The following is a 57,405-nucleotide window of genomic DNA, read 5'->3' as shown; positions in this document are numbered from 1 at the left end:
ACCTTCACCATCACAGCTAAGAACCTTCAAGGCTTCGATGGCTACAAGGAAGTGAAGATTCCATTCTGGTCTCATGCCAATGGGATGAAAGATATCATCTGGTACACGCCAACTCGCCAGGCAGACGGTTCATATACTGTAACAGCCAAAGCCAGTGATCACGAAAACGCTGATGGCCAGTATGAAGCGCAAGTCTTCTATGTGGACGCTCAAGGCCAAAACAAGTTTGTCAAAAAAGCCTTTATTGATTACAAAAATCAATCTCGTCCAACCGGTACTCTCTTGATCCAAAACAACAACAAGGATACAGGTACCTTTGATGTCATCATCAAGGATGTCTACAGCCCTAAAGGGGTACAGACTGTGCAAGTTCCTACTTGGTCTGATAAGGACGGCCAAGACGATATTCGCTGGTATGAAGCAACACGCCAAGCGAACGGAGATTACAAGGTATCGGTCAAAGCTAGTGACCACAAAAACTCTACTGGTAAGTACCATGTTCACCTTTACTACATTCAAAATGATGGATCTCGGATTGGTATTGGTACCACAACAACAGACGTAGAAGTTAGAAATGCCATGACCAAGACGCAAGCTTCTATCAAGAATGTCAATGCAACGAACGGGACTTATACAGTAGCTGTAGATCAAGCACCTCAGGGACGTCAGATTAAGAATATTCGTGTCGCAGCTTGGTCTAAAGCTCATCAAGAAAATCTTTACTGGTATTCCGCAACACCGACAGGTATGCACACAGAGATCACTGTCTCTACCAATAATCACGGTAATGAAGCAGGCAACTATACCACTCACGTCTATGTAGACTACAAAGATGGAGGAGTTGAAGGTTTTAATCTCGGTCAGACAGCCTTGTCTCCACGAAATCAAAAGGTGAATCCACAAACAACCTATTATTCTCAACGGGATCCTCGTTGGGCTGGGAAATATTACGGTGTGAGCAATGTCGATCAGTCAGGTTGTGTGCCAACCTCTCTTGCTATGACCTTTACAGATATCCTAGGTAGAACTATTTTGCCAACAACAGTAGCTGATTATCTCTACAACAATACTGATTCATTCAACAAAGGTGAAGCAGGAACAGATTCTGATGGGATTGTAGCTGCCACTCGTAACTGGGGCTTGAAGAGCCAATTGATTAATGGAGCTGGAGGCATTGCAGAAGCCCTCATGGCTGGCAAGCATGTACTTGCTGCGGTAGGCAATAGCCAATTTACTAGCGATCCTTATACTCATGAATTGGTCTTGCATGGTTATGACAATGGAAGAACCTATGTTCGCGATCCATATAATAGCGGCAACAACGGCTGGTACTCCATCAATTATCTTCACTCTATTAAGAGTAAGGACCCGATGGATAACAAGCTTGGAGCACCTTTCTTCTCAATTTTTGCATAAGCTAAACAGAAGGCCAATCTGGCCTTCTGTTTTCTTTAAAAATAGGATTCTTCTCATGATATTGTTTCTTGATCCGGCGGTTTGTGCTATAATACTACTATGTGGGTACAACCGTATAAAAAATTGTAAGGAAGATACATGAAAAAGAAAGATCTTATTTTTTATGCTGGGACAGCCGTTTTGTTGGCTTTTTCGACACAACAAGTCAAAGCCGATGAGCAACATGCGTCTGATCAAACACCAGAAAATACATCAGCTATCGTTGCAACAACAACTTCATCAGAAGCACAGAATACCGTGAGCGAAGAAGTGGGAGTTGAGAAAGGTATTCAGACAGAAAATACCGTTGCAACAGAGGCAGCACCTGTCACACCGACTCTTAGCAATAACCAGTCTTCTGACAAGGGCACTAGCGACAAGGTTGTATCAGAGCAACCAGCACCAGCTGTGGTAGCTAGTCGTGCACCATATGGCGCACGCGCACGAGTGGTAGCAGCAAGAAATGAGAGTGTTCCTCAACAGGAATCTCCGGTTTCCGCAGATTTGACTATTGCAAAATCAGAGTCAGACGGCACCTTTACCATTACGGCTAAGAATCTTCAAGGCTTGGATGGTTATGAAGAAGTGAAGATTCCATTCTGGTCTCATGCCAATGGGATGAAAGACATCATCTGGTACACTCCAAATCGTCAAGCAGATGGTTCTTATACCGTAACAGCCAAAGCCAGTGACCACGAAAACGCGGATGGCAAGTACGAAGCGCAAGTTTTCTATGTGGATGCTAAAGGCCAAAACAAGTTTGTTAAGAAAGCCTTTATTGACTATACAGCTCCTAAACCATCTGCTGATCTAACCATTACGAAATCAGAGTCAGACGGTACCTTCACCATCACAGCTAAGAACCTCCAAGGCTTCGACAGCTACAAGGAAGTGAAGATTCCGTTCTGGTCTCATGCCAATGGGATAAAAGATATCATCTGGTACACTCCGACTCGCCAGGCAGACGGTTCTTATACCGTAACAGCCAAAGCTAGTGACCACGAAAACGCTGATGGCAAATACGAAGCGCAAGTTTTCTATGTGGATGCCCAAGGTCAAAACAAGTTTGTCAAGAAAGCCTTTATCGATTACACAGCTCCTAAACCATCTGCTGATCTGACCATTACAAAATCAGAGTCAGACGGGACTTTCACTATTACAGCTAAGAACCTTCAAGGTTTCGATGGTTATAAAGAAGTGAAGATTCCATTCTGGTCTCATGCCAATGGGATGAAAGATATCATCTGGTACACGCCAACTCGCCAGGCAGACGGTTCATATACTGTAACAGCCAAAGCTAGTGACCACGAAAACGCTGATGGCAAGTACGAAGCGCAGGTCTTCTATGTGGATGCTAACGGACAAAACAAGTTTGTCAAGAAAGCCTTTATTGACTACAAAAATCAATCACGTCCAACTGCTAGTCTCTTGATCCAAAACAACAACAAGGATGCGGGTACCTTTGATGTCATCATCAAGGATGTCTACAGTCCTAAAGGTGTGCGGACCGTTCAAGTCCCAACTTGGTCTGATAAGGATGGCCAAGACGATATTCGCTGGTATGAAGCGACTCGTCAATCAAATGGAGACTACAAGGTATCGGTCAAAGCGAGCGATCATAAAAACTCTACTGGTAAGTACCATATTCACCTTTACTATATTCAAAATGATGGTTCTCGTGTGGGTGTCGGTTCAACGACTACAGAAGTTGAATTCCGAAATGCTCAGACGAAGACACAAACAGGGATCAAGAATGTCAATTCTGGTGCTGGAACCTATACGGTAACGGTGGATCAAGCGCCTCAGGGCCGTCGGATTAAGAACATCCGTGTCGCAGCCTGGTCTCAAGCACACCAAGAAAATCTTTTCTGGTATTCAACAGCACCTTCTGGAATGCATACAGAAGTGCAGGTCTCTGCAGCCAATCACCAGTACCAATCAGGTAACTATACCACTCACGTCTATGTGGATTATGTCGATGGTGGCGTTGAAGGCTTTAACCTTGGTCAAACAGCCCTTCATCCCCGTGCGACAGTAGATCAAACTGCTTTTAGTCCTCGTGTAACGAATGGACAACGGGACCGTGTCTTACGGGCAGCAGCTAGTCTAGTAGGCGTTCGTGGCGGAACTGCAGCTCACCAACAATTGGTCAATGATTATAACAGTGTTAAACCACTTCCAGTTGGTTATGCAGTGAAGACGACCGATGACTGGTGTGATATCTTTGTCACAACAGTCTTCCAGCGGGAAGGTTTGAGCGGTTTGATTGGCCGTGAATGTGGAGTCGAACGTCACATCCAGATCTTCAAACGCTTGGGCATCTGGAATGAAGATGGTACCACTACACCAAAAGCAGGGGACATCATCACCTTTAACTGGGATCAAAATAGCCAACAAAACAATGGCTTTGCGGATCACATCGGAATTGTTGAGAGCGTCTCAAATGGGATCATTCATACCATTGAAGGAAACTCCAACAACCAAGTCCGTCGCAATACCTACCGAATCGGACATGGCAATATTCGTGGATTTGCAACCCCACGCTATCAATAATAAAAAAGAAGCCACAGGCTTCTTTTTTGAATGCAGATAAGTTTTTAAAATAAAATGAGAGATTCTGTCAATTGTTTTAAATGATTTTTATCTTTTGAATTATTCGATAATGACTGGAGACTTTACGCAGTGAGAAAAGTGCTTGAAATATTAGAATTTCAAGCACTCGGGAGTTTTGAGGCCTTGGGCTCAAAACTAAGTCATGGAACTTCTTTGAAGTTCGCTGACGTCCGTACTCACTTAAGGAAAGTCTCCAAGAAGACTATTTCGGTTCTTTTCTCATTTTTTCAACCCTTCTTCAAAACTCTTAGAAGGGGCTTCGACTTGGATGGTTTCAAGGGTTAATGGATTAGTGAAGGTCAAGCGGTGAGCATGGAGCATGAGTCGCTCTCCGCGTGCAGGGTTATAGAGAGGGTCCCCGACAATCGGGTGCCCATGATGGGAGAGATGCACCCGGATCTGATGGGTACGCCCCGTCTTAAGCTGGCATTTAACCAGGCTGTTGCGCCCGATTTTTTTCAGTTGCGTTACCTGGGTTTCTGCATACTGTCCCTTGCGTGGATCGACCAGGCGCTTGCGCCGATCGTGGCGATCGCGTCCGATTTTATCCTTGTAGACGATGTTTTTTTGTGCTAAGCTACCTTGGATCAAGGCCCAGTACTCGCGTTGGATGTTTTTATCTTCCAAAATGCGGTTGAGAATGGGCAGGATAAAAGGGTTTTTAGCAAATAAAATCGCTCCGCTGGTTTCCTTATCTAGGCGGTGCACGACGTAGCAGGTGGATCTAACATAGCTGGAAACATGGTTGAGAAGAGCAATTTCTGTCGGCTCATTGGCATGGGTTTTCATACCTTCAAGCTTATTGACGATGATGACATGCTCATCCTGATAGAGCTCTTCGACCAGACTCGGGTCTCCGGCTGGGAGCTCTTTTTCAGGGTAATCGTCCGCGTCAAAGATCAGCTGGATCTGGTCTCCTTTTTGAACGGGGCTCTGCCAGTTGATGGTCTCGCCATTGACCAAGACGTGTTTCTTGGTTCGTAAAAAATGCCGGATCTTACGGGGAATGAGGAAGTAGTCCTCAAGCAACTCTTTCACAGTCATCTGGGGAAAGGATTGTGGAATGGTAAATTGATAGTTCATGACCCTATTGTAGCAAAATCTAAGCTTAAAGAAAACTAAATGGGAGAAGGGGATGAGCTATCTTTTCTTGCTAGGACAAGGATAAGGTGTTACAATAACAGGTATGAATAGAATAAAAGAATTATTTGAAAACCTGATCACTTTTTTTAGAAAGGATCATCCGCCCAAAGCGGTGGCAGAAGATGTGCCAGACACGGAACTACCGGAAGAGACAGTAGAGCCGACCTATAGTCGCTCAGGCAAGCACAGAAGCAAGCCTCTCTCTCAGCATCCCTTCCGTCGTTTTTGGCGCAGATTCCATTTGACCAAGATTCTCCTGATCATTGGGCTAGGCTTTAGCCTCTTGACAGGGGGCTATCTTTTCTACCTTGCTAAGACGACCAACGTCAAGGATTTGCAGAATGCACTGAGGGCGACTACCATTATCTATGATAAGAATGGGGACCAGGCGGGAAGTTTGACCGGGCAAAAAGGAACCTATGTCGAACTCGATGCCATTAGTGAGAATCTGCAAAATGCCGTGGTCGCAACAGAAGACCGGAGTTTTTACAAGAATAGCGGGATCAACTATGGTCGCTTCTTCTTAGCGATTTTGACCCTGGGTCGCTCAGGTGGTGGGTCGACCATCACCCAGCAGCTAGCCAAGAATGCTTACCTGTCTCAGGACCAGACGGTGGAGCGTAAGGCCAAGGAATTCTTCCTGGCGCTTGAAATCAATAAGAAATACAGTAAAAAAGAAATCCTCACCATGTACCTCAACAATGCCTATTTTGGAAATGGGGTTTGGGGAATTGAGGATGCTTCCAAGAAGTATTTTGGGGTTTCAGCCAGTCAATTAAGCCTGGATCAGTCTGCGGTACTCGCCGGTATGCTCAAGGGACCTGAGATCTATAACCCGCTCTATTCAGTAGAGAATGCGACCAATCGCCGCAATACGGTCCTCCAAAATATGGTGGCGGCTGGCTATATTGACCAGAAAACGGCTGATCAGTCGGCTGCTGTCGATATCCATGGCCAGCTGGTCGATGCCTATGAAGGCAAGTCGGAGGATTACCGCTACCCATCCTATTTTGATGCGGTCATCAATGAAGCGGTCAATGAATACGGCCTGACCGAAGAAGACATTGTCAAAAATGGCTACCGGATCTACACAGAGCTGGATCAGAATTACCAAGCAAGCATGCAGGTGATCTATGACAATACGGCCCTCTTCCCAGTAGCAGAAGACGGCACGCGCGCGGAATCTGGTAGTGTTGCCCTCGATCCTAAAACCGGAGGGGTTCGGGCTCTCGTTGGGCGTGTCGGAAGCGATCAAAATCCAGGATTCCGTACCTACAACTACGCGACCCAGGCTGCCCGTAGTCCAGGATCAACCATCAAACCTTTAGTCGTCTATAGCCCAGCTGTTGCTGAAGGTTGGTCGACCAATAAGGAGTTGGACAATAGTACCACCCAATATGGAAGCTATGAGGTCAATAACTATGCGGGAATCCAGTCTAGCCCAACGGTACCGATGTACCAGGCCTTGGCAGAGTCCCTTAACCTTCCAGCCGTAGCGACCGCTAATGATTTGGGTCTCGATACGGTCTTTGAATACGGGAAAAAATTCGGACTCAACATGGACAAGGTGGACAAGTCGCTTGCCGTTGCCTTGGGGGCCGGTGTGACAACCAATCCGATGCAGATGGCTCAGGCCTATGGGACCTTTGCTAACGGCGGGGTCATGAATGATGCTCACCTCATTACCAAGATCGAAAATGCCAGTGGTCAAGTGGTCAAGAGCCACAGCCAGAAATCAACCCGAGTGCTTAGTGGTTCAACGACAGATAAGATGACCAATATGATGCTTGGTACCTTCAGTAATGGTACAGGGGTTAACGCTGCGCCTTATGGCTATACCATGGCAGGGAAAACCGGTACGACAGAGACCAGCTTTAACAAGGACCTCTCTGGAGACCAATGGGTGATCGGCTACACGCCAGATGTGGTCATCAGTCAATGGCTTGGCTTCCCAACGACCGATGAAAATCACTACCTGACGGACAGTAGTGCTGGAACGGCGTCAGAGATCTTCCGCAATGTTGCCAACAGTGTCCTGCCTTATACAGACGGTACCCAGTTTGACTCGGTGAAGAACTCTTATGCTGAAAATGGCATTGCGCCAGTCGGTGAAGAAACGACAGAAACAGATAGCAAAGAAGACAAAGGTTTCTTTGAGGATGTCAAAGAAAAGGCGTCGAATATGGTCGATGATGCGAAGAAAGCAATCGACGAGGCCGATATCCCAGGAAAAGCGAAAAACGCTTGGGATACCTTCAAAGGCTGGCTTGGTTTCTAATCAAAAAACGATTCAGAGGAATTTCTGAATCGTTTTTTGCAGATTGAAGACAAAGTCTTCTTAGAAACTTTCCTTAGGTGAGTACGGACGTCAGCGAACTTCGAAGAAGTTCCATGACTTAGTTTTGGACCTAAGGTTCCAAAACTCCCGAGTGCTAGAAACACTAGTGTTTCTAGCACTTTTCTCACGGCGGAAAGTTTCTGTTGAAATGATCCTAATAGTATTAATTATTTTAATTTTTCAACGTCACTTAAGTTGTTTTATGTAAAATGCAATTTATCTATATTCTAAAAGATCTATTCAGAAGGATTTCTGAATAGACCTTTGTTTAAAGTTCACTATCTGACAAGCTAAAGGTATCGCCGTGTTGGAGATCTCCGTACTGGTAGCCCCGTTTGAACCAGCGCATGCGCTGTTCCGAAGTTCCGTGGGTAAAGCTATCTGGTACCGAGTAGCCGTAGGCTTGCTCTTGGAGAGTGTCGTCCCCGACGGCATGGGCTGCATTCATGGCTTCTTCGATATCGCCGATATCCAGAAGGTTTCGGTCTTGAATGGAGCGGGCCCAGACACCGGCTAGATAATCTGCTTGTAGCTCGATGCGGACACTGATGGCATTTCGTTCCTTTTCAGAAAGACCTTGTTGCATCCGATGGTATTTGCCAAGGATTCCCAGCTCGTTTTGTACGTGGTGGCCGACTTCGTGGGCGATGACGTAGGCCATAGCAAAGTCACCGCTTGCCTTGTATTTGGTTGTCAATTCCTTGTAGAAGCTCATATCCAAATAAATCTTTTTGTCGGTTGGACAGTAGAAGGGACCAGCCGATGCTTGCCCAACTCCACAGCCTGTCTTTGTCCGTCCGGTATAGAAGACTAGTTTGGGCTCCTGGTAGGTCCGTCCTTCGGCTTGAAAGACCTTGTGCCAATGATCTTCTGTTGTGGCAAGGACCTTGCTGACGAACTCAGCATCTGCATCGTCGACATGGGTCTTGTTGGTGCGCGTGATCTGGCTAGACTGGTAAGAATGAGAAGTCTCGTTTCCAAAGAGTCCACCAAGACTAGCGCCACCACCTCCTAGAAGAACCAGAAGAAGGATGAGGACGATCTTACTCTTGAAGCTTCCGGGCGATAGCAAGATTTGTAAAATGCCCCCGCCAAGATTACTATTGCCTGAAGATTGGGAGTAGCTTTGCCCTCGACGGTCTTCGATATTTCTACTTTCTTTTAGGTTATCACTTTTCATATTCGTCTCCTTTTGTTTTATTTTACCAAAAATGAGGAAAAAACCAGAGTGATAACGCTTTAGATTTGCTTTTTTCTTGACAGGAGATTTTCTATTCTTGTCAAAACGTGGAAAACTTGCTATAATGGGGTGAACGGAGGCGTTATGGCATTAAAAAAAGCAAGTCTAGCGTGTACGGTTTGTGGGTCACGCAATTACTCCATTAAGTTGAGTGGGACGCCAAAACCAACACGTCTAGAAGTCAATAAATTCTGCAAACATTGCAGCAAGTATACCATCCATAAAGAAACACGATAGGAGAGAGTTGTGAAATTCATTAAAGATATTTTCGTCTTACTAAAAGATACAACTTGGCCAAATCGCAAGGAAAGATGGAAAAACTTTATCTCAGTGATTGAGTACACCGCTTTCTTTGTTGCATTGATTTATTTGTTTGACAAAGTCATTGCACGTGGCCTATTGCACATGATCAATTTCTTTTAAGAAAAGAAGCCAGGCGGGATCCCAAGGGTCCTGCTTTTTATGGTCTTTTCTTAAAAATAAATCAGCAAACCTCTTTGCATTCCGGCAAAATGTGGTATAATGAAGCTAGGAAAAGGAAAGCCAAGAGGCTTTTTTTAGTGTGTTCACAAAAGCTCGAGCAGGCTAAACAGAAAGAAAGGATGCCCAAATGGACAGTTTTGATAAAGGCTGGTTTGTACTACAAACCTACTCAGGATATGAAAACAAGGTAAAAGAGAATCTTTTGCAACGTGCGCAAACTTACAATATGTTAGAAAACATCTTGCGCGTAGAGATTCCAACTCAAACCGTACAAGTTGAGAAAAACGGTAAAACAAAAGAAATCGAAGAAAACCGCTTCCCAGGTTATGTCTTGGTCGAAATGGTCATGACAGATGAAGCTTGGTTTGTTGTCCGGAATACCCCGAACGTTACTGGTTTCGTTGGATCCCACGGAAACCGTTCAAAACCAACTCCATTGTTGGAAGAAGAAATCCGCAGTATCTTGCTCTCTATGGGTCAAACTGTTCAAGAGTTTGATTTGGATGTCAAGGTAGGCGATACAGTTCGTATCATCGACGGTGCCTTCACAGACTATACTGGTAAGATCACTGAAATTGATAACAACAAGGTTAAAATGGTCATTTCTATGTTCGGTAACGATACGGTTGCAGAAGTGAATTTGAACCAAATTGCTGAATTGTAAGAAAGAGAGAGTGGGACAGCTTCAACAGTCTGGGAGACTGTTGAAGGTTGCAGATAAAGGAAACATAGTTTCCGTCAACATAGGGTATTTTTGAAGCTTAAAAAGCGAACAAAGACTTAGGATACTTGCTTCGCAAGTTCTATCCACCACCTCAAAGCAGTGCTTTGAGCACTCAACCACTGCGTCTTGCTCGACAATCCAAAAATAATTGAGAGGCTAGGACTTTTGTCCCAGCCTCTTTGTATGGATCGTTATTGATTTTTATCTAGACCGGTGATGCCTTTTAAGCGCTTGGTTTCTGCAGCAGACATAACATTAACGATCTGGTCTCCTTGTGTAGAGAAGTTAGATTCGTCCCCGTTACTATCTTTATAGACATAACTGGTCCAACGTTCAGAACGCATAATGGCATAGGGTTTTCCGAGACGCTCGAGAGCTGTTTTTGGTGTATCGGATTTGGAAATGCTGCCAGTAGACTTGTGGTTGGCATCGCCCCCTCTTAGTCGGAAGGTGATATCTGTTAACACATTATTACGGAAGAAAGCCATGATATCGCCATTGTCTGTTGCCCAAACATTGACCCCATCGCCAGGATTCGCACTGTCTGTACTACTTACGGGTTGACCAAAGGCTGCAACTACATCATCGTAACTGCTTCTTTCTTTTGGCCCACCAACCTCTTGTCCATCTTCGGTTCTTAATACAAAACCAGTGGTAGGGTGGAGGTTCTTGAGTTTTTCGATCTCAGGAATGGATGCGGCTCCCGGCACATATTGGAGAGAAGAACCATCGTCTGGATCCATGCTGTAGCGATCTGAAAAATCATCTGAGCTAGTGCTGTCTGAAGAAGTGCTCGACGGTTTACTAGATGATTTTTTGGTTGAAGATTGTTTGATCGGTTTTCTAGAACTAGAAGCTGTTTTTGCTGGTTGCCCAGAATTGGCAGGTGAGCAAGCTGCTAGTGTTACTAGTGAAAGAAGGCCGATCGTAAAGAAACGAATGTTTTTCATAATAACCCTTTCTAATGTGTTTCGCCGATCAGGCGAGATTTTATTATATCAATAATCAAGGAATGGAGCAATTGGAAACAAAAAATCCCCTATTGCTAGGGGAATTTTTAAAAGATAAAAGATGATAAAAAATTTTATTATCAAGGCGGTAGACGGATTTGAACCGACGATCAAGCTTTTGCAGAGCCGTGCCTTACCACTTGGCTATACCGCCGTAACTTATAATATTGTAACCTAAAAAACAAGATAGGTCAAGAAAAACTTTTTCCTTCAAATCATTACAGATGAAGAATACTGAAAAAATCTCTCAAATAGCTTGCGAATTCTAGGGATTTCTGCTATACTTATAGAGTTGTCTAAGACAGCAAATACTCATCTCGGATCCATTGTGGCACCGTTGCCCTTGTGGTCGTGCTGCAAGTTGACGTCTGAGAGAGGAGAAAAAAACAAAAAAGGAGAAACTACTCATGGCAGTAATTTCAATGAAACAACTTCTTGAGGCTGGTGTACACTTCGGTCACCAAACTCGTCGCTGGAACCCTAAGATGGCTAAGTACATCTTCACTGAACGTAACGGAATCCACGTTATCGACTTGCAACAAACTGTAAAATACGCTGACCAAGCATACGACTTCATGCGTGATGCAGCTGCAAACGATGCAGTGATCTTGTTCGTAGGTACTAAGAAACAAGCTGCTGATGCTGTTGCTGAAGAAGCTGTTCGTTCAGGTCAATACTTCATCAACCACCGTTGGTTGGGTGGAACTCTTACTAACTGGGGAACAATCCAAAAACGTATCGCTCGTTTGAAAGAAATCAAACGCATGGAAGAAGATGGAACTTTTGAAGTTCTTCCTAAGAAAGAAGTTGCATTGTTGAACAAACAACGCGCTCGTCTTGAAAAATTCTTGGGCGGTATCGAAGACATGCCTCGTATCCCAGACGTAATGTACGTTGTGGATCCACATAAAGAACAAATCGCTGTTAAAGAAGCTAAGAAATTGGGTATCCCAGTTGTAGCGATGGTCGACACAAACACTGACCCAGATGATATCGATGTTATCATCCCAGCGAACGATGACGCTATCCGCGCTGTTAAATTGATCACTGCGAAAATGGCTGACGCTGTTATCGAAGGACGTCAAGGTGAAGACAGTGTTGCTACAGTAGAAGCTGAATTGGCAGCTACTGAAGGTCAAGCTGATTCAATCGAAGAAATCGTTGAAGTTGTAGAAGGCGACAACGCTTAATTCATTCAATAAGTAACGAACCTAAGAGGGCAGGGCTCAGCCCGACCCTCTTATTTTATTAAAAAATATAGGAGAACAAAAATGGCAGAAATTACAGCTAAGCTTGTAAAAGAATTGCGTGAAAAATCTGGTGCCGGTGTCATGGACGCTAAAAAGGCATTGGTTGAAGTTGAAGGTGATATCGAAAAAGCGATCGAATTGCTTCGCGAAAAAGGTATGGCTAAAGCAGCTAAGAAAGCTGACCGTGTTGCCGCTGAAGGTTTGACTGGTGTTTATGTCAATGGTAACGTTGCAGCAGTAGTTGAAGTAAACGCTGAAACTGACTTCGTTGCGAAAAACGCTCAATTCGTTGAATTGGTAAACGCAACAGCGAAAGTGATCGCTGAAGGTAAACCAGCTAACAACGAAGAAGCTCTTGCTTTGACAATGCCTTCAGGTGAAACTCTTGAAGCTGCATACGTATCTGCAACAGCTACAATCGGTGAAAAAATTTCATTCCGTCGTTTTGCCTTGCTTGAAAAAACAGATGCACAACACTTCGGTGCTTACCAACACAACGGTGGACGTATCGGTGTTATCTCTGTTGTCGAAGGTGGAGACGAAGCACTTGCTAAACAAATCTCAATGCACATCGCTGCAATGAAACCAACTGTTCTTTCATACAAAGAATTGGATGAACAATTTGTGAAAGATGAATTGGCACAATTGAACCACGTCATCGACCAAGATAACGAAAGCCGTGCAATGGTTGGTAAACCAGCTCTTCCACACTTGAAATTCGGTTCAAAAGCACAATTGACTGATGAAGTAGTTGCTCAAGCTGAAGAAGATATCAAAGCTGAATTGGCAGCTGAAGGTAAACCAGAAAAAATCTGGGATAAAATCATCCCAGGTAAAATGGATCGCTTCTTCTTGGACAACACAAAAGTTGACCAAGCCTACACTCTTCTTGCACAAGTCTACATCATGGATGACAGCAAGACAGTTGAAGCTTACCTTGAATCAGTAAATGCTTCAGTTATCGAATTCGTTCGTTTTGAAGTTGGTGAAGGTATTGAAAAAGCTTCAAATGACTTTGAAGCAGAAGTTGCAGCTACAATGGCAGCAGCTCTTAACAACTAAGAATACAAAAAAGAGGTTTCGAAGGAAACCTCTTTTTTGTATGTAAAAACTGAAGCCGTTGCTTCAGTCTTTTGGTTAATGTGCGAAGGTATCGATTCCTAAGAGGAGAGAAAGGGTTCCCATGATGAGGCCGGCTAGGATCACTCCGAGCATGACTGCGAGGCTACTGCGTTTGAAGTCCCAGTCAAGGATAGAAGCTGCAAGAGCTCCGGTCCAGGCACCAGTTCCTGGTAAAGGAATGCCGACGAATAGGAGTAGGGCCCAGAAAATTCCCTTGTCTCCTGCAGCTTTTTCTAATTTCTGTCCGCCTCGATGGCCTTTATTGAGACACCAGCTAAAAAAGCCTCCGATAATTGGTTTTTTTGCCCCCCAAGTAAGAATATGGCGGGCGAAAAAGAAGATCAGAGGGACAGGGAGAAGATTTCCGATCACTCCGATCAGGAGCGCTGTCCATAATGGAATACCATTTGCAATGGCAAAAGGGATAGCCCCGCGCAATTCAACAAGGGGCACCATGGAGATCAGGAAGGTAAAGATATATTTCATTAGTCAAGCCTTTCGATTAGTCTTCTTCATTCTATCGTATCTTTTCTCAATTGACAACTATGATCTTTTTTAATCTTTTATCTTGACTTTCTGGTGGAGGAAGCATATAATAAAGACATAGTTAATTAGAATCATTATAAAAAAGGAGAAATGACATGACAACTATGAAACATGAAGCAGCTACTGATGTAGCAACTTTTGCACCTTCTAATAAAGAAACTCTTCCAGAAACAAAAGCTCTCTTGAACCAAGTCGTAGCAGATCTCTACGTGGCTCACATTGCCCTTCACCAAGTACACTGGTATATGCGTGGACGTGGCTTTATGGTTTGGCATCCAAAAATGGACGAATACATGGACAGCTTGGATGCAACCTTAGATGAAGTGAGCGAACGCTTGATCACTCTTGGTGGTGCGCCATATTCTAGCATGACTGAATTTTTGGAACACAGCAATATTGAAGAACGCCGTGGAACATTTACAAAAAATGTAGAAGAAAGCTTGACACGTGTTCTTGAAATCTTCCATTACCTTGATGGCCTTTACCAAAAAGCTTTGGATGTTACTGACGCTGAAGGAGATGATGTAACCAACGATATCTTTGTTGGGGCTAAAGCAGAACTTGAAAAGAACATTTGGATGGTGGCTGCTGAACTTGGTCAAGAACCAGGATTATAAGATCATAAAAAAATAGAAGCCGTTGGCTTCTATTTTTTTGGTTCATAGGAGATTTCCACTAATTAAAGGAATTCTTAATCTAACTATAGTTGGAGCGAAATCGAGGCCTATCGCTCCTATTTTTTTGGTATAGTTAATATGTGATTTTCTGTAAGCGTTCGCAGGTATAAGAAAGCGCTTACAAATTGAATAGTTAATCCTAAGAGGAGGTTTTTATGGGAAAGTCTTTTTTTGAAAAGCGTCCTGTTTTTAGTATTCGTAAGCTCTCAGTTGGAGCTTGTTCTGTTGTGATTGGGATTTCGGCCTTGGGTCTTTCAAGGGTCCATGCGGAAGAAAAGCCAGCCCTCGAAAGTGAACCGACTTCGATGGAGACACCAAGTGTTGTAACGGAAAATTCAGAAACGGAAGTTCCTGAAGCTGGTGCAAGGGTTTCAGAAGCTCCAGCTGTCATCACCCCTACCAGAGCTGAGGGAAAGCCGGCGCCTCAAGGCGAAGGCCAGCCTGTTTCAGCTTCATCTGAGCGTGCTACAGGAACGGAAGCAACAGCTGCTCCAGATCAAAATCGTGTGGCGGAGGATATTGTGCAAGATCGAGAACGTGATTTTAATAAAGATTGGTATTTTAAATTAAATGCGGCTCCTGGTGCAGAAGGGCGTCAAGTGGATGTCAAGGATTGGAAAAAATTAGATCTTCCTCATGACTGGTCTATTTTCTTTGATTTCGATCACAACTCTCCTGCTCAAAATGAAGGCGGTCAATTAAACGGTGGGGATGCTTGGTACCGTAAGACCTTCCGTTTGGATGACAAAGATCTAGATAAGAAGGTTCGCTTGGAATTTGGCGGGGTTTACATGGATTCCAAAGTCTATGTAAACGGACAATTCGTCGGTCATTATCCAAATGGCTACAATGCCTTTTCTTATGATATTACTCCTTATTTGAACGCAGATGGAAGCGAGAATACCATCGCCGTTCATGTGGTCAATCAACAACCAAGTAGCCGTTGGTATTCTGGTAGCGGGATTTACCGGGATGTTAAGCTGAGTGTGACGGACAAGGTTCATTTAGCGCAGTATGGGACTACGATTACGACCCCTCAGTTGGAAAAACAGCAAAATGGGGCAGTGGATACAGTGGTGAAGAGCCGCATTGTCAACCAAGATGATCAAGCTCATAGTATTTATGCGGAATATGAAATTGTCGATCAAAATGGCCAAGTGGTGAGCGAAAAAACGCGCAGTGAAGCACAAGCTGTTCTAGCAGGTCAAGAGATTAACCTATCTCAAACCTTGCATGTTGAAAAACCAACCCTCTGGGATGTGAAAACGGATCATCCAGCTCTCTATACCTTGTATACGCGGGTTTATCGGGATTCGCAGTTGGTCGATGTGCAAAAGGAACGCTTTGGTTATCGCTATCTGAACTGGACGCCAGAAGGTGGCTTCTTCCTCAATGGGGTGGCGACGAAATTCCATGGGGTATCCCTTCACCATGATCACGGGGCTCTTGGAGCTGAGGAAAATTACAAGGCTGAATACCGTCGTCTCAAACAGATGAAGGATATGGGAGTCAATGCCATCCGGACGACTCACAACCCAGCGAGTGAACAAACCTTAAAAATTGCTGCTGAGTTGGGCTTGATGGTTCAAGAAGAAGCTTTTGATACCTGGTATGGTGGTAAGAAACAATACGATTACGGTCGTTTCTTTGAAAAGGATGCCACTCACCCAGAAGCTCGTAAGGGGGATACTTGGTCCGATTACGATCTACGAACCATGGTAGAGCGGGGCAAGAACAATCCAGCCATTGTCATGTGGTCAATCGGTAACGAAGTCGGTGAAGCAGATGGTTCAGACAAATCTGTCGCAACTGTTCGTCGGTTGGTCAAGACTATCAAGGACGTGGATGCAACCCGCTATGTCACCATGGGAGCTGATAAATTCCGCTTTGGCGATGGATCAGGAGGCCATGAAAAGGTAGCAGCAGAGCTCGATGCGGTTGGATTTAACTATTCAGAAGCCAACTATGAAAGCTTACGGGCGAAACATCCAAACTGGCTCATTTATGGTTCGGAAACCTCTTCTGCAACGCGGACACGGGGCTCTTACTATCACCCTGAAAGAGAATGGATCGGCAGCAACCAAGAAGACCGCCATTATGAACAATCAGACTACGGCAATGACCGGGTTGGTTGGGGTCGGACAGCGACCGCCTCTTGGACCTTTGACCGTGATCATGCCGGCTATGCAGGACAATTTATCTGGACCGGTACGGACTATATCGGCGAGCCAACACCATGGCACAACCAAAATGACACACCTGTAAAAAGTTCTTATTTCGGTATTGTCGATACGGCCGGCCTTCCAAAGAATGATTTTTACCTCTACCAAAGTCAATGGGTATCGGCCGAGAAACATCCGATGGTCCATCTCTTGCCACATTGGAACTGGGACAATCCAGAATTAGCCAATCGTGTCATGGATGAAGAAGGGCGGATCCCTGTTCGGACCTTCTCCAATGCCCACAGTGTGGAATTGATTGTCAATGGGGCATCACAAGGAGTGAAGACCTTTACCAAGAAGACCACAGCTGATGGCCGGACCTATCAAGAAGGGGCAAATCCGGATGAACTCTATCTAGAGTGGTTGGTCCCTTATGTACCAGGTAAAGTGGAAGCTATTGCGCGCAACGAAGCAGGAGAAGTGATCGCGAAAGATCAAGTCGAAACAGCCGGCAAGCCTGCGGGTGTTCGTTTGTTGAAAGAAGAACACGCGATCGCAGCAGACGGTAAGGATTTGACCTATATTACTTATGAGATCGTCGATGAAGAAGGTCGTGTTGTACCAACTGCCAATAATTTGGTGCATTTCCATTTGCATGGACAGGGCCAAATTGTCGGTGTCGACAACGGGGAACAAGCTAGCCGTGAACGCTACAAAGCGCAGGAAGATGGCTCATGGCAACGTCGAGCCTTTAACGGCAAAGGGGTTGTGATTGTCAAATCAACTGAGCAGGCGGGTGCCTTTACTCTGTATGCAGACTCAGATCGCTTGCAATCAGACCAAGTCAGCCTCTTTACAGGTAAGAAGGACCAAGCAGAACGCACTGTATTAGGTGTGGAACCTGTTCGACAAAGTGCTTATCTAGGAGAAAAACCAACCTTGCCAAGTAAGGTCAATGTGGTCTATAGTGATGGCAAGGCCCAAGAAGAAGCCGTTGAATGGGATGCGGCAGACTATAGTCGTGCTGGCCAAGTCCGTGTGACAGGTCATGTTCAAGGACGCACGGTCGAAGCTCTGGTCGATGTGATCGGCGTGGAACAAGTCCTTCCAGTCATCAAACAAATCCCACAAGGAGCAGATCTAGCAACGGTGGATAAGGCTGTGCAATTAGTCTTCACTGATGGGACCACTGCCCACTATGAGGTCGATCAATGGACCTTGGAAGCTGGTCAAGAAGATCAGTTGTCCACACCAGGTGCTCGCTTGAAGGCGACAGGTCTCCTAGGCAATGGGGAAACGGTCCAAGCGACGCTAGTGGTTGCAGGAGGAGATGTAGCCAAGGCTAAGAAACCAACGGTTCAGCTAGATGGAGTAGCTCTTCCAAAATTTGGTAGTGGCAACCATACTATTTTCCGTTCCCTCGCTTATGGTCAAGAACCAGGTCAAGTCACAGCAAGTGCAGAAAATGCTCAAGTGACGGTCCTACAAGCTAATCGCGAAAATGGTTTGAAAGCCCAAATCTTTGTGACTGCTCAGGATACGGGAGCTGTACAGACCTATGTGGTCCAATTCCAAGAAGAAAGTCCGCAGATCCAGCGCCTAGAATTGCGTCTGCCAGAAGGGCAAGAACTCAAGGAAGACCAAACGGTACCACTTGAAGTCATTGCCCATTACCAAGATGGCAGTGTGGCTAGCCTCCAAGCAGATCAAATCGATGTGAAGACAAGAGCTGGTAGTCAAGGAAAAGCGGTCGCAACCAATAAAGGTTTGGAATTGCGAGAAGCAGGATTGGTTCATTTAGAAGCTAGCTTCCAAGGAAAAACAGGGGAATTAACCTTTACCATCACGCCAAATCCAGAAGAAAAGACAGTTGTCAAGGTGCGTCCTGTACGGATCAGCACCGATCGAAACGTTTTGCCAGCTCTTCCAGAGACCGTCTTGGTCGAGTATGATAAGGGATTCCCGAAAGAAAAACGTGTGACCTGGGATGCTGTAACCGCAGATCAAGTCAAGGATTACCATAGCTTTACAGTCACAGGTCATGTAGAGGGTGTGGAAAAAGAAGCCCAAGCTCAAGTCACCGTTGAAGGCATTATCGCTGTAGAAGAAGTCAGCACGACAACGCCAGTCGGTGAAAAACCAGCCCTTCCAGAAAGCGTGCGGACTTATCACTCCAATGGCAAGACCTATGCTGCCAAGGTGGCCTGGGATGCGGTCGATCCGCAACTCTTGGCCCAAGAAGGAGAAGTTGTCCTAGCCGGTCGTGTAGAAGGAACGGATCTTCCAACACGTCTTCATATTCGTGTTTCCGCAAACACAGTCAAGGGGGCCAACGTAGCAGAGCAATGGACAGGATCTGTCTTGCCACTCGCTTTTGCAAGTGACTCCAATGATGCAGATCCAGTTGCTAAGGTTAATGACAAGGTCATCTCCTTTACCGATGCTCCAGCCAACCGTTGGACCAACTGGGGACGTAACAATGCGGAAGATTCTGTCGGTATCTTGTTTGGGGATTCTGGTATCTTGACCAAGCGAGCAGTGGACAACCTCCATGTTGGTTTCCACGAAGACCACGGCGTTGGAGCTCCAAGTGAGTATGTGATTGAGTACTATACAGGGGAACAAATCCCAACAGTTCCAAGCAATCCAAATCGTGTCAAAGACGAAACAGACCATCCATTTAACAATCCAGCTAACTGGAAAGAAGTCAGCAACCTAACCGTTGAAGAACCGGTAGCAGCTGGTAAGATGAATCATTTCAGTTTTGATAAAGTCGACACCTATGCTGTTCGTATCCGTATGAAGACGCCAGAAGGCAAGCGTGGAAGCTCTATTTCAGAGATTCAGATCTTTGCCAATAAGGTTGCGGCAGAAGAGAAGAGCCAGTTGACCATTCGCGTCAATGGCGATGTATTGCCAGGTATCAACCCAAGTGTGACCGATTACTACATCGATGCGCGTGATCGGGCTTATCCACAAGTGGAAGCGACAGCTAGCCATCACGGTCTTGCAACGGTTGTGCCAAGTGTCCATGAAGGTGAGCCAATCCGTGTCATCCACAAAGCAGAAGATGGTACTATCTTACAAGAATACCGCCTCCATCTCACAAGCGATGCAGAAAAACTGAAACAAGCTGCTCCAGTAGCAGTGGAAGCAGGCAGCCGTTTTGTGAAAGTCGGTCAAGATCTAGTTCTACCATCTACCGTAGGCGTTTACTTCCAAGGGGATACAGGCTATGAACGCAAGGAACTTACGGTGGACTGGCAGGCTGTACCAGCTGATGCACTTTCTCACGAAGGTAGCTTCACGCTGAAAGGAAAAGTCATTGGCTATGATCTGACAGCTCAGCTGACCGTCCGGGTGTCAGAAAAGACAGGAGAAAACCTCTCTGTGAACCGTGACTACAATGGAGAAGATACAAGAGCATTTGCTAGTGAAACCAATGATCTCGATCCAAATCAAATCGACTATATCGATTACATCAACGATGGTGGCTACAACGAATACTATCGCTGGACCAACTGGAAGAGAGAACCGGATCAAACAGAAGTGTTTGCTGGTCTCATCTTCAAGAAAAATGGTCAAGTAACAGAGCGTTTGGTCAATAAAGTAGCGGTCGACTTCTTTGCAGATCAGGAAACAGGCCTGCCAACGAAAACGGTTCTTGAACGCTATATTGGTCCAGACTTTGAGGTTCCGGATGATTATGGCAATCTGAAGAATCTTCCAGATCATCCATTTAACCAAGCTTCCAACTGGGAGGAAATCCCTTATAGCTTGGATTATGCCTTTGAAGCTGGCTATATCTCTAACCTCAGCTTCAATGAAACCAGAACCAAAGCCATCCGTTTAAGAATGGTCCGTGATGAACATCTAAAAGGGATTGGAATCATTGAATTGAGCGCCTATGCCCCAACGGAAGAGGCTCAGGCAACAACTGATGTCACCATCCAAGTGAATGGTAAAGACCTAGAAGGTTTTAAACCAGATGTGACAGATTATCATCTAGAGTATGAGGGAGACCGTCCAATCGTTTCAGCACAAGGCAAGAATGGAACAGCCGTTACGGTCGTGGATGCTAAAAGCGCCAATGCCCCGGTTCTTGTCAAGGTTGTCTCAGAAGATGGCAAGCTCGAAAAAGTATATCAACTTTCTCTATCCGCAAAAGCACCTACAGGTACATCCCTTCCTGAAGAAGGAGTTAAAAACCTGGTTCATACCAAGCCAGAGTTGGTGATTGAGCCAGAAGAGATGGACTTTGAACGCTTAGAACGCCCAAATGCGGATCTTCCAAAAGGTGAGAAACGTGTGGTTCAAGAAGGTCAAAAAGGCCGCAAATTGCGCTTGGTGGAAGTTTCTCAAGAAAATGGTGTGGAAAGCCGGAAGGAACTAGATGCCTTTGTAGAACTAGATCCAGTGGCAGAGATCACAGAGGTGGGCACGAAAGAGGTACTTCCAGATACTCCACAACCAGAGCTGCAACCGCAACCGCAGCCACAGCCGCAACCGCAACCAGAGCCACAGCCACAACCGCTTCCGAACCCAGAGCGCCCTCATGTCTCAGAAGGACCAGTAGCTACTGCAACTCCTCAAGCATCTCTTGAGGTCAAAGCGGTACGTCAGGAAGGGACAGATGCAGTAGGGAAGGAAGTCGAGAAAACAGCTCAAACGCCAGCAGTTTCGCCTGCTCCAGTTTCCGAAGGAAGGTTGCCAAATACAGGAACGGAAGAAAGCGTCGCAAGCCTCGTTGCTGGAATCCTAGCGGCAGGCCTTGCCAGTGCTGTGCTGGACGATCAGAAAAAAAGAGCCAAAAAGGCCAAGTAAAACAGCTAGAGAAACTAGTAAAAAACGGTGAAAAGTTCACAGGTAAAAAGAAGGAGGATGGGGAAGCCCCACCCTCTTTACCTGGTGACATAAAGGAATGGAATATGGGAAAAAGATTAGTTGATCAGAGAAATCGATTTGGCATTCGTAAACTCTCAGTAGGTGTCTGCTCGGTAGTCGTAGCGACTTGTTTTTTAGGAACTACTACCAGTTACGCAGAGGAACAAGCTGAGAGGAGTGAAACTCGCGAAGAACGGGTTGAAACAAGCAATGCAGGAGATCAAGGAAAGGAGGAGAAAACTGTGAACGAGCACCAAGAAGAATCAGAACAGCCCTCAGCAGCTACTAGTGAGAAAGAAAATCGCACAGTCAGTCAAGGGACAGAAGCAAGCCAACCAGCCACTTCTCTAAACGAGGAGACTGAGATTGCGGATTACGGACCACTTCCAAGCAAGGCTCAGATGCAATACCATCGCGAAGAACTAGCAGCCTTCATCCACTTTGGGATGAATACTTACTACGATCGTGAGTGGGGAGATGGGCAAGAAGATCCTTATTATTTCTATCCAGAGCATCTGGATACCGATCAGTGGATCAAAACCCTGAAGGATGCAGGCTTTAAACGGACGATCATGGTCGTCAAGCACCACGATGGCTTCCTCTTGTACCCTTCCAAATACACCGACCATACCATTGCCAAAAGTGGTTGGAAGGATGGAAAAGGTGATGTCCTAGCCGAGGTTTCTGCTTCTGCCAGCAAGTATGACATGGACATGGGGGTCTACCTCTCACCTTGGGATGCTCACAGTCCGCTCTACCATGTAGATACAGAGGACCAATACAATGAATACTATCTCAACCAGCTTAAGGAAATCCTTGAAGATCCAAAATATGGGAACAAGGGCAAGTTTGTAGAAGTCTGGATGGATGGAGCGCGTGGCGATGGGGCTCAAAAAGTCACCTATACCTTTGACAAGTGGTTTGAAGCCATTCGCAAGGCCCAAGGGGATATTGCTATCTTCTCAGCTGAGCCGACCAATGTTCGTTGGATTGGAAATGAAAAGGGGATTGCCGGAGATCCGGTTTGGCAAAAGGTCAATCCAGATAAGATCCGCAACAATCCATCTAATAGCTACCTCAATCACGGGGATCCAGAAGGGAAGCAATACTCGGTGGGAGAAGCCGATGTTTCTATTCGCTCAGGCTGGTTCTACCATGACAACCAAGAGCCTAAGTCCTTGCGCGAATTGATGGACATTTACTTCAAGTCGGTCGGCCGTGGAACTCCACTTTTGCTCAATATTCCACCCAACCAAGATGGGAAATTTGCGGATGCCGATGTGGCCCGTTTGAAAGAATTCCGTCAGACCTTGGACCAACTCTACAGTGTGAACTATGCGGCAGGAGCTTTGGTAGAAGCTGACTCAACACGACGCAATCCGCTCTACAAGGCCAGCCATTTGACAGATGGCGATGAAAAGACCAGTTGGGCTCCGGCTGATGATGCCAAGACCGGATCTTTTGTTCTCGATCTTGGAAAAGAACAGCATTTTGATGTGGTAGAGCTCAAAGAAACCATCGAGAAAGGCCAACGGATTTCTGGTTTCACCATTGATGTGGCAGTGAATGGGCAATGGGTTCCTTATGGGGCTGGCTCAACCGTAGGGTATCGCCGTTTGATCAAAGGACAACCAGTTGATAGTCGCTATATCCGGGTGTCCATCACCGATGCCCAAGCCACTCCAATCTTGAACGGTGTCTCTGTCTATAAGACGCCAGCCAGCATTGAAGAAACCGATGGCTATCCGCTTGGTTTGACTTATCATTCTGACCGGACTGCTGACCGGGCTAATGGCCAATGGAATGAAGAGGGAGAAGGCGTTCGAGGCACCTCTATGTGGACCAAGGAAAAAGGAGCTTCCGTGACCTATCAATTTGAAGGCACCAAGGCCTATGTCGTCGCAACTGTCGACCCTGGTCATGGGGAAATGGATGTCTATGTCGATGGACAAAAGCTAGCGACCGTCAATACCCAAAGCCCAAGCCGCAAACGTAGCCAAAAGGTCTATGAAACACCGGATTTGACAGCAGGATCTCACACCTTGACCTTGGTCAATAGCAAGGGAGATGCGATCGCAACGGAAGGGATTTATGCCCTCAATAACCAAGAAAAGGGGATCTTTGAGTTTGCCCAGCCAATCCTAGCTGTTAAGAAAGGCGACCCAGCGCAAGTCGTCGTCAAGAGAAAAGGTGGCTCTAAAGGAAGTGCCGGTCTGAAATTGATCACAGAACCAGGAACAGGGGTTCATGGCAAGGTCTATAAAGATACCAACGTCACCCTTGAGTTCGCAGATGGCGAGACAGAAAAAACAGTCCAAGTTCCAACCATTGATTTTGCAGGAAAAGCGACCGATGTCTATGACTTTAAGGTCAAATTGTTGCATCCGGATCAAGGAAGCTTGGTCGGCTTTATTCCAGAACTGACAGTTCAAGTGATGAATGAAGACCAGTTGCCAGAAAATCGCAAAGAAGTGGATGACCAAGATCCAAAACTGCACTATAACCAAGGCTGGCATCATGAGACAGACAACAAAGACTTCTCAAATGGCACAGAATCTTGGTCCAGCTTTAACCAAGTGTCCGATGAGGAAGGCAAGAAACACATTGAAGTGACCATTACCTTTAAGGGCACTGGTGTGGAGGTTCGAGGAGTGGTCGACCCAAGCCATGGTCTCTACAGCGTCACTTTGGATGGGAAAGAAATGGCCTTCGAAGAAGGGCGTGGCCATGATTATGAGATCGACGGCGATCATTATTTCAGTGGCTACGGAGATCAACGCAAGCTCGACCAGAGTTTGGTCAATCTGCAAGGCCTAGCAAAAGGCTACCACCAGCTACGCTTGCATCTGGATCCAGCCCTCAATGACCCTCAGTCATCCAGAGCCATCCAGGTGGACCGATTTGTCCTCTCAGGGAAAGATAGTCAGTTGCTCAGTCAAGAAGAGCTGCAACAGATCATCAGAGAAGGAGTAGAAAAGATCAAGGCTACTTCTCTCGATCGCTTGAAAGCAGATCTCAAACCGACGGTTCAAGGACAATTGACGGACTTGACTCAGTTGTTGGATCAAGAGCGGCCAGATTTGGTTGCTGCAGCTAATCAAGTCGAAGCCCTTGAAACCATCTTAGAAGATGCTCACAATTATGAACCCCTGACGCAGACACGGCCAGAAGAAGGTATTCGGGATTTGATTCTTGAAAAGCCAGAACTTCTCATCGAAGCGGAGGAGATTCCATTTGAGAGTCAAACACGTGAGAACAAGGACTTGGCCAAGGGCGAAAGCCGGATCCTTCAAGCAGGAAAGGTCGGACGCCGGTTGAAATTGATCGAGGTTCGACAAGAAGAAGGCAAAGAAATTCGGACAGAAGTCGATGCCTTTGTCGAAGTGGAGGCCCAGGACCAGATCACAGAAGTCGGAACGAAGGAAGCGGAAAAAAGTCCGTTGATAGCTGATATGCCGACTCCAACCACTCCTGTCACCCCAAGTAAGGTGCAACCAGAAGTTATGACTCTTTCTCAAGCTGAAGACAAAAAAGAAAAAGGAAGACCTGTTCTCTTGCAACCGAAAACCCCAGAAGCAGTTTCTGTTTCGACTTCAGACCATCCGGAAAAAGAAGTGGTTAAAAGTCCTTCTCTACAATCGGAAGGAAAACTTCCTCAAACCGGTACAAAACAAAGTAGATTGTTTGCTTGGTTAGGTCTTCTTGGTCTAGGATTCTTGGGCGGAGGCGCCAAATTCGCTCGTCGCAAAGAGTAGCTCCTTCTTCGCATAAGAGGTTAGTTCTCACTAGCCTCTTTTGTTTTGCCTTCTTAAGAGATTCCTATTTCCATGGAGTCTTTGCTTTATTTACAGCCGTAAAAATTGTATAATAGTCAAATAAGGTCAATGATGAGAAGGAACACTCCAAGACCATTTTTTATGGGCGAAGAACAGAGCATCCATCTAGAAAAAAACAAGCCAGAAAGGAGCATCATGGCAAATAAGAACACATCTGATAGCATCGAAGCTTATATTAAGGCCTTGCTGGCTCAAGCTGGCATGGCAGAGCTCAAAAGAAGTGAGTTAGCCGATGTCTTTCAGGTCGTACCTAGTCAGATTAACTATGTCATTAAGACTCGTTTTACCGAGAGCCGAGGCTATATTGTAGAGAGCAAGCGCGGTGGTGGTGGCTATATCCGCATTGGCAAGGTCCAGTTTTCAGATCACCATCAGATGCTCCAAGACTTGGCAGCCAATATTGGAGAGACCATCAGCCAGCAGGTCTTCAATGATATCCTCCAGATGCTCTATGAAGAAAAATTATTGACAAAACGTGAGGCTCAGCTCTTGCTTGCGACGACCTCCGATGAGGTCCTAGGTCGAGATGCTCTCATCCTACGAGCAACGATGCTGAAAAAAATCATTCAACAAGTAGATAGAAAAGGAAATACCGACTAGATGAACTATTCAACAGCACTGTTAGAAAGTATAGAAGCGGCCCAAATACTAGCAGGCCACTATCAGGGGCATACCTTAGATACTTGGCATCTCCTGACGGCTATGGCCAATAATCCCTATAGCGTGGCAGGTTCTGTACTGAACGATTATCCTATGCAGATCGATGAGTTTCAGGATGCGGCGGAGCATATTACAGGCCAAGCTTTTCAAAGCGACAATCGGTATGAAATCTTCCCATTTTCTTATCGGATGGAAGCCATTATGAAGCACGCAAGAGAGATTGCCCAGGTCCTTCATGCCAAGACCTTGGGAACAGAGCATGTGCTCCTCTCTCTTCTAGCAGACCGTGGGACCTTAGCGAGCCAAGTCATGGAGTTTGCCGGCTTTGCCTTTACAGAGCAAGACAAGGGAGTTCCTATTGCCTCTCTTCGAAAGAATCTTGAGGACAAGGCAGGCTGGGACAAGAATGATATCAAAGCCATTCGGAGTCTCTATCGCGCCCAAAACCCTAACCGCCAAACCATGGGAAATATGATGGGCATGCCCCCAAGCACCAGTGGAGGTCTTGAAGATTATACCCGTGATTTGACAGAAATGGCGCGTGCAGGCCAGCTTGAGCCTGTGATTGGTCGGGATGCAGAGATTTCACGCATGATCCAAATCCTCAGCCGCAAGACGAAGAACAATCCTGTATTGGTGGGAGAAGCAGGGGTCGGAAAAACAGCCCTTGCCTTAGGTCTGGCCCAGCGTGTCGCTAGTGGCAATGTACCAGCTGAAATCGCGCAGATGCGTGTTCTGGAATTGGATCTCATGAATGTCGTTGCTGGGACGCGCTTCCGTGGGGACTTCGAAGAACGGATGAACAATATCATCCAGGACATCGAAGAAGACGGTCACGTGATTCTCTTTATCGATGAACTGCATACTATTATGGGGTCAGGATCCGGTATTGATTCGACCTTAGACGCAGCCAATATTCTAAAACCAGCCCTGGCACGGGGAACCTTGCGTACAGTTGGGGCAACAACCCAAGATGAGTACCAAAAGCATATCGAAAAAGATGCAGCCCTCTCTCGGCGTTTTGCGAAAGTCACCATTGAAGAGCCAAGTGTTGCAGATAGCATCCAAATTCTCCAAGGCTTGAAAGAGACTTATCAGGACCACCATCATGTGATCATTACCGATGAAGCGATCGAAACAGCTGTCAAATATGCCCACCGCTATTTGACTAGTCGTCAATTGCCAGATTCAGCCATTGATCTCTTGGATGAAGCGGCAGCTACCGTACAAAACCGCGATTCCAACGGTCACGTAAAAGAAGAGTTGACCGCCTTGGATCGGGCCTTGATGGATGGCAAGTGGAAGAAAGCAGCCCAGCTCTTAGAAGTAGAGGCCGCTCCCATTGTCTACAAAAAAGAAGTCACTGACCAAGATGTCTTGGTGACCTTGAGCCAATTATCCGGTATTCCAACTCAAAAACTGACCCAAACCGATGCCAAGAAGTACCTAAACTTAGAAGCAGAATTGCATAAGCGCGTGATTGGTCAAGACCAAGCCGTTTCGAGTATCAGTCGGGCTATTCGACGCAATCAATCAGGTATCCGTAGCAATAAACGTCCGATCGGTTCTTTCATGTTCCTAGGACCTACCGGTGTCGGAAAAACAGAGCTAGCCAAAGCTTTGGCGGAAGTTTTGTTTGATGATGAATCGGCCCTCATCCGTTTTGATATGAGTGAGTACATGGAAAAATTCGCGGCCAGCCGCCTCAACGGAGCCCCTCCAGGCTATGTGGGCTACGAAGAAGGAGGCGAGTTGACCGAGAAAGTCCGCAACAAACCATATTCAGTTCTCTTATTTGATGAGGTGGAAAAAGCCCATCCAGATATTTTCAATGTCCTTTTGCAAGTCTTGGATGACGGAGTCTTAACCGATAGCAAAGGCCGGAAGATCGACTTCTCCAATACCATTATCATCATGACCTCAAACCTGGGAGCTACAGCCCTTCGGGATGATAAGACCGTTGGCTTTGGTGCCAAAGATATCCGCTTTGACCAAGCCAATATGGAAAAACGCATGTTTGAAGAGTTGAAGAAGACCTATCGTCCAGAGTTTATCAACCGGATTGATGAAAAGGTGGTCTTCCATAGTCTCTCAAGCGAGGACATGCAGCAGGTAGTGAAAGTCATGGTCAAACCGCTCATCGCGACCTTGGCAGAACAAGGCATGACCCTCAAATTCCAGCCTTCAGCGCTCAAGTTGCTAGCAACCAAAGGCTACGATCCAGAAATGGGAGCTCGCCCACTGCGTCGTGTCTTGCAGACCGAAGTGGAAGATCAACTAGCAGAGCTATTGCTGAAAGGCCAAGCCCAAGAAGGACAAACGATCAAGGTTGGAACGACAGCAGGAACGATCAAGTTTGAGATTGTCTAGGAGGATGTCATGACGCTTCAGCGATTAACCCGTATTTCGCTTTTGGCGGCCCTTTGTGTCGCTCTACGTCAGGCTTTTGCCCCTTTCCCAAATGTCCAACCTATTTCTGCCATCTTTTTTCTCTTGGTGATATTTGAAGGGTATAGCTTTGCTTTTCTTGTGATGATGATCACCATGTTTGTCTCCGCCTTTTTCCTGGGGATGAGCCTGATTGTGTTCTTTCAGATTGTCGCCTTTGGCTGTTTGATGCTCATTTGGCGCATCAGTTACAAGTGGTTGCCCTTTGTCCTTCAGATCCTTTTTGTGGGCCTACTGTCCTTTGCTTATGGGGTCTTGATCGATAGTGTTTATGCCTTGATATACCATATTCCTTGGTGGACCTATGCTTTGGTCAATGGTTTTAGTTTTAACCTTGCCCATGCTCTGTCGACGATCATTTTCTATCCCATTATCTATCAAATCTTTAGGAGATTTTATGTTGAAAAAAAACATTTCTAGCTTGATGACCTTACTTGCAGCTCTTCTTTTAGCGAGTTGCGCTTCGTCTCATAGCACAAACCATCAAACAACAGCTTCTAGCACAGAAGTTGCCAAGAAAAACGAAATTTCGATTACGATTGGCGTGACGCCAGAAGGTCAAAAAGCGCAATCGAAAACCTTGAAAGTAGCAGAAGAGAGCAACCTCATGAAAGTGCTCAAAGCCAACTACAAGATTGAAGAAAAAAATGGCATGATCACCTCGATTGACGGCCACAGCCAAGATGAAGCCAAAGGTCTTTACTGGATGTACAAGATCAATGGCGAAATGGCTCCAAAAGGTGCTGCTGAAACCACTGTCAAAAAAGGGGACAAGATCGAATTCTATCAAGAAGTGTACAAATAATGAGGAGCCGGATTATGTGTCCGGCTCTTTTTGTGATAGTATAGGAGCTTACCTAAAACTTCTTTCAAATTAGAAAAATATTTGAGAAACTATTGACAGCCCCATATAACAGTGTTACAATAACGTTACAAAGTATTACAAATGTTACAAAAAGAGGTTCGGTTATGAAAAACAAAAAAATCATTTCCCTAGCAGCGCTAGCTCTTACAGCTAGTCTTTTCCTAGGAGCTTGTGGCGGGAATAAAGAAGAAAAAACTTCAGAAGCAAGCAGTTCAAAGACCAGTCAGGTTAAACAAACAAGTTCTTCTTCTAAGAAAAAAGTGATCACTAGTAAAGATCCGATTGCCTCTTCATCCTCTGATAGCAAATCAGAAGAAAGTCATACTGTTGGTAGCAAAAATAACCAAGCAGCAGCTAGTCAAACACCTGCTCCAGCTAAAGAAGCGACACCAGCAGCACCCGTAACAAAAGAAACAAAAGAAGTAGCCACTCCAGCAACACCAGCGAAAGCAAAATTGCCAAGTCTAGAAGACGGCCATGCCCATGCTAAGAAGCAAGCTTCTGCTACAGAGAATGCCCAATACAAGGGAGTCTATTCTGTAGCAGCAGGGGATTTCTCTGCAGCAGCTGGGAATTGGTCTGACAAACGCGACACTGGAGTCACTATTGGCCAAGGTGGTCAAGTGACCATCCAACTTCCTGGGGGCCAACCCGTAGCCTATGGTATCAGTGCTTATAACTATACCTTGGATGATGGTCATTACCATGCTAATCTCTCAGCAGGCGATGGGTCTGCAGCGACTCTAGATATCGTAGTTGGAAAAGATGGCTCTGTATCTAGTGTGACGGTTCTGAAAGATGGTGTCAGCCACTCCCTCACTCGTGAATAAAATTCGAAAGATCTGAAAGGATAAGCTTCTCTTTTCAGATCTTTTTTTGTTGGTTTGAAGAAAAATATATTTTTTTATAAAAAACTATTGACAGATGGAAAATATAGTTTATAATAAAAACATAAAGAAAATCTATTTATTAAAAATTATAAAAAGGAGTTCATATGAAAAAAGAAAGAATTGCCCTGGTTTTTGGAACCTTTGCGCCTCTTCATCAAGGGCATATTGACCTGATCCAGCGGGCCAAGCGTCAGTGTGATCGCGTTCGTGTCATCGTATCTGGTTATGAAGGGGATCGTGGCGAAGAAGTCGGGTTGACTTTACAAAAACGCTTCCGTTATATCCGCGAAGCCTTCTCTAATGATGAGTTGACCCAAGTCTATAAGCTAGATGAGACAGAACTTCCTCGTTATCCCTTGGGCTGGGAACCTTGGTTACAAATAGCTCTTGATACCATCCAGTATCAAACAGAGACAGAAGAGTTGATCTTTTATGTGGGGGAGAAAGCCTACAAGGAAGAGTTGGAAGCGAGAGGGTTTGAAGTTCACTTAGAGGAGCGTCGCTTCGGGATCTCTGCTACTATGATACGGGAAAATCCAAGCAAATACTGGAAATACATCGCCCAGCCCTTCCGTCGCCAGTTCACGAAAAAAGTCTTGATCATGGGGAGCGCCAGCAACGGGAAAACGACCCTTGCAAAAGACTTGGCTCGCTTTTACGATGCTCCTGTTAGTCTTGAGTATGCCCGTGAATACCAGATCAAGAACAATGTGCGGGATGATGAACTCACACCGAAAGATTACTATTACCTCCTCTTAGGACAGTATGATCAAACCTCTAAGCTCATCGATAGTAGTGCCAATCGAGGCCTGGTCATCGCAGATACCAATTCCCTGGTGACCAAAGGTTACTACGACTATTACATGGAAGTCGAAGGCCAGGATACCAGCATGACCGATACCTTCGACAACCTCTTTGTCAGTATTCTCTCCAAAGAAAAATGGGATTTGATCCTCTTTGTACAGCCGATCGGCTCTTATGTCAATGATGGTTTCCGAGACATGACCATGGCTGACGAAGAGATCCGCACCAGCTTTTCAAATTACCTGGACCAATTGCGCCAGCAATACCTAGGAAACATTCCGACCACTCTCCTCGCATCAGACTACCTCGGCAACTACGAAGAAGCCAAGAAGGTGATCGATGCCATTTACCAAGCCGACTAAGGAGCAGCTTATGAAAAATCTATCTGAAAAATTCGCAACTTTTAGCCAAGACTTTAAAAATGTTCACCAAGAAGCGAAAAAGCAAGGCTTTGTCAATATTATGAAACTCCTGTGGAAGGACCTTTTTGTGGGACGTACAGCCTTTCAATGGATCTATCTCCTTCTTCTTTCCAGTGTTCCCTTCTTCTTAGAATGGACCAAAGCCCTCAAGAAGGAGGTGGCTTAGATGGCAAGTCTCTCAATTCCAGCAGGAATGACGGAGAAAGAGTATTTTGAGACGGTCGCTAGTGAAGCAGACTTTCTCAAGTGGTACAAGGAGCAAGATCTGCCAACTTATGAAACTCCAAGTGTCACAGCGGACATGGTGGCTTACTGTTTTGTTGATGGACAGCTCAAGCTCTTAGCCATTCGCCGCAAGGCCCACCCTTATCAACACCGCCTCGCCTTGGTGGGGGGCTTTGTGAACAAGGATGAAGATGCGACCCATGCCTGCATCCGAGAAGTCAAAGAAGAAGTTGGGCTCGATCTGCCAGTGAATAAGGTGGAGCAGCTCATGACAGTTTCCACCCCTGGGCGGGACCCCAGAGGCTGGGTCATTACCATCGCCCATCTGGTCTATCTGCCAGCAGAAGCAGTAGACTTAGCCCATGCAGGTGATGATGCCAAGGAAGTCGTTTTTCTCGATGTCGATTTCAAAAAGTCCCAGTGTTTGCTCGATGGAGAACCCTTAGCTGCTTCTGATTTTGCCTTTGACCACTATCAGATTATTCAAGAATCGATTAAGCGGATTCAGGGACGTCTGGACTGGAATCCAACCTTCCTCTATTTGTTAGAGGAGCCCTTCACCGTTTATGAAGCAACCGAATTGGTCAATTTGATCAATCCAGGACGCCCCATCGTTAGCAATAACTTCCTCGTAAAATTCGGAGAATTCGTGGAAGAAGTGGGCGTCAAGCGGGTACCTAAGAAAAAACCACGCAAGACCTACCGTCTAAAACAGTAGATCGAGCGGGGTTCATTCTATCAGCCCTCCCTTACTTTTAGTAACGGAAGGGCTTTTTCTGATTTTTCCTGCTCCACTTGTGTGCAAAGTGGTATAATAAACATAATTGAGATCAAAAGAGACAAGACTATGGAAGAAAAAATAATTTTACCACAAAATACACGACTAATGGGGGCTCTGCTTGGTTTTATCGGAGGAGGCCTCGATGTCTTTTGCCACATGCACTACCGGAGTTTGGTCGCGACCCAAACGGGGAACCTACTGCTTCTCATCGCTGATTGGCACGATCCCCGTGTCGAAAATACCATCATGCGTTTTTCATCTATTCTATTTTTCTCGATTGGCTTTGTGGTTGCCCTCCATATCAAAGAGTATCGCAAGACAGCCTTTTGGCGGACCAAGATGTTGATTCCTTTGTTTGTGGTGACACTCCTGATTCCCTTGGTGTCTGTCATACCACCTGTAGAAGTTCCCTTTATTGCTTTTGGGACAGGGATGATGATGTTGACCTTTACAGGAAGCTTGATTGAAACCCACCCTTACGTGATCTTTATGACTTCCGGCAATTACCGCAAGATGCTGACGGCCTTGTACCGAATCACTCGAGGAAAGGGTGATTTGGACGAGTATCGGCGTCAGGCTATGAATTACGGAATCGTTGTTGGAAGTTTTGTTGCAGGAGCTATTAGCGTCGCCATCCTCATGCATTTCATTCACCAATGGTCCATCTGGTTGATCACAGTCAACCTCTTTTTGATCATGACCTACTACACCGCCAGAGTCAAACAACTCGGCCTGCAAACAGATAATCTATAGAAACAGGACCCCGTGTGAGGTCCTGTTTTAGATTAATGACAAAGTCATCTTAGAAACTTTCCTTAGGTGAGTACGGACGTCAGCGAACTTCGAAGAAGTTCCATGACTTAGTTTTGAGCCTAAGGTCTCAAAACTCCCGAGTGCCTGAAACAATCGTGTTTCAGGCACTTTTCTCACAGCGGAAAGTTTCGGTATTTTTTTGATTCGCTCAAAAAATTAAAACATATTTATATTTCTTTGCCGAATTGCTTAACTTATTTAAAAATAGTACAGGACCTCACATGAGGTCCTGCTTTTTGTATTTCTATGCTTTTAATTGTAAGAGTTCTTCAATCTCTGCTAGGGTGCTAGCTTGCGAGATGGCGCCACGGAGTTTGGCTGCACCTGAGTTACCACGAAGGTAGTGAGGGGCGAGGCCACGGAATTCACGAACGGCAATGTGCTCACCTTTGAGATCGATCAAGCGTTTCAAGTGTTCATAAGCAATCTTCATCTTGTCTTCAAAAGTCAAATCAGGCAGGATTTCACCTGTTTCAAAGTAGTGGTTGATTTGGTTGAAGAGATAAGGATTGCCCATAGCAGCGCGACCAATCATGACCGCATCGGCACCGACTTCTTCGATCCGTTGTTTGGCATCTTGAACCGTACGGATATCTCCGTTTGCGATAAATGGAATCTTGGTCAGAGCTTGTGCAACCTTGTGAAGGGTCTCAAGATCCGCATGCCCCGTATACATTTGCTCCCGAGTCCGTCCATGCATGGCAAGGGCAGAGACACCCGCAGCTTCGGCAGCGAGGGCGTTCTCAACTGCTAGGGAAGGATCCGACCAACCCGTCCGCATTTTAACAGTGAGGGGGATATCAAGGACGGATTGAACCTTGTTGATGATGGAGTAGATCTTGTCTGGGTCCTTGAGCCACATGGCACCAGCCTCGTTCTTGACGATTTTATTCACCGGGCAACCCATGTTGATATCGACGATATCAGTCTTGGTATTTTCTTGGATAAATTCAGCTGCGCGTGCCAGGCTATCTTCGTCACTTCCAAAGAGTTGGATCGATACAGGATTTTCTCCTTCATCGATATGGAGCATGTGAAGCGTCTTTTCATTGTTGTACTGGATTCCCTTGTCAGAGACCATTTCCATCACAACGAGTCCTGCTCCCAGTTCTTTGGCAATGGTCCGGAAAGCTGAGTTGGTCACTCCGGCCATTGGGGCTAGGACGGTACGGTTAGGGATTTCGACATCCCCGATCATAAATGGCGTATTAAGATTTGTCACGAATGAGTTCCTCCAAGTCATTTTCGTCAAAGTGGTAGTGTGTTTGGCAGAATTGGCAGGTAATCTCTGCACCGTGATCTTCATCTTTCATCTCTTTTAGATCACTAGCTGGCAGACTTGCTAAAGCGTTCAAGAAACGCTCACGGCTGCAGTCGCACTGGAAGCGGATCTCTTCTTCTGAGAGACGCTTGTATGGTTCGTCACCATAGATGGCAGTAAGAAGGGCTTCAATATGGTCGTCAGAGGCTAAAAGGGTAGAAATGGCCGGCATTTCTTGGATGCGTTTTTCAAAGCGTGCGATTTCTTCTTCCTTGGCATTTGGCAAGACCTGGAGCAAGAAGCCACCCGCCACTTTAACCTTATCTTCGTCATCCAAAAGAACATTGAGTCCAACTGCAGATGGTGTTTGTTGGCTTTCCGTCAGATAAAAGGCCAGGTCTTCTCCGATTTCACCGGTTACAAGAGGGGTCATGGAGTTATAAGGATTTCCCGTACCATAATCTGTGATAACCAAGAATTCTCCGTTTCCGACAAATGGTCCCACCAGGACTTCACCAGTTGCCGTCTTCTTGATATCCACTCCAGGATTTTGTACGTAACCCTTAACATTTCCCTTGGTATCTGCCACGGTGATGATGGCTCCGAGTGAGCTAGTCCCAAGGACCTTGACCGTAATTTTAGTATCTCCTTTCTCGTTTGCCGCCAAGATTTGACTGGCAATGAGGGTACGGCCAAGTGCGACCGTGGAGCTAGCTTGTGTATGATGTTTTTCTTGGGCTGTTCGTACGGTTTCTGTACTGTCTAGTACATAGGCACGAAAAGTGCCGCTTTCTGAGATAGTTTTGATAATTTTGTCCATACCATTTATTTTAACACAAAATAGAAAAACAGGCGCAGGCCTGCGCTTGTTTTTTGGGGTTAGGAAGAATTTTAAGACCAAAAATAGTATAATAAAACAAAGGAGGCTAGCATGAACCAATCTTTGAAAGCGGCAGTCTATGGTTTGGCGGTAGCTGATGCATTAGGGGTTCCGTATGAATTTTTAACCCGAGGCAGTTTTAAAGCGATTGAGATGGTGGGCTATGGAAGCCAACAGTAACTGGCTGGAACTTGTTCAGATGATACTAGCCTTGTATTCGCGGCCTATGATTCTTTTTGGGAAAAAGGGAAGATTTCCTCTGCTATATGCAGGAGAGGTTTGAAATTTGCTTGTTAGAGGATGATTTTACAGCAAATGACTTGCTATTTTAAACTTGTAGGAGGACCATGCTTAATCTTTTTAGGTTATCATCTAAAACTCTACCTCGGTTACAAAACAAAAACGCAGAGACATCTTCTGCGTTTTCTTACTTTATAGGTCCATTTCTGGGAAAAGTTTAGCTAGTATTTTCGGAGTAATGCTTTGTCCCGGCCCCTCAGCACAATAGGTGTGCATATACATAGAAGGATTGAAGTTGAGCTCGATGCAGGTACAGTTGGGATTTTCCTTTGTGGAAATAGCAGAGCTGTCAGGGATGATGAGATCAACGCCACAGGCCCAGGCTCCCATAGCCTTTGCCATGTCCGCAGCGAGTTCCTTATAAGATGGGTGCATACTGTCTGTGACATCAATCGAGTCTCCGCCAGTAGAAATGTTGGAATTGCGCCGCAAGTCAACCTTGACTCCAGCAGGCAGGATATCATCTGGTCCATAGCCTTGCTGGTCCAGCATGAGCAGTTCAATGTCCCCCAGTTCAATGATTTCAAGCGGTGAACGATGATCTCGGCCCCGCAGAGGATTGTCATTTTTGATGGCAATCAATTCTCTCACGGTATGCTGACCGTCTCCGACGACATTGGCCGCCACTCGCAAGAGGACTGCTTGGCATTGTCCGTCTAAGACAAAGAAGCGGTACTCCGTTCCAGCGATAAATCCCTCCACTAAGACGGCGACATCTTCTGAAAAAGCAATCTCCAGAGCCTTGTGATAAGCTTCCAGGCTAGCTGGCTCTTGGAAGATAGAGATGCCCAGTCCGAAGTTAGTTGACTTGGGTTTGACAACAATTTCTCGGTTCTTAATCAAAGGGTAGTAGGCCAGTCCCTCTTCTAGAGAAGAAAATTCTGCTCCAGCTGGAACGGGAAAGTCAGCTGCTGCCAAAATCTTTTTGGTGACTGTTTTATTGGCCATGGCCAAAGGGATGACATAGTTATCCTTGGAGGTCATATTGCCGTTCTTGACATATTCTACATGACTACCATGCCAAAGCTTGAGAAATTGGTCCTTTTCATCTAAAATTTCGACATTTAGCCCCTTTTGAATAGCATCAAAGAGTAGCATCTGGGTGGACAGTTCCATATTTTCGTAGCCTTTGAGGGCATAAGGAGCAGTCCAGGCATAGCGGTGGTATTCTTCTGCTTTTTCTAGACCAAAAGCTGTTAAGGAATCTTGCTGGATATGGGGCAGGAGCTGTCCTGACAGTGTCAGCTGAGGATGTAAGAGAGCCTCTCTCATCTGGTCCAGCAAAGTTTGATAGTAAGTTGGCAGTTCAAAATGCTGGATGAGCTCTTCCATGGCTTGGAGAAGGGCTGAGCTGTCTGCCTCATCTGGCAGGGCAGTCAGCGGGTGGCTACAAGCAATTTTCTGGTTCAAATCATGGGCAGCTTTTAATACTGCATCAACATTTTCTACATCATCTAGCCAGAGCAGGCCCAGTAAAAAGAGATGGACAGTATCTAAGGTCTCTTGGCTAATGCCCAAATGGTCAAAAGGATTGAGATCGAAGCAGCGGAATTCCAGATAGGTGATACCCTGCTCCAGATAGGCGCGATTGTGCTTCTGTCCACGGAAGCGAACGGCTGAGTAAAATTCTTTTTCAGCACTGAGCTCGCCAGACTGAACGTAGTTGTCAATATCGGTTACATATTGCTCCAAAGAAGTGTAGGACACCTGAATATTCTCGTCATTGACATAGCCATAGTTGCTGTTGCGAAAAGAGCGGATAGGCTGCGGGTATTCCTGACTGTAGAAGCCGGCTTCTGCCAGAGGAGCAGCACCGTAGAGATAGGTTAAGAGCCATCGGAAACGCAGAAAGTTTCGAGCCAGTTTGAGATAGAGGTCATTTTTAAAGTCCTTGAGTAAATGATAGGAGCTGACTTGAAAGAGAGCAGCGACCAGATCTTTCCCTAGCTCCATGTTGTAGTGGATGCCAGAGATGGCCTGTAGTTTTTTGCCATATTTTTTCGCTAAACCCTCTCGGTAGTGGCGTTCGTATTCGTTTTCCAGACGGGCGATGATAATATCTTCTTCAGTCAGCTGCGGTGGCATGGACAGAGGCCACAGGCATTCACTCTGGTCAATTGAGCGGCCTGCCACATCGCTGATAGCTCCCAGTAAGCGCCGCGCTTCCTTAGTAGAGTGAGCAATAGGTGTAATTAGTTCCAGTTGTTGTTCGCTGAAGTCTGTTTGGATGGTCGGGTGGAAATTGCGGGAACCAAGCTGACTCGGATGAGCAGTTTGAGCTAAGTGTCCATCAGTTGTAACTCGCAGATTTTCCCTCTCCAGACCAAAGGTCGCTTGGAGAATAGGGCTTGATGTATCCAGTTTCTGCAGTAATTGATTAATCGTCATCGTTTCACCGTCCTATGGTAGTTATTTTAGTCTATTACAAACGGAAAAAGAAAGCAAATTTCCGCTACGATTTTACAAAAATTCCGAACTTTTATTTTAAATTAAGTACTAAAATTCAGAAAATACATATTTTGTAAAAATGTAATTCGTCTACATAAGAGAAAAAACAAATGAAATGATGAACCCTCCTTGAAAAATTGTCAAATTTTTCATATAATGAGGTATAAAACATAATCGCAGGTGAGATTCCTGCCTGCTTTTCAAGAAAGGACGAGCTATATAGCTCAGACAAAGATATGACATCAGTAGTTGTTGTAGGAACCCAGTGGGGAGATGAAGGAAAAGGGAAGATTACAGACTTCCTATCAGCCAATGCAGAAGTCATTGCTCGCTACCAAGGTGGGGACAATGCCGGTCACACCATCGTGATTGATGGCAAAAAGTTCAAGTTGCACTTGATTCCTTCAGGTATCTTCTTCCCTGAAAAGATTTCTGTCATCGGAAACGGCGTGGTGATCAATCCTAAATCATTGGTCAAAGAGTTGGCTTATCTTCATGAAGAAGGTGTGACAACAGACAGTTTGCGCATTTCAGACCGCGCCCATGTCATCCTCCCTTACCATATCGAATTAGACCGTCTCCAAGAAGAGTCTAAGGGAGACAACAAGATCGGAACGACGATTAAAGGGATTGGACCAGCCTACATGGACAAGGCTGCGCGTGTGGGAATCCGGATTGCGGACCTTTTGGACCGCGACGTCTTCGCAGAACGCCTTCGCATCAACTTGGAAGAAAAGAACCGTCAATTTACCAAACTCTATGATGCAGAGCCTCTTTCATTTGACGATATCTTCGAAGAATACTATGAATATGGTCAACAAATCAAACAATATGTAACCGATACTTCTGTTATCTTGAACGATGCTTTGGATAACGGCAAGCGCGTGCTCTTTGAAGGAGCACAAGGGGTTATGTTGGATATCGACCAAGGAACTTATCCATTTGTAACCTCTTCAAACCCTGTTGCAGGTGGAGTGACCATCGGATCAGGTGTCGGCCCAAGCAAGATCGACAAGGTTGTCGGTGTATGTAAAGCCTATACCAGCCGTGTCGGTGACGGACCATTCCCTACAGAACTCTTTGATGAAGTGGGTGATCGGATCCGTGAAGTCGGCCATGAGTATGGGACAACAACCGGTCGTCCACGTCGTGTCGGTTGGTTTGACTCAGTTGTCATGCGCCATAGCCGTCGTGTGTCAGGAATTACCAACCTCAGCTTGAACTCCATCGACGTTCTGTCAGGTTTGGATACAGTGAAGATCTGTGTGGCTTACGACTTGGATGGAGAACGCATTGACCACTACCCAGCAAGCTTGGAGCAACTCAAACGTTGCAAACCAATCTATGAAGAATTACCAGGTTGGTCAGAAGACATCACCGGTGTCCGTCACTTGGATGAGCTTCCAGAAAATGCCCGCAATTATGTTCGCCGGATCGGTGAGTTGGTTGGTGTGCGCATTTCAACCTTCTCAGTCGGACCAGATCGTGACCAAACCAATATCCTTGAAAGTGTCTGGTCAAGTAAATAATTTAAAAGAGGCTGGGACAAAAATCCTAGCCTCTCAATTATTTTTGGATTGTCAAGCAAGACGCAGTGGTTGAGTGGACTCTACTATGCTGATTTCATCAGCTTTTACAGCCCTACTCAACTGTGCGGAGGTGGGACGACGAAATCGAATTCTAACGAATTACCGATTTCTGTCCCACTCTCTTTTGCTACTTAAGCTTACTTTAAGACCTCTGAGATATACTAAGATCATAAACAAAGACCTCCTAACTTTGTTTAAACCTCCTAAACTTTTTCATAATAATCTCCCATAAGAGTCGCCCAATCGGCGGCTTTTTTTGTGAGTCGTAAGCTGCCTATGGTATAATGAACAAAGAAACTAAAAGGAAGAAGGAAGAGATGGACTACACGATAGAGGAAAAAGCGATGTTTATGAGGGAAGCCCTGAAGGAGGCGGAGATTGCCCTCGCCAATGATGAAATACCGATTGGCTGTGTCTTGGTCAAGGATGGTCAGATTATCGGGCGTGGACATAATGCGCGTGAGGAGCTGCAGCGGGCGGTCATGCATGCGGAAATCATGGCGATCGAGGAGGCCAATCAGCGTGAAAATAGCTGGCGCCTGCTGGATACGACGCTTTTTGTCACGATTGAGCCCTGTGTCATGTGCAGTGGCGCCATCGGTCTGGCTCGCATTCCCAAGGTAATCTATGGGGCGAAAAACCAGAAATTCGGTGCTGGGGGCAGTCTCTACGATATCCTGACGGATGAGCGGTTGAATCATCGCGTAGAGGTTGAAAGCGGCCTTTTAGAAGAAGAATGTGCGGCGATTATGCAGAACTTTTTCAGAAATCGCAGGAAAAAGTAAAGAAAATTAGCCAAAAAAGAAAGTTTGTGTTATACTAATTACTGGAGCAACAGTTCTGCGTGAAGCGGGTCAGGGGAGGAATCCAGCAGCCCTAAGCGAAGTGAACTGTGTGCTCTTTTCTATTGCTCTTGATGAGTCAAGTCCAAGGGACGCAGAAGAATCCTAGAGCAATGGATGCAGTTTTTCCCGCTAGGGAAAAAGCTGTAAACCTATGATAGCCCTTAGTGAATCAAGTCCAACGGACGCGGATGAACTTAGGTGCATTGACGCAGTTCGAACAAAGTGAGAACTAGGTTCCGAAGTATAATGAATCAAGCCTAAAAGGTGCAGATGAATATTGGAGCAGCGAATCTAGTTTGAACGGACCTGAAATGAATTCAGCTGACATCCAATCTTAAGAAGCGTATTTGTTTTCTTGTCAATCAAAATTGTTCTTCTCAATAGGCCTAAAATTTGTTGTCTTACGCAAACGAGTGCTCTCGGTTATGTCCTAAGGTTAGCTTATTTAGAAAAATAGTATAGAATATAAAATGTAAACGTTTTAAAATAGTGAAAGCACTTGCTTATTTTTTCTTAAAGCGTTATCATAAAAGAAAAGAACAATTGGAGGATAAACATGTCACATATTAAATTTGACTACTCAAAGGTGTTAGATAAATTTGTAGCACCACATGAACTAGATTATATGCAGCCTCAAGTGACTGCTGCAGATTCTGCTCTGCGAAATGGTACAGGTCCTGGGGCAGAAATGACTGGCTGGTTGAACTTGCCTGAAGAATATGACAAAGATGAATTTGCTCGTATTCAAAAGGCTGCTGCTAAAATCCAATCTGATAGTGAGGTATTGATCGTAATCGGTATTGGTGGTTCCTATTTAGGAGCTCGTGCAGCTATTGATTTCTTGAATAATTCTTTTGTAAATCTACAAAGCAAGGAAGAACGCAAGGCACCTCAAATCCTCTATGCTGGAAATTCTATTTCTTCAAGCTATTTGGCTGATTTGGTAGACTATGTATCAGACAAAGATTTCTCTGTCAACGTTATTTCTAAGTCAGGAACGACTACAGAGCCTGCTATTGCTTTCCGTGTCTTCAAAGAACTCTTGGTTAAGAAGTATGGTCAGGAAGAAGCAAATAAACGGATTTATGCAACTACAGACCGCGCTAAAGGTGCAGTTAAGGTTGAAGCAGATGCTAATGGCTGGGATACTTTTGTAGTGCCTGATAGTGTAGGTGGTCGTTTTACAGTATTGACAGCAGTGGGACTCTTGCCAATCGCAGCTGCAGGGGCTGATATCAGCAAGTTAATGGAAGGAGCAAATGCTGCTCGCAAGGCTTATGCTTCTGATAAGTTGGCTGAAAATGAAGCATATCAATATGCAGTTGTACGCAATATCTTGTACCGTAAAGGTTATCTGACAGAAGTTCTAGCTAACTATGAACCATCTCTACAATACTTCTCTGAGTGGTGGAAGCAACTGGCTGGTGAGTCAGAAGGGAAAGACCAAAAAGGGATTTACCCAACTTCAGCCAACTTCTCAACAGACTTGCACTCTCTGGGACAATTTATCCAGGAAGGTACCCGTATCCTCTTTGAAACAGTTGTACGTGTAGATAAACCTCGCAAAAATGTGCTGATTCCTGAATTGGCAGAAGACTTGGACGGTCTTGGCTACTTGCAAGGAAAAGATGTTGACTTTGTCAATAAAAAAGCTACAGATGGAGTGCTGTTAGCACACACTGATGGTGGAGTTCCAAATATGTTTGTGACACTGCCTGAGCAAGATGAGTTCACTTTGGGCTACACTATTTACTTCTTTGAGTTGGCTATTGCTCTTTCTGGCTACCTGAATGGTATCAATCCATTTGACCAGCCTGGAGTTGAGGCTTATAAGAAAAACATGTTTGCCCTTCTTGGAAAACCAGGCTTTGAAGAGCTGGGTGCTGAGCTGAATGCACGCCTTTGATTCTTATATGCCTTGAGTTCATTTAGAGTATAAAAAGAGATCCACAAGTTCATTTCTTGTGGATTTTTTAGTACAAGCCTCATAATTAGTTTATTATTTTTTTGAACAGTATAAAAAAGAGTGTCTTAATTCTTTTATGAAAGCGCTGTATAATTGCCTTGTAAATAAAATTTGAGAGGTATCAAAATGAATGATTGGTTAAACATAAAAGGCAAAACAGTTCTTGTGACTGGCGCGTCATCTGGGATCGGTAAGGCAATCGTTGAAGAATTGCTGGAATTAGGTGTCAATGTAGCGAATTTCGATCTTAGCGACAACGATTTGCGTCATCCAAATCTATTATTTGTAAAAGTTGATGTAACTTCTCGCTCTGAAGTAGAAGAGGGTGTTGCCAAAATAGTTGAAAGATTTGGCAATATTGATGCAGTGGTCAATAATGCAGGGATTAATATCCCTAGATTATTAATCGATGCAGAAAATCCTAAAGGTCCTTACGAATTGGACGATGAGACGTTCGAAAAAGTAACGATGATTAATCAAAAAGGTTTGTATCTGGTTAGTCAGGCAGTGGGACGTATTTTAGTGAAAAATGGAAAAGGTGTAATTGTGAACATGGCTTCAGAAGCAGGCTTGGAAGGTTCTGAAGGACAAAGTGCCTATGCTGCCACAAAAGCAGCAGTCTATAGTTACACTCGTTCATGGGCAAAAGAGCTGGGTAAGCATGGTGTACGTGTGGTTGGAATTGCTCCAGGAATTATGGAAGCTACGGGACTTCGAACTCTTTCTTATGAGGAAGCTCTTGCTTATACCCGTGGAAAGACGGTAGAAGATATTCGAGCTGGTTATGCTTCAACTTCAACAACTCCTTTGGGACGAAGTGGTAAACTACGGGAAGTAGCTGACCTTGTAGCATTCTATATTTCAGACCGTTCTAGCTATATAACTGGAGTCACTACAAATATTGCCGGGGGGAAAACTCGCGGTTAAAAAAATGAAGGTGAGGAAGAGAGTTGACCATAGTAAATCGATGGTATAACATTTTAGAAAAAATGGTCTCACAGCCAACTTATTCCTTGGTAGATATGCGCTCAGAGCTGGATATTAGTATGCAAACCTTGCAAAAGAGTATCCAACAATTAAATGATGTTTTGGCTCCGAGTATCCAGATTATCTCACAAGATGATAAGTTAATGTTAGAGGTGTATGACTATACTGAGTTGGAAAGGATTTTATCTGGTAGTTTAAAACGGGAGAGTGACTTCAATTCTTCCAGTAAAAGAATTGCCTATTTACTAAAACGTTTAATTAAGTCAACCTCCCCTCTTCTTATTGACGACTTGGCTGAGGAGGCAGGTGTTAGTAGAAGTACCCTTAATAAGGATTTAAAACAAGTAAAATCTTTGGCAGAGAGTTACTCTATCACTATTTCAGGAAAGCCCAACCGTGGGCTGGAGGTCTTGGGGTCCGAGCTGAATTTGCGCTTGCTCTATATTCACCAAGTGGCCCCTTACTTTGAAGGAAAGACACTCACCGAGGCAACATCTTCTTTTCTGGAGACGCTACTCCAGGAGTATAAAATCCCGAAAGAAACAAAGGAACTCCTTCGAAAGACAATTTCAATTATGGTGGAGCGTATTTATGCATCTAGGGTGTTGAGTTGCCCTATTCCTTACTATAGGAATGATTTAACAGAGACACCTTTGGTTGAAAAATTAATCTATCATATTGAGATGACTTATAAGATTTCCCTCAGTCAGTTTGAAATAGACTTTTTGTGTTTTCCGTTTAATATCCGTTTTATTGACACTTTAAGCAAGCCGTCTTATCAATCTGAACAGCTTGCAAACATTTTTCAAGGGATTGTCAAGAAAGTCAAAGAAACAATGTTGGTTAACTTTGATGATGAAGAATTATTTGAAGAAATCAAGTCTCATCTAGGCCCCTTAATCAATCGACTGATTTTCCATGTGCAAGCTAATGATATATTCCATGGCGAGGTTCAAACTCAATATCCTTTTGCTTTTGAAATGGCGAAAATTGCTGGAGAAGAACTGTCTGCAATTTTTGGTTCTGAATTGGAATTATCTGAAATCGGATATCTGGCTTTGTATTTTGAAATGATTTTAAGAAAGCAAAACTCTGTTGTAAATGGTTCTCGCAAGCAGATAGCAGTAGTTTGCACAACAGGAAGAGGAACTGCTGCGATGATTATTCAGCAACTCAGACGAATCCTTGGAAATGATGTAGACATTACTCAGTATTCTGAAGAGGATTTTAATCTGGATTTGAATCAGGACTATTTCGCGATTTTTACGACAGTTCCTCTAAAATATAAAGATTCTAAATCTCCAGTCATTCAAGTTAATCATCTTTTTGATGATCAATGGCTGCGGGAAGAATGGCAGAGGGCCAATGCTTTTCATCAAAAAAATCTAGAAACAGTCAGCTTACGTTTTCTTCGGTTGAGTCCCCAAAAAACCTATCAGCAATACTTGCTAAATATGGTTGCAGAGTTAGAGAAACTTCAGATGATTGATGAAGGTTTTAGAAATCGGATAATTGATAGGGAGAAAAAACAATCAACCATTTTTGGTGGAGGAATTGCCTTCCCCCATACAATTAACCAGGGTTATGCAAAGACTATTTTAATGTTTGGAAAGCTAGAAGAGCCTTATCAAAAAGGAGATGATTGGATTGAATTTATCTTTCTAGTCGCCATTCCCTCAGAAATTGAAAGCAAAATGGAGAGTGAATTGCTGGAATTGTATGACGACATTTTTCGAATTGCAGGAGAGCCTTCTCTAAAAGAAGCTTTGAGGGCTGTAGAAACAGAGACAGAGTTTCTATCATTTTCTAAGAGCAAAGGAGTATTTTAATGAATTCGCTAATAATTTTCGCTGTATTTGTCATGGCAGCTTATATATTTCAAATGTTCCTCGGCTGGCAGCAACTCAAAGACTTCAATAAGACCTATACGATGCTCCGAAGACTGGGGCGCGTAGCGATTGGCAGGAAGTCCGGAAGAATCAAATCCGGTACGATTGTCATGTTCGCGGTTGATGAAAACGGTCGGGTTCTTAAAGCTAGCAAAATGCAAGGAGTCACAATCTTAGCACGTTTTCAAAATATGGACGATTATGTTGGAGAAGACATCCATTATTTTGACAAGTATAATCCTCTTGTGAGAAAAGAAAATAAGTTGATGCAATCAGCCATAGAAGATGCTAGAAAAGTCTATCTTTGGCATGAGGCAGGTATTGAGAAAGAGACAAGTTCATCTGATTCTTTTCTGGGATTCGGCTTTTATGCGAATTACTTACAATTATCTATTAAACAGTTATTTAAAAAAAATAAGAAAGGGAGTTCCTTATGAATCACATTACAAATTTTGCAGAGAGTTTTATGAAACTCTTCCAATTAGGTGGAGAAACCTTTATTAGCTGGATGACAAATATTGTACCGCTTGTCTTAATGCTATTGATTGCAATGAATACCCTTATCGCTTTCTTGGGAGAAGAGAAGGTCAATTCCCTGGCTAAGATTTCTGCCAAAAATCCTGTTAGCCGGTATATGATTTTACCTTTCATTTCAGCCTTTATGCTGGGGAATCCGATGGCAATCAGTATGGGACGTTTCTTACCAGAATATTATAAACCTAGTTTTGTAGCAGCTCAGATGCAGTTCTGCCATACTTCAAATGGTGTATTTCCGCATATCAATCCTGGGGAATTGTTTGTATGGATGGGAATTGCAACAGGAATTCAAACTTTAGGTTTAAGTCAAATGGACTTAGCCATTCGTTACATGCTTGTTGGGCTTGTCATGAACTTTGTAGGCGGTTGGGTGACCGATTTTACAACTGCTTATGTAGCAAAACAGCAAGGTGTTACCTTGAGTAAAACATTTGATTTATAGAAAGAGTGAAATTATGTCATATAAGAGTATAAAAGTTGTTAAAGGAAATGGCGGTTTCGGAGGACCTTTGGTCATTACACCTAGTGAAGCTAAGCATAAATTCATCTATATCACTGGCGGAGGAGAAAAGCCAGATATTGTGGATAAAATTGCTGATTTGACCGGTATGGAAGCTGTTAATGGGTTTAAAACTTCTATCCCAGATGAGGAAATTGCTTTAGCAATCGTGGATTGTGGCGGTACTCTTCGCTGTGGTATTTATCCTAAAAAGGGGATCCCTACAATAAATATTGTAGCTACAGGGAAAAGTGGGCCTCTAGCTCAATATATAACCGAGGAAATCTATGTGTCAGCAGTTGGCCTTAATCAAATTTCTGCTGCTAATGAAGACGAAAAAGCGACAACTGTGGTAACAGAAAAGCCAACTTACGATACTAGTAAAAAAATTACAGAGCAAAAAGCTGAAACAAGTATTGTAGCAAGAATTGGGATGGGCGCTGGGAAGGTCGTTGCGACTTTCAACCAGGCTGCTCGTGAAGCCATCCAAACAATGCTCAACACGATCATTCCTTTCATGGCCTTTGTTTCCTTGCTGATTGGGGTTATTCAAGGTTCAGGTGTTGGAAATTGGCTGGCAAAATTAATGGTTCCCCTAGCTGGGAACATCTGGGGACTCATTTTGATTGGCTTTATCTGTTCCTTGCCATTCCTATCTCCTTTGTTAGGCCCCGGAGCTGTTATCAGTCAGATTATTGGAACCTTAATTGGAGTTGAAATCGGCAAAGGGAATATTCCGCCCCAAATGGCTCTGCCAGCTATATTTGCTATCAACACTCAAAACGGTTGTGATTTCATTCCTGTAGCACTCGGTCTATCTGAAGCCAAGGCTGAAACAGTTGAGGTTGGTGTCCCTTCTGTGCTTTATTCACGCTTTCTCAATGGTGTTCCGCGGGTGCTAGTAGCTTGGATAGCTAGTATTGGCCTTTATCAGTAAACCTTTGATAGATGCACGTAAACATAGCAACTATTATGTTAAACTTATCTATAAGCATAAGTTTATGACAGATTTGAGAAAGGATGAATAGGAATTAGATGAAGAAAATTTTTGAAGCTAAAGTAATTCAAGTGGGGCCTGAAGCTCAGAATATGATTCAAGATGCCAATATGCTCATTTTGTTTGGAGAAGAAGCTCCGGAAGACTTAGCAGAGTATTGTTTTAAAATCGATAACAAAAATCTTCTAGGTGCAATACTAGAAGGTGGAAAGCTGGTGGTAGATAGTCAGGAATATTCGATTACTGCCGTAGGAAATGTAGTAGAAAAAAATTTAACTGGACTGGGCCATATCACGATTTCTTTTGATGGTTCAAAAGAGGGCAGCCTGCCGGGCACTCTCCATGTTGCAGCAGACCAAGCAGTAGTAATTGAAAAGGACTCTACCATTCAGATTTTCGAAACTGCTTGACCATAACAAAATTTAAAATCAAGCAATTTAGAAACATAAAAGTCAAAAAAATTGATTCAGAGCTTGGACAAAAAGTCCAGGCTTCTGGGTCTAAATTAGAAAAAATAGATGACGCGGTGGTTGATTGGCATCTTCCTTCGCTTTTTAAGCCCCAAAGATTGCCTGATCAACTGTGCGGGGGTGGGAAGATGAACTTTTTAACTTGTTTGAAGTTCTTTCCCACTCCCTTTTTGATAGGGAAAATAATTTATGTTTTAATATTGTAAAATTTGTCATTGTTTTTCAATGTTTTCGCAATATGACAAATCAACAAAATTTATAAGGATAAAAGCATGCCAGAAAAAGACGGTCAAGGTCAAGCGCAAAGAGCTTGAAGTCAATCAAACTAGCCAGCCAGTGCAAGGGAATTTCCAGCAGATGCATCCATAAGGTGTGCCTGAACAGAAGGAAAAGACCAAAAAGGTATTTACCCAACTTCAGCAAACTTCTCAACAGACTTGCACTCATTGGGTCAATTTATCCAAGAAGGAACTCGTATCATGTTTGAAACAGTTGTCCGTGTGGACAAACCACGTAAGAACGTGATCATCCCTACATTGGAAGAAGACCTTGATGGACTTGGTTACCTTCAAGGGAAAGACGTTGACTTTGTAAACAAAAAAGCAACTGACGGTGTTCTTCTTGCCCACACAGACGGTGACGTGCCAAACATGTACGTAACTCTTCCTGAGCAAGATGCCTTCACTCTTGGTTATGCCATCTACTTCTTCGAGTTGGCCATCGCCCTTTCAGGTTACTTGAACGCGATCAACCCATTTGACCAACCAGGTGTTGAAGCCTACAAGAAAAATATGTTTGCCCTTCTTGGTAAACCAGGATTTGAAGAACTTGGAGCAGAACTCAACGCTCGTCTTTAATCAATAGACAAAACGATCTCGCAAGAGGTCGTTTTTTTACTTGCTAAACAAACTCATATTTTTGTCCCCTGGAATCAATTATAAAAACACGATCTAGTTATGTTTCTCAATCATATGGTTAACTGATTGCTATTGTCTCCCTTCGCAAGAAATTTTAAGATAAGTTTCTAAAAGGTCGGATATCTCTCCGATCTTTTTTAGTCTATCAAGACAGGAGTTGGTCCTTGCTTGGTTTTATGTTATAGTAGAAGAGAAGAATAAAAAGGAGAATTCGAAATGTCCGAGAAAGATCAAGAACAATTTATGAAACAGACGCCCTTAGAGGGTGCGCCTCAATTTGATATGGCTGCGCCAGCCTTTGTCCCAAAAGAAGAAGCCGAAGACATGGTCGTTCCAGAAGTTAGTGGCCTTTCAGTGACGGAGACGGAAGCAATGGAAGAAGAGGTAAAAGAGCCAGTTATTTCAGAAACGGTGGAGCTCCCAAAAGTGGATAAAACGACTGTTGAAGAAGATGCGGTAGTGCCTGCTGCTCCCCAACCGACCCCTCCATTCCAGCCTGCGCCTCAAACTCCTCAAAACATGGCAGCTGAACCAGTTGGTCCACAAACAGTGCCTGTTTCTGAGACACCTATTCCACAAGCTCCTCTTTCTCCTGTTGGAAGACCGATGGATACTGCAGACAAGAAAGCTATTCGTTTTGCCCTTGGGATTTTAGTGGGTCTCCTCATCGGTGGAGTCAGTGGCTATTTGATTGGTCATGCCAGCCCTAGCACGTCATCATCTAGAAAGCATACTTCTTGGTCAGGCAACCAGTCTGGTTCTTCTTCCAATATCGATTTGGACCAGTTGACCGCAGAAGATGCGGAAGCCGATTTTAGCTGGGAGCAGTCTGATATCGAGCAACTTCAATTTTTGACTGGAAAGGATGATGGGGAGAGTCCTGAGGAAATGGTCGACGCTTATGGAAAGGCTAGTTCTGTTCAATTTGATAATGGAGAATTGAAATTATTCTGGGATGATAACTCTTATAATAAGGAGGTCAAAGCGACCTACTCTAAGAAGGGAAAACAATTACAGCTTGTCAAATTTGAATTTAATCAATTTGGGAAAAATCTTACGGTTGAGGACAACTTTGCAGATGGATTCAAAGTTGGAAATAGTGAGACCGGTGCTGGAGGAACCTCTTACAAAGAGCTTTTAGAAAAATACGGTGATGCAGTCAATCTGACGGTGAGTTCATCTGATGATTCAGACGAGATAGAATTGGTCATGGACTTCCAAAAGAAAAACGGGGACTATGTAGATTTGACCTTTATTCGCCAAGAGAATGGAGATTTCCTCTTGAGTAGTAAAGACAGCTACTAAATCAATGAATAAAAGAAAGAGGCAAGCGCCTCTTTTTTGGGATAAGACGAGACAAATACGCTAATTTTCTATACAATAGAAAGAGTTTGAATAGAAAGAGCATGAAGGATGGAAGAAATGAAACAGTGGATAGAACGTCATAAGCGGATCCTCCAAAAAGCTGCAGGGGCTTTGCTAGCTTTTGTCGTTGGGGCTTGCTTGGTGTTTATAATTCATCCGGTTAAAACCTTACCAAAAGACCGTTTGCTGAGCCTATCTCGAATGCAAGAAGCTAGCCAACAATTTGTCGCTCCTTCTTCAAAAGAGCCGGCTCTAGAAGACCTGTTGTCATTAGAGCTTGCAAGGGGAGAAGGAAAGGTACAAAAAAGTTGGGTAACTTTGTCTGCATTCGTCAAAAAATTTGGAAAAGCAGCGAGCTTTACACAAGAAGATACGAGTTTTGGAGCACAAGTCCAGTTAGGCTACGGGGCTTCTGTGAAGGGGCTCTATCCTTATACCATAGAATTTCAAAAGCAGGATGATGATTTTTATTTGAGCTCGATTCAAGGATTTGCGCCAAAATCGTCTCACTATCAGAGCAAAAAGGACTTAAAACAGGCAGATTTTACAGGCTATCAGACTCTAGATGGGAAAAAGGAAAAGGGAACGGCAGCAGAAGAAGTCTTGAAAAAATCAGGTCTTCCCAATTCTCTTAGTTTGACCTCTGTAAAGGACAAGCAAGTTTTAGCCTTGTCTTATCAGGTGACAGATGGATTGGTCTCTTTGACCTTTGAACGCGACCAGAGTGGTCAGTATCGTTTGACGAAGAAGGGGTGAAGCAAATGATCGAGTGGATGAAAAAAAATCGAAAAGAACTCTTGCTGCCGTTTTTGTGTTTTGTTTTAGGATTGTTACTTGCGATTGCAAGCATCCAGGTGCAAGAGCAAGGAACCGATACCAAGGAGGACCAAACACTGACTTATTTCCAGCCAAAGGATTACAAGAATTTGGTCAGCAAGGAACAAGAAATCAAGCAGTTTAAATGGACCATCGAAGCTGTGGCGAATTTGAAAGTTCGTCTCAAGCAGAGTCAGCAACCAGGAACCCGCTTGGAAACAGTTGTGACGGAATGGGGAAAAGCCCAAAAAATTAAGTATACAAAGACAGCTCAAGGAGAAAAAACCGTTCTTGTCTTGACTTATGCAGCTAAGCAAACCGATCAGGGCAAGAAAAGTGTAACCTTGTGGTTTGAACAGGAAAAAGACCAGGGGTATCGCTTGACGACAGTGGATGCGACGAATTTGTTGGACGCAAAAGAGAAGACAAGCAGTGAGAAAGAAATCACTACTGAAAAAGAGAAAAAAGGTACAGAATTCGCCCAGCTCATTATGCAACTAGGAAATCCTCAACGCTTGGTCTGGGGGGAAATGCCAGATGGCGGAATGGGCTATCGCGCGACTTACCAGGTGCCAGGGCAGCCAGAAGTGGTGATGGAATTCAAGAAAAAAGCCAAGAAATTGGTGTTGGTATAAGAAAGGAGACATCATTGGACGATCAACGGACAGACATCAAGGCAGCTTCCTCTCACCAGGGTGGAAGCCGCTTGATTTCAGAAGCCGATCTGGCTTCAATAGGGATGGACAATCATCAGGATACTAGAAGCCATTCAGATACGATGGAGTCTTCCCCTTCTTCCTCAAAAGAGGGGATTGGTTCGCTTTTGCGATTTTTTGGGTGGTTCGCCTTGTTTATGGCTTTTGTGTTTGTGCTTCAAAACGAAGTTAATAAAAGCTCTTCTTCATCTTCTTCGAGTGAGGGGATCAATGGTTTATCACGTGATGGTATCAGAACGGAATATCTGACCAGTGAAAATAGTTCTTATATCGCCTCAACTAATGAATTTCAATTTCAGCCAACCTATGAAAAGGCTATGTCTCTCATTCCTAATTTTGCAGTGGAAGAAAAAAAGACCTCTTTTGGGACGGTAGATCCACAAGATGTCGTTGCAGCATTAGGTAAAGCAAGGAGTGGGGAAGCAACGTATAGTGGTAGCAGTTCTAGTCCCTTTTTGCTGACCTTAGATTATCAATCAAAGGATGCAGATGGGAAGGTTCTTCTTGAAAAAACAGGTGCCTTTTACAGGATCTCTCTTTTAAGTTTGAAACACTTAAAAAGTGACCGATTTGCGAATAAGAATGGGAGCTTGACGAAGGACGATTTTGCCACTATCAAGGTCGGAATGCCTTATTTAGACCTACTCAATACGGTAGGGATTCCGGATGAAATATATGTATCTGGGCTTTTAGGTTACGGGGAAGCGCCTTCCTTTACCTATCGATTATCGGATTCTCAAACGGTTCAAATCCATTTTGATAGCCGGCAAACCATCAAGGATATCAAATCGAAAGAGGTAGCGACCACACCAGCTTCCTCTACATCTACAGCACAGTAAAAAATCAGCCGAAGCATTTTAAATAAAAGGAGAGGACAATGGGAAATAAAGACTGGTCGCATCTACGAAATGAGCACCAGAGTCGGTTTTCGAAAGGCCAGCCGAAAGAAGCACCCTTAGAAAAAGGAAGTCCTGAGAAGCTAGAAGATACGCTCGCAAAAGAGCCAGAAGTGGTAGAAGTCCCTGCTTTTCAGGAAGAGGTGAAACAAGAAGAGGAACGAAAAGACGAACCAGCGATTGGTGTGAAGGAGGAATCGTATGATCCAAAGGAAGGCTCATTTGCTACACCTGAAGACGAATCAGCTCAGGTCGTTCTTGCTACACCACTAACAGAAGAAGCAAGGTCAGAAACACCAGCACAAGATACAATAGGGCAGTCTCCTTCAGCTGAGAAAAAAGTAGAGCACCAGGGTGGGAGTCGCTTGATTTCAGAAGCCGATCTGGCTTCAATAGGCGGAAGCAGGCATTCAGAACCAAGACAACCTGTACTAGACTCTCAATCGGATAGGGCGAAAACCTACTCTCCTTCCTCTAATAGTGGAGGGTCTTCGCTGGCAGCCTTTTTTGGATTATTGGCCATGCTGGGATTATTTGCCTATCTGGCTTCAGGAGGTATTCATAGTTCTTCTACTACTAGTGAATATGGAAGCACTAGCTTGTCTTATGGAACTAGAAAGGAAACCTTGAGAGGTGGTACGAGTAGCTTGATTGCTCCGGAGAGGGAATTTCAGTTTCAAGTGACCTATGAGAAGGCCATTTCCCTGATTCCTGGTTTAAGTGAGGGAGATCAAGGACGTACCTCTTCAACTTCTCTGTCTCCACAGGATGTGGTAGCTGTACTGGGGAAGGCTAGCAGTGGAGAAGAAACCTACCAAGAAGGTGGTGTCAGTCCTTTTATGACCCAATTGGAATATCAGACTGAAGGCTCTCCTTCTTCCGTAACAGTTTTACTTTCAAAAATTGGTGTTGATCGTTTATCTTCTCTTGATTTTAAAAACTTAAACAGTGAGCGATTAGCCAATAAAAATGGTAGCTTAAGCAGAGAAGATTTTGCCAATATGAAAATAGGAACGAGCTATTCAGATCTTGTGAATACAGTAGGAATTCCTAGCAGTGTTTCTTGGTCGAGTATGCTGGGTTCAGAGTCCTTCTTAACCTTTTACTATAAGCTTTCTGATTCGCGCTCCGTCATTATTCACTTTGGAAGTAATCGGACTATTAGTGAAATCAAGGGTCTAGAAGATTCAGCGACATCAACTTCCACGTCGCCTTAGGTGTCCATCTCACTAGGATTGTGGTATAATATGGATACCTTTAATTGAAATGAATGGAGAATCTCATGACTGCACAAAAAATGTCTGCTCAAGAAATTATCGCTTTTATTGGGAATGCAGAAAAGAAAACCAATGTGAAAGTAACCTTTGAAGGGGAATTGGCAACAGCTGTTCCTACTTCTGTTACCAAGCTTGGCAATGTTTTGTTCGGTGACTGGAAAGATATCGAGCCCCTTCTTGCTAACTTGACTGAAAACAAGGATTATGTGGTAGAACAAGATGGCCGTAACTCAGCTGTCCCATTACTGGATAAACGCTACCTAAATGCGCGTATTGAACCAGGCGCTATTATCCGTGACCAAGTAACGATCGAAGACAATGCGGTTGTCATGATGGGTGCTGTCATCAATATCGGTGCTGAAATCGGTGCAGGAACCATGATTGATATGGGGGCTATCCTTGGTGGCCGTGCTACTGTTGGTAAAAACAGCCACATCGGTGCAGGTGCCGTTCTTGCAGGAGTCATTGAGCCAGCTTCTGCTGAGCCTGTTCGGATCGGTGACAATGTCTTGGTCGGTGCCAACGCTGTTGTGATTGAAGGAGTTCAAGTTGGAAACGGTTCAGTCGTTGCCGCTGGAGCGATCGTTACTCAAGATGTCCCTGAAAATGTGGTTGTAGCTGGTGTCCCAGCTCGCATCATCAAGGAAATTGACGAAAAAACACAACAAAAAACAGCCTTGGAAGACGCTTTGCGTAATTTATAAGATATGAAGTATAGAGGCCGTAAGGCCTCTATTCTAATAGAAAGAAGACAACGATGACATTGGATTTGATCAAAATCAGACGGGATTTGCACCAAATCCCTGAAATTGGCTTAGAAGAATTTGAAACACAAGCTTATCTCTTGGACCGAATCGCAGAGATCACAGAAGGCAAAGACTTTGTAGAGCAACGGACCTGGCGGACCGGGATCCTGGTGTATCTCCATGGGTCTGCACCTGAAAAAACCATCGGTTGGCGGACAGATATCGATGGTTTACCGATTGTGGAACAAACGGGCCTTGATTTTGCCTCTAAGCATGAAGGACGGATGCATGCTTGTGGTCATGATATGCACATGACAACAGCCCTAGGGCTTTTGGATCAACTGGTCCAAGTGCAACCAAAAAATAACCTGCTCTTTCTCTTCCAACCAGCTGAAGAAAATGAGGCTGGTGGGATGCTCATGTATAAGGACAATGCTTTTGGCGACTGGCTCCCTGATGAATTTTATGGTCTGCATGTACGCCCTGATTTGAAGGTGGGAGACATTGCGACCAATACGGGTACCCTTTTTGCAGGGACCTGTGAAGTCAAGATCACCTTTACAGGAAAGGGAGGACATGCTGCCTTTCCACATGAGGCCAATGACGCTCTTGTAGCAGCCTCTTACTTCATTACCCAAGTCCAATCGGTCGTGAGTCGAAATGTCGATCCAATTGAAGGTGCTGTGGTGACCTTTGGTTCCATGCATGCAGGAACCACCAATAATGTGATTGCTGAGACCGCCTTCCTTCATGGGACCATTCGGACCTTGACCATGGAGATGAACCTTTTGACTCAAAAACGGGTCAAAACCATTGCAGAAGGAGTTGCAGCAGCCTTTGATGTGAAATTGGACCTGGAACTTAAGCAAGGGGGCTACCTGCCTGTGGAAAACCAACCAGAATTGGCCAAAGAACTCATGGACTTTTTCACAGCTGAGGAAGACGTGAACCTGATTGATATTCTGCCTGCGATGACAGGAGAAGACTTCGGCTTTCTCTTGAGCAAGGTCCCTGGTGTCATGTTCTGGCTGGGAATTGATACCCCTTATGCCTTGCACCATCCAAAGATGAGCCCAAATGAAGCAGCCCTTCCCTTTGCTGTGGAAAACATTGGTAAATTTTTGAAAATGAAAGCCAACCAATAAAGGATTGATTCAACTCCGTCTGGAGTTGGATTTTTATTTTCTCGTGTGCAAACTGTTCGGATCTTTCATAAAAAATGATACAATTAAAGCTATACAAAAGGAGTAGGGAATGAAGAAAACACTACGAAAAGAAACCATAGCAGCCATGAAACGGTTGCCGGAATCCGTGAAAACTCAAGCAGATGAACAGCTCACTCAACGTCTCTTGGAGCTTCCAGCCTTTCAGGAGGCAAAGACCCTTGCGACCTATCTGTCCTTTGACCACGAATTTTCCACAGCTGGCTTGATCCAAGCTGCTCTTCAACTTGGAAAACGCGTCTGTGTTCCCCGTACCTATCCACAAGGGCGGATGGTATTTGTGGAATACGATCCTGACATTTTGGAAAAAACACGCTTTGGTTTGCTGGAGCCCAATGAAAAAGGAAAGCTTGTGGATAAGTCAGAGATTGATCTGATCCATGTACCAGGCTTGGTCTTCCAGTCAACAGGCTACCGAATTGGCTATGGTGGTGGCTATTATGATCGTTATTTAGCAGATTTTGCTGGAAAAACGGTTAGTACGATTTATTCCATCCAGCAGAAGGAGTTCCAACCAGATGCTTTTGATCAGGCAGTTCAGGAGGTGCTAGTTTATGAAGTTACTCTTTGATCGTCGTTATCCTGTGACTAGCCTCTTGTTGTTAGTGACAACGGCAGTCTTTCTTTCCATGTTTATCCGATTTGGAGGCGACTACCAAACAGGTGCTGCTGTTTACTATAGCGGTGGTATTATTGGAGAGGTTGTGAAAGTCGATCCTAGCCAATTATGGCGAATAGTGACAGCTACATTTGTTCATATCGGCCTAGAACATTTTGTGCTCAATATGATTACCCTCTATTACTTGGGACGTTTGGCAGAAGATCTCTTTGGTTCCAAGGCTTTCTTAGCTCTCTATCTCTTATCAGGCATGATGGGCAATGTCTTTGTTGCTATTTTTACGCCAGATGTGATTGCAGCAGGAGCTTCTACAGCCCTCTTTGGACTGTTTGGGACCATTGGTGCTCTGCGCTTTATTGTCCAAAGTCCCTATATTCGCCACTTGAGTCAGTCCTATACCAGCTTGATTGTGGTCAATTTGATCTTTAGCTTCATGCCAGGGATCAGTATGGCGGGGCACATCGGTGGCTTAGTAGCTGGGGTCATGTTGGCTTATGTCTTTCCAGTAAGAGGGGAAGCTCGCTTTATGAACCGAACCTATCAGATGAGTGCGGCCCTATCTTATCTCTTGCTTTTACTTTATTTCTTAGGTAAAATCTTGAATCTATTTTAAGAAGAGGCTAGGACAAAAGTCCTAGCCTCTTAATTGTTTTTGGATTGTCGAGCAAGACGCAGTGGTTGAGTGGGCTCTACTACGCTGATTTCATCAGCTTTTACAGCCCTACTCAACTGTGCGGAGGTGGGACGACGAAATCGAATTCTAACGAATTA

45 protein-coding genes, 1 tRNA gene, 1 other RNA gene and 2 pseudogenes are annotated in these 57,405 nt (G+C 44.6%); 41 read left to right on the top strand and 8 right to left on the bottom strand.

Annotated elements, in window-relative coordinates:
- Both QM870_RS09405 and QM870_RS09400 read left to right on the top strand, forming a co-directional pair.
- The coding region (locus tag QM870_RS09405) for a GBS Bsp-like repeat-containing protein (RefSeq protein WP_414369377.1) at positions 1–1,416 on the top strand (1,416 nt) is incomplete at its 5' end.
- Between the two features lie 138 nt (positions 1,417–1,554).
- Positions 1,555–4,008 (top strand): GBS Bsp-like repeat-containing protein, encoded by a 2,454-nt coding sequence (locus QM870_RS09400; protein WP_414369375.1) that lies wholly within the window; start codon positions 1,555–1,557, stop codon positions 4,006–4,008.
- 279 nt (positions 4,009–4,287) lie between these two features.
- Here the strand turns inward: QM870_RS09400 and QM870_RS09395 are convergent, their stop codons facing one another.
- The gene (locus tag QM870_RS09395; protein WP_414369374.1) at positions 4,288–5,151 is read right to left on the bottom strand and encodes an RluA family pseudouridine synthase; all 864 of its coding nucleotides are present in this window, start codon (positions 5,149–5,151) and stop codon (positions 4,288–4,290) included.
- Positions 5,152–5,254: 103 nt separating this feature from the next.
- Here QM870_RS09395 and pbp2a point away from each other — a divergent pair, with 103 nt between their 5' ends.
- A complete protein-coding gene (pbp2a, locus tag QM870_RS09390) occupies positions 5,255–7,489 on the top strand; it encodes a penicillin-binding protein PBP2A (RefSeq protein ID WP_414369372.1) in 2,235 nt (744 codons plus the stop codon).
- Positions 7,490–7,817: 328 nt separating this feature from the next.
- Here the strand turns inward: pbp2a and ypfJ are convergent, their stop codons facing one another.
- Positions 7,818–8,729 carry a KPN_02809 family neutral zinc metallopeptidase gene (ypfJ, locus tag QM870_RS09385; RefSeq protein WP_049492562.1) on the bottom strand — a complete coding sequence of 304 codons (912 nt, stop codon included), beginning with the start codon at positions 8,727–8,729 and terminating at the stop codon, positions 7,818–7,820.
- A gap of 144 nt (positions 8,730–8,873) precedes the next feature.
- Here ypfJ and rpmG point away from each other — a divergent pair, with 144 nt between their 5' ends.
- From rpmG to nusG, 3 genes are all read left to right on the top strand, one after another.
- On the top strand, positions 8,874–9,026 hold the full coding sequence (gene rpmG / locus QM870_RS09380; protein WP_003009043.1) for a 50S ribosomal protein L33: 153 nt from the start codon (positions 8,874–8,876) through the stop codon (positions 9,024–9,026).
- A 9-nt stretch (positions 9,027–9,035) separates the two neighbouring features.
- Positions 9,036–9,212 (top strand): preprotein translocase subunit SecE, encoded by a 177-nt coding sequence (gene secE / locus QM870_RS09375; RefSeq protein ID WP_003002261.1) that lies wholly within the window; start codon positions 9,036–9,038, stop codon positions 9,210–9,212.
- A gap of 187 nt (positions 9,213–9,399) precedes the next feature.
- Positions 9,400–9,936 (top strand): transcription termination/antitermination protein NusG, encoded by a 537-nt coding sequence (nusG, locus tag QM870_RS09370; protein WP_003002077.1) that lies wholly within the window; start codon positions 9,400–9,402, stop codon positions 9,934–9,936.
- A 251-nt stretch (positions 9,937–10,187) separates the two neighbouring features.
- Here the strand turns inward: nusG and QM870_RS09365 are convergent, their stop codons facing one another.
- Both QM870_RS09365 and QM870_RS09360 read right to left on the bottom strand, forming a co-directional pair.
- Positions 10,188–10,946 (bottom strand): hypothetical protein, encoded by a 759-nt coding sequence (locus QM870_RS09365; protein WP_414369370.1) that lies wholly within the window; start codon positions 10,944–10,946, stop codon positions 10,188–10,190.
- Positions 10,947–11,089: 143 nt separating this feature from the next.
- Positions 11,090–11,160: transfer RNA gene (locus QM870_RS09360), tRNA-Cys, on the bottom strand.
- A gap of 253 nt (positions 11,161–11,413) precedes the next feature.
- Between QM870_RS09360 and rpsB the strand changes: the two genes are divergently transcribed.
- Both rpsB and tsf read left to right on the top strand, forming a co-directional pair.
- The gene (gene rpsB / locus QM870_RS09355) at positions 11,414–12,196 is read left to right on the top strand and encodes a 30S ribosomal protein S2 (RefSeq protein WP_003016971.1); all 783 of its coding nucleotides are present in this window, start codon (positions 11,414–11,416) and stop codon (positions 12,194–12,196) included.
- Positions 12,197–12,277: 81 nt separating this feature from the next.
- Positions 12,278–13,318, top strand: coding sequence for a translation elongation factor Ts (gene tsf / locus QM870_RS09350; RefSeq protein ID WP_414369368.1), 1,041 nt, complete (start codon positions 12,278–12,280; stop codon positions 13,316–13,318).
- A gap of 75 nt (positions 13,319–13,393) precedes the next feature.
- On the opposite strand, the gene QM870_RS09345 is transcribed toward tsf, so the two are convergent.
- Positions 13,394–13,864: a COG2426 family protein gene (locus QM870_RS09345; RefSeq protein ID WP_003002130.1), complete on the bottom strand. Its 471-nt coding sequence runs from the start codon at positions 13,862–13,864 to the stop codon at positions 13,394–13,396.
- A gap of 155 nt (positions 13,865–14,019) precedes the next feature.
- Between QM870_RS09345 and QM870_RS09340 the strand changes: the two genes are divergently transcribed.
- From QM870_RS09340 to QM870_RS09285, 12 genes and pseudogenes are all read left to right on the top strand, one after another.
- A complete protein-coding gene (locus QM870_RS09340; RefSeq protein ID WP_003001978.1) occupies positions 14,020–14,541 on the top strand; it encodes a Dps family protein in 522 nt (173 codons plus the stop codon).
- Positions 14,542–14,756: 215 nt separating this feature from the next.
- Entirely contained in the window at positions 14,757–21,587 is a 6,831-nt protein-coding gene (locus QM870_RS09335; RefSeq protein ID WP_414369366.1) for an Ig-like domain-containing protein, read from the top strand.
- 104 nt (positions 21,588–21,691) lie between these two features.
- A complete protein-coding gene (locus QM870_RS09330) occupies positions 21,692–25,402 on the top strand; it encodes an alpha-L-fucosidase (protein ID WP_414369364.1) in 3,711 nt (1,236 codons plus the stop codon).
- Positions 25,403–25,618: 216 nt separating this feature from the next.
- On the top strand, positions 25,619–26,083 hold the full coding sequence (locus QM870_RS09325; protein WP_003002068.1) for a CtsR family transcriptional regulator: 465 nt from the start codon (positions 25,619–25,621) through the stop codon (positions 26,081–26,083).
- Positions 26,084–28,513, top strand: coding sequence for an ATP-dependent Clp protease ATP-binding subunit (locus tag QM870_RS09320; RefSeq protein ID WP_070661541.1), 2,430 nt, complete (start codon positions 26,084–26,086; stop codon positions 28,511–28,513).
- Positions 28,514–28,522: 9 nt separating this feature from the next.
- On the top strand, positions 28,523–29,011 hold the full coding sequence (locus tag QM870_RS09315) for a hypothetical protein (protein WP_049492544.1): 489 nt from the start codon (positions 28,523–28,525) through the stop codon (positions 29,009–29,011).
- Positions 28,989–29,396 (top strand): DUF4430 domain-containing protein, encoded by a 408-nt coding sequence (locus tag QM870_RS09310; protein WP_049492541.1) that lies wholly within the window; start codon positions 28,989–28,991, stop codon positions 29,394–29,396. Before QM870_RS09315 ends, QM870_RS09310 begins: the two co-directional genes overlap by 23 nt.
- 164 nt (positions 29,397–29,560) lie before the next feature.
- On the top strand, positions 29,561–30,286 hold the full coding sequence (locus tag QM870_RS09305; RefSeq protein WP_023919822.1) for a hypothetical protein: 726 nt from the start codon (positions 29,561–29,563) through the stop codon (positions 30,284–30,286).
- 164 nt (positions 30,287–30,450) lie between these two features.
- Complete coding sequence (locus QM870_RS09300; RefSeq protein WP_414369361.1) at positions 30,451–31,512, top strand: AAA family ATPase; 1,062 nt, start codon at positions 30,451–30,453, stop codon at positions 31,510–31,512.
- Positions 31,513–31,522: 10 nt separating this feature from the next.
- Positions 31,523–31,714 (top strand): annotated as a pseudogene (locus QM870_RS09295) (hypothetical protein); the annotation flags it as partial.
- A 24-nt stretch (positions 31,715–31,738) separates the two neighbouring features.
- Positions 31,739–32,515, top strand: a complete 777-nt coding sequence (locus QM870_RS09290; protein ID WP_045759989.1) for an NUDIX domain-containing protein — start codon at positions 31,739–31,741, stop codon at positions 32,513–32,515.
- Between the two features lie 129 nt (positions 32,516–32,644).
- Positions 32,645–33,331 carry a YoaK family protein gene (locus tag QM870_RS09285; protein WP_118396320.1) on the top strand — a complete coding sequence of 229 codons (687 nt, stop codon included), beginning with the start codon at positions 32,645–32,647 and terminating at the stop codon, positions 33,329–33,331.
- Between the two features lie 304 nt (positions 33,332–33,635).
- Here the strand turns inward: QM870_RS09285 and dusB are convergent, their stop codons facing one another.
- Positions 33,636–34,613 carry a tRNA dihydrouridine synthase DusB gene (gene dusB / locus QM870_RS09280; RefSeq protein WP_316587881.1) on the bottom strand — a complete coding sequence of 326 codons (978 nt, stop codon included), beginning with the start codon at positions 34,611–34,613 and terminating at the stop codon, positions 33,636–33,638.
- A complete protein-coding gene (gene hslO / locus QM870_RS09275) occupies positions 34,600–35,472 on the bottom strand; it encodes an Hsp33 family molecular chaperone HslO (protein WP_334249108.1) in 873 nt (290 codons plus the stop codon). The genes dusB and hslO overlap by 14 nt, the downstream gene beginning before the upstream one ends.
- Before the next feature lie 111 nt (positions 35,473–35,583).
- Between hslO and QM870_RS09270 the strand changes: the two genes are divergently transcribed.
- Positions 35,584–35,712 carry a hypothetical protein gene (locus tag QM870_RS09270; protein WP_003002006.1) on the top strand — a complete coding sequence of 43 codons (129 nt, stop codon included), beginning with the start codon at positions 35,584–35,586 and terminating at the stop codon, positions 35,710–35,712.
- 252 nt (positions 35,713–35,964) lie between these two features.
- Here QM870_RS09270 and gshAB read toward each other — a convergent pair whose 3' ends face one another.
- Positions 35,965–38,220, bottom strand: coding sequence for a bifunctional glutamate--cysteine ligase GshA/glutathione synthetase GshB (gene gshAB / locus QM870_RS09265; RefSeq protein ID WP_414369359.1), 2,256 nt, complete (start codon positions 38,218–38,220; stop codon positions 35,965–35,967).
- Between the two features lie 296 nt (positions 38,221–38,516).
- Between gshAB and QM870_RS09260 the strand changes: the two genes are divergently transcribed.
- The 20 genes and pseudogenes from QM870_RS09260 to QM870_RS09165 all read left to right on the top strand — a co-directional run bounded on the left by QM870_RS09260 (position 38,517) and on the right by QM870_RS09165 (position 57,247).
- The gene (locus QM870_RS09260; protein ID WP_021154044.1) at positions 38,517–39,809 is read left to right on the top strand and encodes an adenylosuccinate synthase; all 1,293 of its coding nucleotides are present in this window, start codon (positions 38,517–38,519) and stop codon (positions 39,807–39,809) included.
- Between the two features lie 344 nt (positions 39,810–40,153).
- The gene (gene tadA, locus QM870_RS09255; protein WP_037599797.1) at positions 40,154–40,654 is read left to right on the top strand and encodes a tRNA adenosine(34) deaminase TadA; all 501 of its coding nucleotides are present in this window, start codon (positions 40,154–40,156) and stop codon (positions 40,652–40,654) included.
- Positions 40,655–40,686: 32 nt separating this feature from the next.
- Positions 40,687–40,785, top strand: an RNA gene (gene ffs / locus QM870_RS09250) — signal recognition particle sRNA small type.
- Positions 40,786–41,270: 485 nt separating this feature from the next.
- The gene (locus QM870_RS09245; protein ID WP_008808173.1) at positions 41,271–42,620 is read left to right on the top strand and encodes a glucose-6-phosphate isomerase; all 1,350 of its coding nucleotides are present in this window, start codon (positions 41,271–41,273) and stop codon (positions 42,618–42,620) included.
- 186 nt (positions 42,621–42,806) lie between these two features.
- The gene (locus tag QM870_RS09240) at positions 42,807–43,607 is read left to right on the top strand and encodes an SDR family oxidoreductase (RefSeq protein ID WP_001000837.1); all 801 of its coding nucleotides are present in this window, start codon (positions 42,807–42,809) and stop codon (positions 43,605–43,607) included.
- 62 nt (positions 43,608–43,669) lie between these two features.
- A complete protein-coding gene (locus tag QM870_RS09235) occupies positions 43,670–45,496 on the top strand; it encodes a BglG family transcription antiterminator (RefSeq protein ID WP_080981318.1) in 1,827 nt (608 codons plus the stop codon).
- Positions 45,496–45,993: a transcriptional regulator GutM gene (locus QM870_RS09230; protein WP_001086645.1), complete on the top strand. Its 498-nt coding sequence runs from the start codon at positions 45,496–45,498 to the stop codon at positions 45,991–45,993. Before QM870_RS09235 ends, QM870_RS09230 begins: the two co-directional genes overlap by 1 nt.
- On the top strand, positions 45,990–46,535 hold the full coding sequence (gene srlA, locus QM870_RS09225; RefSeq protein ID WP_001015684.1) for a PTS glucitol/sorbitol transporter subunit IIC: 546 nt from the start codon (positions 45,990–45,992) through the stop codon (positions 46,533–46,535). Before QM870_RS09230 ends, srlA begins: the two co-directional genes overlap by 4 nt.
- A gap of 13 nt (positions 46,536–46,548) precedes the next feature.
- Positions 46,549–47,529, top strand: a complete 981-nt coding sequence (srlE, locus tag QM870_RS09220) for a PTS glucitol/sorbitol transporter subunit IIB (RefSeq protein WP_020992831.1) — start codon at positions 46,549–46,551, stop codon at positions 47,527–47,529.
- Between the two features lie 98 nt (positions 47,530–47,627).
- On the top strand, positions 47,628–47,999 hold the full coding sequence (locus QM870_RS09215) for a PTS glucitol/sorbitol transporter subunit IIA (RefSeq protein ID WP_008808177.1): 372 nt from the start codon (positions 47,628–47,630) through the stop codon (positions 47,997–47,999).
- A gap of 440 nt (positions 48,000–48,439) precedes the next feature.
- Positions 48,440–48,916, top strand: a pseudogene (locus tag QM870_RS09210) (glucose-6-phosphate isomerase); the annotation flags it as partial.
- A 276-nt stretch (positions 48,917–49,192) separates the two neighbouring features.
- Positions 49,193–50,281 carry a hypothetical protein gene (locus QM870_RS09205; protein WP_414369356.1) on the top strand — a complete coding sequence of 363 codons (1,089 nt, stop codon included), beginning with the start codon at positions 49,193–49,195 and terminating at the stop codon, positions 50,279–50,281.
- Positions 50,282–50,389: 108 nt separating this feature from the next.
- Entirely contained in the window at positions 50,390–51,097 is a 708-nt protein-coding gene (locus QM870_RS09200) for a hypothetical protein (protein ID WP_414369354.1), read from the top strand.
- 5 nt (positions 51,098–51,102) lie between these two features.
- Positions 51,103–51,792: a hypothetical protein gene (locus QM870_RS09195; RefSeq protein ID WP_414369352.1), complete on the top strand. Its 690-nt coding sequence runs from the start codon at positions 51,103–51,105 to the stop codon at positions 51,790–51,792.
- A 14-nt stretch (positions 51,793–51,806) separates the two neighbouring features.
- On the top strand, positions 51,807–52,712 hold the full coding sequence (locus QM870_RS09190) for a hypothetical protein (RefSeq protein ID WP_368397772.1): 906 nt from the start codon (positions 51,807–51,809) through the stop codon (positions 52,710–52,712).
- Positions 52,713–52,750: 38 nt separating this feature from the next.
- Positions 52,751–53,986, top strand: a complete 1,236-nt coding sequence (locus QM870_RS09185) for a hypothetical protein (RefSeq protein WP_414369351.1) — start codon at positions 52,751–52,753, stop codon at positions 53,984–53,986.
- A 65-nt stretch (positions 53,987–54,051) separates the two neighbouring features.
- Positions 54,052–54,750 carry a 2,3,4,5-tetrahydropyridine-2,6-dicarboxylate N-acetyltransferase gene (gene dapD, locus QM870_RS09180; protein WP_049497728.1) on the top strand — a complete coding sequence of 233 codons (699 nt, stop codon included), beginning with the start codon at positions 54,052–54,054 and terminating at the stop codon, positions 54,748–54,750.
- Positions 54,751–54,803: 53 nt separating this feature from the next.
- Positions 54,804–55,937, top strand: a complete 1,134-nt coding sequence (locus tag QM870_RS09175) for an N-acetyldiaminopimelate deacetylase (protein WP_118227775.1) — start codon at positions 54,804–54,806, stop codon at positions 55,935–55,937.
- A 109-nt stretch (positions 55,938–56,046) separates the two neighbouring features.
- Positions 56,047–56,586, top strand: a complete 540-nt coding sequence (locus QM870_RS09170) for a 5-formyltetrahydrofolate cyclo-ligase (RefSeq protein ID WP_371507806.1) — start codon at positions 56,047–56,049, stop codon at positions 56,584–56,586.
- Positions 56,570–57,247 carry a rhomboid family intramembrane serine protease gene (locus QM870_RS09165; protein WP_049491404.1) on the top strand — a complete coding sequence of 226 codons (678 nt, stop codon included), beginning with the start codon at positions 56,570–56,572 and terminating at the stop codon, positions 57,245–57,247. Before QM870_RS09170 ends, QM870_RS09165 begins: the two co-directional genes overlap by 17 nt.
- Positions 57,248–57,405 lie beyond the last annotated feature (158 nt).

This window comes from Streptococcus parasanguinis (assembly GCF_047463195.1).
GTDB lineage: Bacteria > Bacillota > Bacilli > Lactobacillales > Streptococcaceae > Streptococcus > Streptococcus parasanguinis_R.
The sequence above is the reverse complement of the archived record's forward strand: the minus strand, read 5'-3'. Positions and strand labels throughout refer to the sequence as shown.

Excerpts from the sequence above, each read along its gene's own strand:
- QM870_RS09400 (WP_414369375.1), top strand. The coding sequence starts at position 1,555 with ATGAAAAAGAAAGATCTTATTTTTTATGCTGGGACAGCCGTTTTGTTG.
- QM870_RS09395 (WP_414369374.1), bottom strand. The coding sequence starts at position 5,151 with ATGAACTATCAATTTACCATTCCACAATCCTTTCCCCAGATGACTGTG.
- pbp2a (WP_414369372.1), top strand. The coding sequence starts at position 5,255 with ATGAATAGAATAAAAGAATTATTTGAAAACCTGATCACTTTTTTTAGA.
- ypfJ (WP_049492562.1), bottom strand. The coding sequence starts at position 8,729 with ATGAAAAGTGATAACCTAAAAGAAAGTAGAAATATCGAAGACCGTCGA.
- rpmG (WP_003009043.1), top strand. The coding sequence starts at position 8,874 with ATGGCATTAAAAAAAGCAAGTCTAGCGTGTACGGTTTGTGGGTCACGC.
- nusG (WP_003002077.1), top strand. The coding sequence starts at position 9,400 with ATGGACAGTTTTGATAAAGGCTGGTTTGTACTACAAACCTACTCAGGA.
- QM870_RS09365 (WP_414369370.1), bottom strand. The coding sequence starts at position 10,946 with ATGAAAAACATTCGTTTCTTTACGATCGGCCTTCTTTCACTAGTAACA.
- rpsB (WP_003016971.1), top strand. The coding sequence starts at position 11,414 with ATGGCAGTAATTTCAATGAAACAACTTCTTGAGGCTGGTGTACACTTC.
- tsf (WP_414369368.1), top strand. The coding sequence starts at position 12,278 with ATGGCAGAAATTACAGCTAAGCTTGTAAAAGAATTGCGTGAAAAATCT.
- QM870_RS09345 (WP_003002130.1), bottom strand. The coding sequence starts at position 13,864 with ATGAAATATATCTTTACCTTCCTGATCTCCATGGTGCCCCTTGTTGAA.
- QM870_RS09340 (WP_003001978.1), top strand. The coding sequence starts at position 14,020 with ATGACAACTATGAAACATGAAGCAGCTACTGATGTAGCAACTTTTGCA.
- QM870_RS09335 (WP_414369366.1), top strand. The coding sequence starts at position 14,757 with ATGGGAAAGTCTTTTTTTGAAAAGCGTCCTGTTTTTAGTATTCGTAAG.
- QM870_RS09330 (WP_414369364.1), top strand. The coding sequence starts at position 21,692 with ATGGGAAAAAGATTAGTTGATCAGAGAAATCGATTTGGCATTCGTAAA.
- QM870_RS09325 (WP_003002068.1), top strand. The coding sequence starts at position 25,619 with ATGGCAAATAAGAACACATCTGATAGCATCGAAGCTTATATTAAGGCC.
- QM870_RS09320 (WP_070661541.1), top strand. The coding sequence starts at position 26,084 with ATGAACTATTCAACAGCACTGTTAGAAAGTATAGAAGCGGCCCAAATA.
- QM870_RS09315 (WP_049492544.1), top strand. The coding sequence starts at position 28,523 with ATGACGCTTCAGCGATTAACCCGTATTTCGCTTTTGGCGGCCCTTTGT.
- QM870_RS09310 (WP_049492541.1), top strand. The coding sequence starts at position 28,989 with ATGTTGAAAAAAAACATTTCTAGCTTGATGACCTTACTTGCAGCTCTT.
- QM870_RS09305 (WP_023919822.1), top strand. The coding sequence starts at position 29,561 with ATGAAAAACAAAAAAATCATTTCCCTAGCAGCGCTAGCTCTTACAGCT.
- QM870_RS09300 (WP_414369361.1), top strand. The coding sequence starts at position 30,451 with ATGAAAAAAGAAAGAATTGCCCTGGTTTTTGGAACCTTTGCGCCTCTT.
- QM870_RS09290 (WP_045759989.1), top strand. The coding sequence starts at position 31,739 with ATGGCAAGTCTCTCAATTCCAGCAGGAATGACGGAGAAAGAGTATTTT.
- QM870_RS09285 (WP_118396320.1), top strand. The coding sequence starts at position 32,645 with ATGGAAGAAAAAATAATTTTACCACAAAATACACGACTAATGGGGGCT.
- hslO (WP_334249108.1), bottom strand. The coding sequence starts at position 35,472 with ATGGACAAAATTATCAAAACTATCTCAGAAAGCGGCACTTTTCGTGCC.
- QM870_RS09270 (WP_003002006.1), top strand. The coding sequence starts at position 35,584 with ATGAACCAATCTTTGAAAGCGGCAGTCTATGGTTTGGCGGTAGCTGAT.
- gshAB (WP_414369359.1), bottom strand. The coding sequence starts at position 38,220 with ATGACGATTAATCAATTACTGCAGAAACTGGATACATCAAGCCCTATT.
- QM870_RS09260 (WP_021154044.1), top strand. The coding sequence starts at position 38,517 with ATGACATCAGTAGTTGTTGTAGGAACCCAGTGGGGAGATGAAGGAAAA.
- tadA (WP_037599797.1), top strand. The coding sequence starts at position 40,154 with ATGAACAAAGAAACTAAAAGGAAGAAGGAAGAGATGGACTACACGATA.
- QM870_RS09245 (WP_008808173.1), top strand. The coding sequence starts at position 41,271 with ATGTCACATATTAAATTTGACTACTCAAAGGTGTTAGATAAATTTGTA.
- QM870_RS09240 (WP_001000837.1), top strand. The coding sequence starts at position 42,807 with ATGAATGATTGGTTAAACATAAAAGGCAAAACAGTTCTTGTGACTGGC.
- QM870_RS09235 (WP_080981318.1), top strand. The coding sequence starts at position 43,670 with ATGGTCTCACAGCCAACTTATTCCTTGGTAGATATGCGCTCAGAGCTG.
- QM870_RS09230 (WP_001086645.1), top strand. The coding sequence starts at position 45,496 with ATGAATTCGCTAATAATTTTCGCTGTATTTGTCATGGCAGCTTATATA.
- srlA (WP_001015684.1), top strand. The coding sequence starts at position 45,990 with ATGAATCACATTACAAATTTTGCAGAGAGTTTTATGAAACTCTTCCAA.
- srlE (WP_020992831.1), top strand. The coding sequence starts at position 46,549 with ATGTCATATAAGAGTATAAAAGTTGTTAAAGGAAATGGCGGTTTCGGA.
- QM870_RS09215 (WP_008808177.1), top strand. The coding sequence starts at position 47,628 with ATGAAGAAAATTTTTGAAGCTAAAGTAATTCAAGTGGGGCCTGAAGCT.
- QM870_RS09205 (WP_414369356.1), top strand. The coding sequence starts at position 49,193 with ATGTCCGAGAAAGATCAAGAACAATTTATGAAACAGACGCCCTTAGAG.
- QM870_RS09200 (WP_414369354.1), top strand. The coding sequence starts at position 50,390 with ATGGAAGAAATGAAACAGTGGATAGAACGTCATAAGCGGATCCTCCAA.
- QM870_RS09195 (WP_414369352.1), top strand. The coding sequence starts at position 51,103 with ATGATCGAGTGGATGAAAAAAAATCGAAAAGAACTCTTGCTGCCGTTT.
- QM870_RS09185 (WP_414369351.1), top strand. The coding sequence starts at position 52,751 with ATGGGAAATAAAGACTGGTCGCATCTACGAAATGAGCACCAGAGTCGG.
- dapD (WP_049497728.1), top strand. The coding sequence starts at position 54,052 with ATGACTGCACAAAAAATGTCTGCTCAAGAAATTATCGCTTTTATTGGG.
- QM870_RS09175 (WP_118227775.1), top strand. The coding sequence starts at position 54,804 with ATGACATTGGATTTGATCAAAATCAGACGGGATTTGCACCAAATCCCT.
- QM870_RS09170 (WP_371507806.1), top strand. The coding sequence starts at position 56,047 with ATGAAGAAAACACTACGAAAAGAAACCATAGCAGCCATGAAACGGTTG.
- QM870_RS09165 (WP_049491404.1), top strand. The coding sequence starts at position 56,570 with ATGAAGTTACTCTTTGATCGTCGTTATCCTGTGACTAGCCTCTTGTTG.